Below are 56,218 nucleotides of genomic sequence, written 5' to 3'. Positions count from 1 at the left end.
CGCGGTACGCGGCCCAGCTCTGCTGCATCCGCGTCACCTGGCCCGCGGTGAACTGGTACATGCAGGAGTCGTAGGTGTAGTCCATGAAGTTGTGGATCGGGTCGGCGCCCGCGCTGCGGGTGCAGGTGTCCCGGCCCGTGGGGCACTGGTAGGCGGCGCTCTTCTCGGCCGGGGTGTCGTCGACGTAGTCGCCGCTGCCGTTACAGCCGCCCTGGAAGGTGTGGTACAGGCCCATCCAGTGGCCGACCTCGTGGGTGGCGGTGTCGCCCTCGTCGTAGTTGGTGGCCGAGCCGCCGGGCAGGGAGGCGTCGAGGATGACGACGCCGTCCATGGAGGGGCTGGACTTGTAGGAGCTGGGGAAGGTGGCCCAGCCGAGGAGGCCGCCGCCGATGTTGGCGGTGTAGATGTTGAGCGCGCCCGCGCCGCCCTTGCGCAGGGCGGACTTCATGGCCTTCTCCTCCTGGGAGCCGTAGCCCACGGTGTACCAGGCGGCGTTGTCGGTGTAGTCGGTCCCGGCCAGGGTGAACTGGAAGCCGGAGTCGGTGTTGCCGGTGCCCTGGCCCGCGTACGCCGCGTTCAGCACGTTCATCTGGGCGTTGACGTCGGTGGCGGAGAGCTTGCCCGCGTTGCCGTTGTGGATCACGTGGAAGTAGACCGGGATGCTGGTCGAGGCGGCGGCTTCCAGGCCGCGGCGGCTGGACGGCAGCTTGTCGAGCTGCTTGCGCAGGTCGGCGTCCATCGCCTGGGCGCGGGCGGTGCTGATCTCGTTCGGCTCGGCGATGTGCTCGCCCGCGCCGGGGCGGGCCTCACGGGCGGCGGCGTGGGCGCCGGTGTCCTCGGCGCACTCGGCGGCCGACGGGGTGCTGGCCGCCGCGACGCCGGTGGGGGCCGACACCGGGGCGAGCAGCAGGGTTCCGGCCACGGCGGCGGTGCCGAGAAGGCGTCTGCTCGTGAGGGGTGATATCCGGGCAAGCGCACGCATGTTGACTCCTGGCGGATGCGGTGGGGAGAGGGGCGCAGGGGTCTTCCTGGCCATCCGCCCGGAGATTACGTGGACATGACCAGGGTCGAAGAGGAGTGATCAAGCCCAATCAAATAACCGGCAAACAGGGAGGATTGGGGAGATGAATTGACGGGCCGTCCGGAGTTTGAGATCCCCACGTAACGAGGACGGTGACCAGGGCGGGTGGTGTGTCCGTATTCGGACCACGGCTCGCACCACCCGCCGTAGCGACGTGATCTTTCCTTAACCCCACGCAAACACGCCGCGGATGGCTGGAAATCGACGGTCGGGCGTCGGGATCACACCGGGTCGTAGGTGCGCTCGACCTTCTGGGTGCCGCTGCGGGTGCGGTAGGAGCGCGCCCAGGACGCGGTGGCGTCCGCCGTGGTGCGGTCGGACAGGACGTAGTAGTCCATCTGCGCGCGCTCCGCCGTCAGGTCCAGGACGCCGTAGCCGTGGCGGTCGGTGTCGACCCAGTGGACGTGCCGGTTGGCCGCCCGGATCACCGGCGCGGCGAGCGCGGAGACGGTGCCCTCGGGGACCTTCACGAGGTCGTCCAGGTTGTCGGAGGTCACCGAGGTCACGACGAACTCCGTGGCCGCCGACGCGGACAGCGGGTAGGTGCCCGCGTGCACCGGCACGTCGTTGGCCCACGCCATGTGGATGTCACCGGTCAGGAAGACGGTGTTGCGGATGGCGTTCGACCGCAGGTGGGCCAGCAGCTCCCGGCGGTCGTCGGTGTAGCCGTCCCACTGGTCGGTGTTGACCGCCAGGCCCTCCTGCGGCAGCCCGAGCAGCTTGGCCAGCGGCTTCAGCAGCTCCGCGGAGAGCGAGCCGATGGCGAACGGCGCGATCATCACCGAGTTGCCGACCAGCCGCCAGGTGGTGTCGGAGGTGGCCAGCCCCGACTTCAGCCAGTCCAACTGGGCCCGCCCGGTCAGGGTGCGCTCCGGGTCGTCCACCGAACCGTTGCCGAAGCCCGCCTGCTGGGAGCGGAAGGAGCGCAGGTCGAGCAGCGACAGGTCGGCCAGCTTCCCGAAGCGCAGCCGCCGGTAGGTGGTGCCCGCGAGCGCCGGGCGCACCGGCATCCACTCGAAGTAGGCCCGCTTCGCGGCGGCCTGCCGGTCGGCCCAGGCGCCCTCCGCGCCCTCGGTGTGGTTCTCGGCGCCGCCCGACCAGGCGTCGTTGGCCATCTCGTGGTCGTCCCAGATGGCGACCACGGGCGCGGCGGCGTGCAGCGCCTGGAGGTCGGGGTCGGTCTTGTAGCGGCCGTGCCGCTCGCGGTAGTCGGCGAGCGTGAGGATCTCGTGCGCGGGGGCGTGCGGCCGTACGACGGTGCCGCGGGTGCCGTACTCGCCGGTGCCGTACTCGTAGATGTAGTCGCCCAGGTGCAGCCAGGCGTCGAGGTCGCCGCGGGCGGCGAGGTGGCGGTAGGCGGCGAAGTGCCCGGCCTCCCAGTTGGCGCAGGAGACCACGCCGAAGCGCAGGCCGGAGACCGCGGCGTCGGCGGCCGGGGCGGTGCGGGCGCGGCCGACCGGTGAGTCGGTGCCGCCCGCGGAGAAGCGGAACCAGTAGTCGGTCGCGGGCCTCAGGCCCCGGATGTCGGCCTTCACGGTGTGGTCGGAGGCGGCGGTCGCGGTGGTGGTGCCCCGCGCGACGACGTTCGTCAGCGCCCGGTCGGTGGCGACGGTCCAGGAGACGGTCACGTCCGGGCCGAGACCGGAACCGGGCACGGCCTCCTCGGTGGGCGTCACGCGCGTCCACAGCAGGACGCCGTCCGGGAGCGGGTCCCCGGAGGCTATGCCGTGCAGGAAGGCGGGGGCCCCGGTGACCGCGCGGGCGGGCAGCGCGGCGGCCAGCGGGGCGCCGAGTACGGCTCCGGCGGCGGCTGCCTTGACGACCGTGCGGCGGCGCGGAGCGAGCGGGTTGGGGTCCGTGTGGGATCTGTGGCGACTGGTCACGGCCGCTCAGATTACTTACCGGTAAGTGCCCCGGTAAGACCGCCGACATGAAGAAAGGGCGAACCCGCAGGGGTCCGCCCGTTCCTCATGTCGTGCGCCGGGGGCGCTACTTGGTGACGCCCGCGTCCTTCAGCGCCGTCTGCCACTCCTCGACGCTGCCCGGGTTGGTGATCTTCTTGTCGTTGACCTTGATGGTCGGGGTCGAGCTGACGTCCTTGGTGTCGTCGAACGACTTGCTCATCCGCATCGCCCAGGCGTCGTAGGTGCCCTTCTCCACGGCGGTCTGGAACTCCTTGTTGTTCTTCAGCGCGTCGACCGTGTCGGCGACCTTGATCAGGTAGGCGTCGTCGGAGAACTCGTCGGAGGACTCCTCCGGGTGGTACTCCGCCGAGTACAGCGCCGCCTTGTAGTCGAGGAACGCCTCGGGGCTCACGTTCAGCGCGGCGCCCAGCGCGCTCAGCGCGTTCTTGGAGCCCTCGCCGCCGAGGTTGCCGTCGAGGAAGGTGCCGAGCGTGACGGAGAGCTTGTAGTCGCCGTCGGTCACGCCCTTGTTGACCGTCTCGCCGATGTTCTGCTCGAAGGAGGCGCAGGCCGGGCAGCGCGGGTCCTCGTAGAGGTGGACCACGTTGTCGGTCTTCGAGTCACCGATCAGGACGGTGGTGCCGTTCTTGCCGGAGGTGTTGGCCGGGGCGACGACGGTCGCCTTGGCGGCCTCCTCCCAGGCCGTGGGCTGGTTGTTCTGGACGACCGCGTAGCCGATGCCGCCCGCTATCGCGAGGACGGCGACGATCGAACCGGCGACGACGAGCTGCCGCTTCGCCTTGTCCCGCTTGGCCTGGCGCTCGCGCTCCTGGCGCAGCTTCTCCCGGGCCGCCATCTTCGCCGTCTGGCTGTTGCGCTTGCTCATGGTGATGCTCTCCGTCTGGGACGCGCACCTGTGGTGCGCGGGGTGCGTGGATGGGTGACCGTGCTCGGGGCGGGCCCTCAGCCGAGGGCGACCCGGCACGGCGGTCCACGCCGTCCCAGACAGTGCGTGCGCAGCAGCTCACGGGCGTGCGCGGTGCGGTGCGCGGGCCGCGGCAGCCGGACCCGGGCCGGGGCGCGGCGCCCGCGGACCGCGGCGACGGCGAGCAGCAGCGGCCGGAAGGTGGCGGTGGCCGCCGCCCGCAGCAGCCGCTCCAGGGCCCGCTCACCGCGGTGCAGCCACCAGGCGGCCAGCAGCCCGACGCCGACGTGGGCGCCGAGCAGCAGCCAGGCGGTGCCGGGGTGGGCGTGCGCCAGCAGCGCGGCGAAGCGGTCCTGGCCGGTCCCGGCCACCTGGGCCAGTGGGCCGCCGACCTCACCGGCGCACAGCACGTCAAGGCCGAACGCGCGCAGCGGGCCCGCGACCGGGCCGCCCGAGGGGCCGTAGCAGGCGTGCTGCCCCGCGGTGAAGACCGTGTCGGCGGCCAGCTCCAGCGGGATCAGCAGGGCCGCGATCCGGCCGAAGCCACGGGCGCGGCCCGCGAACGCGTAGGCCAGCGTGAACACGGCGGCGGCGATCGCGGCGACGGTGCCCAGCGGCAGCGGGACGCGGGACAGCAGCACGTGCGACGCGGTGCTGAGCGTCACGACCACCGCCGTGAACAGCGCCGCGCGTACGGCTCGTAGCTGGGTCCCTGATATGTCCATCGCGGTGAAAGTGTGGCACGGACCGCTGTAAGAGACCCCTAAAGGGCCCCGGTGCGGGGTGCGGAACCCGTCACAGGCCCGGTATCCGGCCGTTGCGGAAGAGGTCGACGAAGAGCTGGTGGTCGGCGCGCGCGCGGGCGCCGTAGGTGTGCGCGAAGTCCACCAGCAGCGGCGCGAAGCCCTCCTCGTCGGCGGCGAGGGCCGCGTCGATGGCCCGCTCGGTGGAGAACGGGACCAGGGACTCGCCGGAGGTGTCGTCGGCCGCGGCGTGCATGGTCGCCGTGGCCCGGCCCAGGTCGGCGACGACCGCGGCGATCTCCTCCGGGTCGTCGATGTCGCCCCAGTCCAGGTCCACGGCGTACGGCGAGACCTCCGCCACGAGCTGGCCCGCGCCGTCCAGCTCGGTCCAGCCCAGCCACGGGTCGGCGTGCGCCTGGAGGGCGCGCTGGGAGATCACCGTGCGGTGGCCCTCGTGCACGAAGTACTCCCGGATGGCGGGGTCGGTGATGTGCCGGGAGACCGCCGGGGTCTGGGCCTGCTTGATGTAGATCACGACGTCGTTCTCCAGGGCGTCGCTGTTGCCCTCAAGCAGGATGTTGTACGACGGCAGCCCGGCCGAGCCGATGCCGATGCCGCGGCGGCCCACGACGTCCTTCACGCGGTAGGAGTCGGGGCGGGCCAGCGAGGACTCCGGCAGCGTCTCCAGATAGCCGTCGAAGGCGGCGAGCACCTTGTAGCGGGTGGCCGCGTCCAGCTCCACGGAGCCGCCGCCGGGGGCGAAGCGGCGCTCGAAGTCCCGGATCTCCGTCATCGAGTCGAGCAGCCCGAAGCGGGTCAGCGAGCGGGCGTCGCGCAGCGCGTCCAGGAGCGGGCCCTCGGCGGTGTCCAGCGTGAACGGCGGCACCTCGTCGCGCTTGGCGCCGGTCGCCAGGGCGTGGACGCGCTCCCGGTAGGCGGCGGCGTAGATCTCCACCAGCTCGGTGATCTGCGCGTCGCTGAGCGCCTTGGCGTACCCGATGAGGGCGACGGAGGCGGCGAAGCGCTTCAGGTCCCAGGTGAAGGGGCCGACGTACGCCTCGTCGAAGTCGTTGACGTTGAAGATCAGGCGGCCGGTGGAGTCCATGTACGTGCCGAAGTTCTCCGCGTGCAGGTCGCCGTGGATCCAGACGCGGGAGGTGCGGTCGTCCAGGAACGGGCCGTCGCGCTTCTCGGTCTCCAGGTCGTGGTAGAAGAGGCACGCCGTGCCCCGGTAGAACGCGAACGCGGAGGCCGCCATCTTGCGGAACTTCACCCGGAACGCCGCCGGGTCGGCGGCGAGCAGCTCGCCGAAGGCGGTGTCGAAGACGGTGAGGATCTCCTCGCCGCGGGGCTCGTCGCTGAGCTGCGGGACCGACATCGCTGGGTGCCTCCTGGTGCCTGGCTTCTGAGGGTGACGGCGACCGCGCTGTCCGTGCTGGCGGCGGCCGTCGCTGTCCTAACGTCCGGGGAGGCAGGGGAGTGCCCGCGACCCTCGCCCGAAGGTACGCGGATGAGCCCCGTGCGTGTCAGTGCCGGGGCATAGACTTCGACGCTGTCCCCCCAGACTGTCCGCAGCCTGTCGCCGACTGTTCTCCTAGGAGGCCGAACGTGTCGAAACCGCCGTTCACGCACCTGCACGTCCACACCCAGTACTCGCTGCTGGACGGTGCCGCGCGGCTGAAGGACATGTTCAACGCCTGCAATGAGATGGGCATGACGCACATCGCCATGTCCGACCACGGCAACCTGCACGGGGCGTACGACTTCTTCCACTCCGCGCAGAAGGCCGGGATCACCCCGATCATCGGCATCGAGGCGTACGTCGCCCCGGAGTCCCGGCGCAACAAGCGCAAGATCCAGTGGGGCCAGCCGCACCAGAAGCGGGACGACGTCTCGGGTTCCGGTGGCTACACCCACAAGACGATGTGGGCGGTGAACAAGACCGGCCTGCACAACATCTTCCGGCTCTCCTCGGACGCGTACGCCGAGGGCTGGCTGCAGAAGTGGCCCCGGATGGACAAGGAGACCATCGCCCAGTGGTCCGAGGGCATCGTCGCCTCCACCGGCTGCCCCTCCGGCGAGGTGCAGACCCGGCTGCGCCTCGGCCACTTCGACGAGGCCCTGAAGGCCGCCGCCGACTACCAGGACATCTTCGGCAAGGACCGCTACTTCCTGGAGCTGATGGACCACGGCATCGAGATCGAGCACCGGGTCCGCGACGGCCTGCTGGAGATCGGCAGGAAGCTCGGTATCCCCCCGCTGGTCACCAACGACTCGCACTACACGTACGCGCACGAGGCGACCGCCCACGACGCGCTGCTGTGCATCCAGACCGGCAAGAACCTCTCCGACCCCGACCGCTTCAAGTTCGACGGCACCGGCTACTACCTGAAGTCGACCGAGGAGATGTACGCCATCGACTCCTCGGACGCCTGGCAGGAGGGCTGCGCCAACACCCTCCTGGTCGCCGAGATGGTCGACACCACCGGCATGTTCGAGAAGCGCGACCTGATGCCGAAGTTCGACATCCCGGAGGGCTACACCGAGGTCACCTGGTTCAAGGAGGAGGTCCGCCGCGGGATGGAGCGCCGCTTCCCCGGCGGCGTCCCCGAGGACCGCCAGAAGCAGGCCGAGTACGAGATGGACGTCATCATCTCGATGGGCTTCCCCGGCTACTTCCTCGTCGTCGCCGACTTCATCATGTGGGCCAAGAACAACGGCATCGCCGTCGGCCCCGGCCGCGGCTCGGCGGCCGGTTCGATCGTCGCCTACGCGATGGGCATCACCGACCTCGACCCCATCCCGCACGGCCTGATCTTCGAGCGGTTCCTCAACCCCGAGCGCATCTCGATGCCCGACGTCGACATCGACTTCGACGAGCGTCGGCGCGTCGAGGTCATCCGGTACGTGACGGAGAAGTACGGCGCCGACAAGGTCGCCATGATCGGCACCTACGGCACCATCAAGGCGAAGAACGCCATCAAGGACTCCGCGCGCGTGCTGGGCTACCCGTACGCGATGGGCGACCGGATCACCAAGGCCATGCCCGCCGACGTCCTCGGCAAGGGCATCAACCTCGACGGCATCACCAACCCGGAGCACCCGCGCTACTCCGAGGCGGGCGAGGTCCGGGCGATGTACGAGAACGAGCCCGACGTGAAGAAGGTCATCGACACCGCCAAGGGCGTCGAGGGCCTGGTGCGGCAGATGGGCGTGCACGCCGCGGGCGTGATCATGTCCAGCGAGACCATCACCGAGCACGTCCCCGTCTGGGTCAGGCACACGGACAACGTCACCATCACACAGTGGGACTACCCGAGCTGTGAGTCGCTCGGCCTGCTGAAGATGGACTTCCTGGGCCTGCGCAACCTGACGATCATGGACGACGCCGTGAAGATGGTGAAGTCCAACAAGGGGATCGACATCGATCTCCTCTCCCTCCCGCTGGACGACCCCACGACCTTCGAACTCCTCCAGCGCGGCGACACCCTGGGCGTCTTCCAGTTCGACGGCGGCCCGATGCGCTCCCTGCTCCGGCTGATGAAGCCGGACAACTTCGAGGACATCTCCGCCGTGTCGGCCCTGTACCGGCCGGGCCCGATGGGCATGAACTCGCACACCAACTACGCGCTGCGCAAGAACGGCCAGCAGGAGATCACGCCGATCCACCCGGAGCTGGAGGCCCCGCTCAAGGAGGTCCTGGACGTCACCTACGGCCTGATCGTCTACCAGGAGCAGGTGCAGAAGGCGGCCCAGATCATCGCGGGCTACTCGCTCGGCGAGGCCGACATCCTCCGCCGCGTGATGGGCAAGAAGAAGCCCGACGAACTGGCGAAGAACTTCACCATCTTCCAGGAGGGCGCCCGCAGGAACGGCTACAGCGACGAGGCCATCCAGGCCCTGTGGGACGTGCTGGTCCCGTTCGCCGGGTACGCGTTCAACAAGGCGCACTCGGCGGCGTACGGACTGGTGTCGTACTGGACGGCATACCTGAAGGCGAACCACCCCGCCGAGTACATGGCGGCGCTGCTGACCTCCGTCAAGGACGACAAGGACAAGTCGGCGATCTACCTCAACGAGTGCCGCCGCATGGGCATCAAGGTCCTCCCGCCGAACGTCAACGAGTCGGTGCACAACTTCGCCGCGCAGGGCGACGACGTGATCCTCTTCGGCCTGGAGGCGGTGCGCAACGTCGGCACCAACGTGGTCGAGTCGATCATCAGGAGCCGCAAGGCGAAGGGGAAGTACGCCTCCTTCCCCGACTACCTCGACAAGGTCGAGGCGGTCGCCTGCAACAAGCGCACCACGGAGTCGCTGATCAAGGCGGGCGCCTTCGACACCCTCGGCCACACCCGCAAGGGCCTGACCGCGCAGTACGAACCGATGATCGACAACGTGGTCGCGGTCAAGCGCAAGGAGGCCGAGGGCCAGTTCGACCTCTTCGGCGGCATGGGCGAGGAGGACACCAGCGAGCCGGGCTTCGGGCTCGACGTGGAGTTCACCACCGAGGAGTGGGACAAGACCTACCTGCTCGCCCAGGAGCGCGAGATGCTCGGTCTGTACGTCTCCGACCACCCCCTCTTCGGTCTGGAGCACGTGCTGTCCGACAAGGCCGACGCGGGCATCTCCCAGCTCACCGGCGGTGACTTCGGGGACGGCGCGGTCGTCACCATCGGCGGCATCATCTCCGGCCTCCAGCGCAAGATGACCAAGCAGGGCAACGCCTGGGCGATCGCCACCGTCGAGGACCTCGCCGGGTCCATCGAGTGCATGTTCTTCCCCGCGACCTACCAGTTGGTGTCCACCCAACTCGTCGAGGACGCCGTGGTCTTCGTCAAGGGCAGGCTCGACAAGCGGGAGGACGTGCCCCGGCTGGTCGCCATGGAGCTGATGGTCCCGGACCTGTCGAACGCGGGCGCCAACGCGCCCGTGGTGCTCACCATCCCGGCGACCCGGGTCACCCCGCCGATGGTCAGTCGCCTCGGGGAGATCCTCAGCCACCACAAGGGCGACAGCGAGGTGCGGATCAAGCTCCAGGGTCCGACGAAGACGATCGTGCTGCGGCTCGACCGGCACCGGGTCAAGCCGGACCCGGCGCTCTTCGGCGATCTGAAGGTGCTGCTCGGCCCGTCCTGCCTGGCGGGCTGAGCCCCCGCCGCACCAGGCACTCGACGTGCGCGAGGGGCGCGTCCGGCAGTGGACGCGCCCCTCTTTTCCGTCTGGGCGGTAACCGCCCGTCAGCGCATGTCAGTTGTGGCCGAAGCGCTTCTGACGGCCCTTGCGCGCCGCGTCGCCCGGGGTCGCCTGGGCCAGGCGCTCCTCCGCCGACGGCACCAGCGTCGGCTCCTGGGCGTCCTGCCGCGCGTGCTCGGACTGGGGCTGCTTACGGTCACGGTTCTTGTTCTTGGCCATGGTGATCTGCCTCCTGTGGGGGATCTAGGGGCCAGGGCCGGGACCAGATTCACATACACCGACAACCGTCGCATTTCGGATAATTACCGTGTGTGACAGGGGTGGTCGCCCTCCGCGCGCCCGAAACGCCACGCCGAAGATCGAGTTCGGACCGTTAACCTCCGCACGGTCGGGCAGACTCGAAGGAAGCCCAGAGCAAACCTCCCGGGAAGAGGGTGAGTCGCGTGGACCGCTGCGTCGTCCTGGTGGACGCCGGGTATCTGCTGGGGGCCGCCGCCAGTCTCCTCGCCGGGGAGCCCTCGCGGTCCCGGATCACCGTCGACCACGCCGCCCTCATCCAGGGGCTGCGCGACCGTGCCGAATCAGACACCGAACGGCAGCTCCTGCGCATCTACTGGTTCGACGGCGCCCCCGACCGGGTCCCCCAGCCCGAACACCGCAGGCTGCGCGTGATGCCCCGGGTCACCGTCCGGCTCGGCGCCCTCACCCGCAGCGACGGACGCTGGGCGCAGAAGGGCGTCGACGCGGCCATGCACGCCGAGCTGACCGAGCTGGCCCGCAACCGCGCCTGCTCCGACATCGTCCTGGTCACCGGCGACGGCGATCTGCTGCCGGGCATGATGGCCGCCAAGGAGCACGGGGTCGCCGTCCACCTGTGGGCCGTGCAGGCCGCCGACGGCGACTACAACCAGTCCGAGGACCTGGTCGCCGAGGCCGACGAGCGGCGCGTCCTGGACCGCGCCTGGATCATCCAGGCCGTCCGCGCCAAGGAACTCACCGGCGTGTGCGCGCCGCCGCCCGTGCCGCGCCCCGAGATCGCCGCGATCCTCTCCGCGCCGCTGCCCGAGTCCGCGCTGTCCGGGTCCGGGGAACGGCCCGACGAGGAGCCCTCGCACCGGGCCGCCGCCGCGGCCACCGCCGCCCGCCCCGCCGAGGACCGCGTCCCCACCAAGGGCGTGCCCACCCCCAAGGATCTCGCCGCGCTGCGCGCCCCCGGCCCGCAGGTCGCCCAGCCCCCGCCGACCGCGACCCTGCGCTGGTCCTCCGACAAGGGCTGGGTGGACCGGCCCGGCGCCACCGCCGAACCGCCCGAGGCGGCCTCCATGCCGACGCTGGCCCAGCTCACCACGGCCGAGCAGCGGTGGGCCGACCGCGAGGAGGACATCACCACCGTCGGCGGCGACCCGTACGAGGTCGGGCAGGTCTTCGCCCGCCGCTGGATCTCCCGGCTCGGCGACCCGGTCCACCTCCAGCGGCTGTCCACGCTCTACCCGCGCATCCCGCACCGCATCGACGGCGAGCTGCTGCGCTACGCGGCCCGCTTCGGCCTGCTCGCCCACAAGGACGACCAGATCGACGAACACGACCGCTACGCCATCCGGGCGGGCTTCTGGCGCGAGGTCGACGTACCGACGGCCGCGGAGCACGCCCCCGCCGCCGAGTAACACCCGGAACGTGACGCTCCGTGTCGGACCGGGGGTGCGGAGGCCGACCCGCGCGCGGTGTACCGCCGCCGACCCCTTAGGCTCGTCCCTTGTGAGTGAACGCGCGGCACAGGCACATCCCGACCCCGACGAGGTCGTGTGTGCCGTGCGCGGGCTGACGAAGACCTACCCCGCCGTCCGCGGTAGGCGCGGCACCCCCGGCACTCCCGAGGTGCGGGCCACCGACGACGTACGCCTTGACGTGCGGCGCGGTGAGATCTTCGGGCTGCTCGGGCCCAACGGCGCGGGCAAGTCCACCCTCGTACGCCAGCTCACCGGGCTGATGCGGCCCGACAGCGGCGGCGTGGAGATCCTCGGCCACGACATCGTGCGCCACCCCGAGCGGGCCTCGCGGATCCTCGCCTACCTCGGGCAGGAGTCCAGCGCCCTCGACGAACTCACCGTCTCCCTCGCCGCCGAGACCACCGGACGGCTGCGCGGACTCGACGTCCGCCGGGCACGCGCCGAGCGGGACGCCGTACTCGACGAACTCGGCCTCACGGCGCTCGCCGGGCGCGCCCTGAACAAGCTCTCCGGCGGCCAGCGCCGCCTCGCCTGCTTCGCCGCCGCGCTGGTCGGTGAGCGGCCCCTGCTCGTCCTCGACGAGCCCACCACCGGCATGGACCCGGTCGCCCGCCGCGCGGTCTGGTCCGCCGTCGACCGCCGCCGCGCCGAACGCGGTACGACGGTGCTGCTGGTCACCCACAACGTCATCGAGGCCGAGACGGTCCTCGACCGGGTCGCCGTCATGGACCGCGGCCGGGTCATCGCCTGCGACACGCCCACCGGACTGAAGGAACGGGTCGCCGGAGAGGTACGGGTCGACCTGGTGTGGCGGGAGCGGGCGCCACTGGACGTGCCCGAGGTCGCGGCGCTGCGCGAACGCGCCGTGGAGTCCGGGCGCCGCTGGACGCTGCGGCTCGGCCCCGAGGAGGCCCGCGCGGTCGTCTCCACCGTCACCGGCGGCGCCGCCTTCGCCGCCCTCGACGACTTCACCCTCACCACGCCCAGCCTGGAGGACGTCTACCTGGCGCTCGGCGGGGCGGCCCGGCAGGGGTTGGTGAAGGCGTGAGCGAACCGACCCCCGTGCACGTGATCCCTGGGACCCCTGAAACCCCCGGGACTTCTCAGACCCCTGGAAAAGGGAGCAGCGCGACGTGAGTGTCGTACCCGCGGAGGTACTGCCGGGCAGCGCCCTGGCCGTCGAGGAGCCGACCGCGACGGCGGCCGAGCTGGGGCCGCGGGCGCGGCTGTGGCCGTCGCTGGCCGCCGTCTACCGGGCGCAGCTTTCGCGCGCGCGGGTGGCGCGCATCCCGCTGCTGTTCGTCGCGACCTTCCAGTCCGTCGGCATCATGGTCATGATGCGCGGCGTGGTCGACGGCGGCAGCGAGGCGCAGGCCGTGGTCGCCGGATCGTCCATCGTCGTCGTCGCGTACGTCGCGCTGAACCTGCTCGCGCAGTACTTCGGCCAGCTCCGCGCCACCGGGGGTCTCGACCACTACGCCACCCTGCCGGTGCCGCCCGCGGCGGTGGTGCTGGGCGCGGCGGGCGCGTACGCCTCGTTCACCGTGCCGGGGACCGTCGTCACCGCGGTGTTCGGGTGCGTGCTCTTCGGGCTGCCGCTGACCCACCTGTGGATCCTGCTGGCGGTGATCCCGCTCGCGGGCGCCGCGCTCTCCGGGCTCGGCGCGGCCTTCGGGCTGCTCGCGCCCCGTCCCGAACTCGCCACGCTGCTCGGGCAGCTCGGCATGTCGGCGGCGCTGCTGCTGGGCGTGCTGCCCGCCGAGCGGATGCCGGAGCCGGTACGGCTGCTGCGTGACCTGCTGCCGTCCACGTACGGCGTCGAGGCGTACGCGCGGACCTTCTCGGCGCACCCGGACTGGGCGCTCGTCGCCGGTGACCTCGCGGTCTGCGCCGGGGTCGGGGTGCTCTCGCTGGCCGTGGCGACCTGGGCGTACCGCCGGGCGGCCGTCCGGTGACGCGGCGCGCCGCGCGGCCTGGCACGATGTCAGGGTGACTGCTCCGTTGACTCCGCCTCCGCCACCGCATGATCAGTCCGCTCGGTTCTCGTCGCGGGCGTGGCCGCCGTCGTCGCCCGCCGGGTACGGATACGGACAGGACGGGCCCGGGATGAAGACCGAAGTGCGGGAGGCCGCCGTCGTCACGGTGGTCGTGGCGCTCGGCGGGGCGCTCCTCGGCGTGCTGTGGAACTGGCTGGCGCCGCGGGTGCCGCTGGTGGGCGATGTGGTGGACGGCGGCTGGGTCGTCTACCTCGGGGACACCGAGGGGGAGCAGCGGATCGGGGTGGACGGGACGTTCACCCTGCTGGCGCTGGGGTTCGGTGTCGTCAGCGCGGTGGTGGTGTTCCTGCTGCGGCGGCGTGGGGGTGTGCCGCTGGTCGTCGCGCTGGGGGTCGGGGGGCTGCTCGGGGCGCTGCTCGCGTGGCGGGTGGGGGTGTGGCTCGGGCCCTCGGACGACGTGTTGGGGCGGGCGAAGGACGTGGGGCGGGGGGTGACGTTCTCCGCGCCGCTGAAGTTGGGGGCGAAGGGGGCGTTGCTGGCGTGGCCTGTGGGGGCGTTGGCGGTGCATCTGGGGCTTACGGCGTTGTTTGGGCCGCGGGATCCTGAGATGCCGCCGTACGCGATGGAGAAGGGGTCCGTCTGAGCGGTGCCCGGCGTTAGGGCTGGCGCGGGGGGTGGGTCGCGCGGCCCGGCGCTTGCGGGGTGCCTCCCCCAAGCTCTTCGAGCAGGGGGTGCCCCCAGCGCCCACCCGTGCCGCCCCAGCGGCACGACTGCCCGCAGCTACGCGTTAGGCCGGGCGGCGGCCGTGGTTGGCGTTGCCTTTTCTGGTGCGCCACTTGCGCTTTCGGGTGCGTTTCGACATGCCCTTTCCCTCTAGTCGAGGAAAGGGCGGTCGTCGAGGGGTCAGGGCCGGGCGATGGGCGCGAGGGTGGCTTCCGTGAGGGTGGCCAGGTCGGTGGGGGCGAGTTCGACCTCCAGGCCCCGGCGGCCCGCGGAGACGCAGATCGTGGCGTGGCCGGTGGCCGAGGCGTCCAGCACCGTGCGGAGCTTCTTGCGCTGGCCCAGCGGCGAGATGCCGCCCCGCACGTAGCCGGTGGTCCGCTCGGCGAGGGCCGGGTCGGCCATCGCGGCGCGCTTGCCGCCGACCGCCGAGGCGAGGGCCTTCAGGTCCAGGGAGCCCGCCACCGGCACCACCGCCACCGTCAGGGCGCCGTCCACGTCCGCGACCAGCGTCTTGAAGACCCGCTCGGGGGAGACGCCCATCGCCTCCGCCGCCTCCTCGCCGTAGGAGGGGTGGGAGGGATCGTGGTCGTAGGCGTGGACGGTGAACGCCACGCCCGCCGCGGTCAGGGCCACCGTGGCGGGCGTACCGCCGGACTGCTGCTGCTTCTTGAACTTCTTCGCCATCTCCGCCGTCTCCGCCGTCAGTTCCCAGCCCTCAGTTCAGGCTGGTCGGGCCGCGCGTCAGCTCCGCCGCGGGCAACGACGGCAGGTTACGGATGATCGCCGTCTCGGCGCGAAGGAGTTTCAGTTCGTCCCGGAGCCGGGACGCCGTGTCGGGGGCCTGGAGCAGCCGCTGCTTGGTCGGGGTGTCCAGCATCATCGCCGCCGCGACCAGGTACGACACCACGCTCGGCTCGTCCGGGAGTTCGCCGCCGGTCGCCAGCGACCGCTCCCGCGCCCCCGCCAGCCGCTTCTGGTACTGGCGGAACGAGCGCAGCACGCCCTCCGCGAGCGCGCCCGCCTCGTCGCCGGGGTCCTCGGGGAGTTCCTCCAGCTCGGCGGTGAGGAACGGCCCCGAGGCGTCCACCGACCGCAGCCGCACCCGGGTCGTCCCGGTCGCCAGCACCTCGAAGGTGCCGTCGGACCGCTCCCGGATCGTCGCGGCGTCGGCCACGCAGCCGACGGCGTGGAAGGCCTTGGCGGGGTCCGCGCCGAACCCGGCGCCGGGCCCCCGCTCGGGCAGTGCCGTCGGGTCGGGCATCCCCGGCGCGCTCGGCGCCACCTCGTGGCCGTCGCGGATCGCGACCACGGCGAACCGGCGTGGCTCGTCCTCCGGAACCTTCAGCAGCGTGCGCATCATGGCGCGATAGCGCTCCTCGAAGACGTTCAGCGGAAGGACGAGCCCCGGGAACAACACCGAGTTCAGGGGAAAGAGCGGCAGCCGGACGGTGGTCACGGCGCAAAAGCCTAATGGTCGGTGGAGCGGGCGCGTCCGTCCCGCCCGCACAGTGGGCGTTCCGGGGCCGGAAACGGCCATCCGGTCAGTTGCGGCGCAGCATCCGTGTCGCCCCCGCCGCCACGGTCGTGGCCAGCACCCAGCCGAGCAGCACCAGCGCCGCCTCCAGCCACTGCAAGCCGTCGTCCAGGTGCCAGAAACCGACCTGCCCGAGGTCGATCACCGGCAGCAGTAAGTCGAGGGCGAACAGGGCCGGGTTCCACGGCGGTGCCTCCCCGCCGTCCGGTGAGCCGGGGCGGCCCGCGCTGGCGAACGCCAGGGAGCCCGCGGCCCACAGCACCGCCATCCACACCGCCGCGCGGCCGGGCCGGTAGCCGTAGGCGACCGTCCAGTCCTGGGCGTACCCCCAGAGCTTGGGCCCGAGCGGAAGCGTCTCGCGGCGGCGGCGCTGCCGGGCGAGCAGCACCTCGCGCGCGTCCTCGTCCTCCCCGCTGGCCCGCAGCACGGCGGCCAGCCGCTCGTACGGCTCCGGGTGGTACTCGGCGGTCGCCGCCGCCAGCCAGCGCAGCCGCTCGGCGAGCGGGAAGGGCCCGCGCGGGACCAGCGTCTCGTAGCTGAAGCCGCTCATCTGGAGGCCGCCGGGCCCTGGCCAACTGCTCGCCCGGTCGACGAGGTTGACGACCCGCGCCCCCGACAGCACCACCCGGCCGCGCTCCGGACGCTCCCCGAGGAACCGCAGCTCGGGCACCTGGACGCGGCGCAGCGACAGCTCGTGGTCGTCCCCGAGGAGGAACCGGGCCCGCTCGAAGTCGACGGCGTCGCCGAACCGGCCGTCGTCCAGCCGTATCCCGCCCCGGCACTCGAAGCGCCGCACGAGGGTGCCGCGCGCCGGTGTGGTGCCGATGGGCTGGCTGCCGCCCACGGCGGCCGGGGTCAGGTACAGGGTGCGCTCGACGGTGAGCTGCGGGGCGTTCAGGGCGAGCCGGGCGTACGGGTTGGTCAGCCGGGCGCCGCGCAGGCTCAGCGAGACGCCTATCGTGGCGCTGCGCAGGCTCAGCTCGCCGCGTGACTCCAGCAGCTCGGCCTGGAGGTCCTGCCCGACGTTCAGCCCGTCCGCGGCGATGGACCGGCCGCCCCGGCCGCGGTCCACGACGGCCTGGTTGAGCAGCAGGTCGGTGCCTATCTGCGCGTCGGTGAGCCGTATGCCGCGGTGGAAGCGGCAGCGCGGCAGGTGCAGGTCGCCCTCCGTCTGGAGCCGGGCCGCCTCCAGGCGCGGCACGGCGCAGTCCACCAGGCGCACGGTGGTGAAGCGGGTCTCCGGCAGCAGCACCTCGCTCTCGAAGCGGCAGCCCTGGAGTTCGACGTACGGCACGACCGTGCCGCCCGCGAGGTCCATGCTGCCGCTGATGAGCACGCCGGTGAGCTTGAGCGCGGAGACCCGCCCGGCGAGCGCCGGGGGCCCGTCCAGGAGCAGCCAGCACACGACGCGGGCCCGCACGGTGCGGTCCGCGCCCCAGGGCCGTCCGCCGTGCGGATCGTCGACGGCCGCATCGCCGCTGCGCAGGTCGTACATGGTGCCGTTGCGGAACGCCTGCCACATCCCGGCCTCGACGGCGGTCAGCTCCGCTGGCAGTTCCTGCTCCCCGTCCCTGACCCGGGTCCCCTCGGTCACGTGCTGCTCGGCCTCCTCATGCGCGTGTGCGCGCCACTGGTGTTCGTACACCTGTTCATTCCCGCTGAGTGACGTCGCGAACACAGAAAGTGAGCAGAATGTTCCGTGCGCCGTATCAGCACCTGATACGCGCGGACGGCGGCCCGCGCGGGTCTGCGAGAATTGGGCCTGTGATCTCCCGAATCGATCTGCGCGGCGACGCCCTCCCGGAGGGTCCCGCCCTGCGCGACCTGCTGCCCCGAGCCGACTTCGACGTTGCGGCCGCCCTGGAGAAGGTGCGTCCCATCTGCGAGGCCGTGCATCATCGGGGCGATGCGGCGCTGATCGACTTCGCCGAGAAGTTCGACGGCGTACGCCTCACCTCCGTCCGGGTCCCCGCCCAGGCGCTCACCGACGCCCTGGACGCCCTTGACCCGGCCGTCCGCGCGGCCCTGGAGGAGTCCATCCGCCGCGCCCGCCTCGTGCACCGCGCCCAGCGCCGCACGACGCACACGACCCAGGTGGTGCCCGGCGGCACCGTCACCGAGAAGTGGGTGCCCGTCGACCGCGTCGGGCTGTACGCGCCCGGCGGCCGGTCGGTCTACCCGTCGTCGGTCGTCATGAACGTCGTCCCCGCGCAGGAGGCCGGGGTCGGCTCGATCGCGCTCGCCTCGCCCGCGCAGGCCGAGTTCGACGGCCTTCCGCACCCGACGATCCTCGCCGCGTGCGCGCTGCTCGGCGTCGAGGAGGTGTACGCGGCGGGCGGCGCGACCGCGGTCGCGATGTTCGCGTACGGCACCGAGTCCTGCCCGCCCGCCAACATGGTCACCGGCCCCGGCAACATCTGGGTCGCCGCCGCCAAGCGCTACTTCACCGGCCGGATCGGCATCGACGCGGAGGCCGGGCCGACCGAGATCGCCATCCTCGCGGACGACACCGCCGACCCGGCGCACCTCGCCTCCGACCTGATCAGCCAGGCCGAGCACGACCCGCTCGCCGCCGCCGTGCTGGTCACCGACTCCCCGGCGCTGGCCGACGCGGTCGAGAAGGAACTCGCCCCGCAGGTCGCCGCCAGCAAGCACGTCGAGGACCGCATCGTGCCCGCCCTCGAAGGCAGGCAGTCCGCGATCGTGCTGGTCGACGGCATGGAGGAGGGCCTGCGCGTGGTCGACGCCTACGGCGCCGAGCACCTGGAGGTCCAGACCGCCGACGCCGCCGCCCTCGCCGACCGGGTGCGGAACGCGGGCGCGATCTTCGTCGGGCCCTGGGCGCCGGTCTCCCTCGGTGACTACGCCGCCGGGTCCAACCACGTGCTGCCCACCGGCGGCTGCGCCTGCCACTCCTCCGGCCTGTCCGTGCAGTCCTTCCTACGCGGCATCCACGTCGTCGACTACACGCGCGAGGCGCTCGCCGAGGTCGCGCACCACGTGGTGACGCTGGCCGAGGCGGAGGACCTGCCCGCGCACGGCGCGGCGATCAAGGCGCGGTTCGACTGGAAGGTACCCGAGAGCAAGTGACCCGCATTGACGATCTCCCGGTCCGGGACGAACTGCGCGGCAAGTCCCCCTACGGCGCGCCCCAGCTCGACGTCCCGGTACGGCTGAACACCAACGAGAACCCCTACCCGCTGCCCGAGGCGCTGGTCGAGCGGATCGCGGAGCGGGTGCGCGACGCCGCCCGCAACCTCAACCGCTACCCCGACCGGGACGCGGTCGAATTGCGCACTCGGCTCGCGGAGTACCTGACGAAGACCACCGGCCACGAGGTCGGCCTCGCTCACGTGTGGGCCGCCAACGGCTCCAACGAGGTCATCCAGCAGCTCCTCCAGACCTTCGGCGGGCCCGGCCGGACCGCGATCGGCTTCGAGCCGTCGTACTCGATGCACACCCTGATCGCGCGCGGCACGGGAACGGGCTGGATCTCCGGTCCCCGTAACGACGACTTCACCATCGACGTGGCCGCCGCCGAGCGTGCGATCGCCGAGCACCGCCCGGACGTGGTGTTCGTCACGACGCCGAACAACCCGACCGGGAACGCCGTCCCGCGCGAGAGCGTCATCGCGCTCTACGAGGCCGCGCAGGCGGCGAAGCCGTCGATCGTCGTCGTGGACGAGGCGTACGCCGAGTTCAGCCACGGCGACTCGCTGCTGCCGCTGCTGGCGGGGCGCCCGCACCTGGTCGTCTCCCGCACCATGTCCAAGGCGTTCGGCGCGGCGGGCCTGCGGCTCGGCTACCTCGCCGCGGACCCGGCCGTCGTCGACGCCGTGCAGCTCGTCCGGCTGCCGTACCACCTGTCGGCGGTCACCCAGGCGACCGCGCTGGCCGCCCTGGAGCACACCGACACCCTGCTCGGCTACGTCGAGCAGCTCAAGTCCGAACGGGACCGGCTGGTCGTCGAGCTGCGCGCCCTCGGCTACGACGTCACGGAGTCCGACGCGAACTTCGTGCAGTTCGGCCGGTTCGACGACGCCCACGCCGCCTGGCGGCGCATCCTCGACCGGGGCGTCCTGGTCCGGGACAACGGCGTGCCGGGGTGGCTGCGGGTCACCGCCGGGACGCCCGAAGAGAACGACGCGTTCCTCGACGCGGCCCGTGAACTGAAGAAGGAGCAGAACGCATGAACCGCGTGGGACGCGTGGAGCGGGTCACCAAGGAGACCTCGGTCCTCGTCGAGATCGACCTCGACGGCACCGGCAAGGTCGACGTGGCGACCGGTGTCGGCTTCTACGACCACATGCTCGACCAGCTCGGCCGCCACGGTCTGTTCGACCTCACCGTGAAGACCGAGGGCGATCTGCACATCGACTCGCACCACACCATCGAGGACACCGCCCTCGCCCTCGGCGCCGCCTTCAGGCAGGCCCTCGGCGACAAGGTCGGCATCTACCGCTTCGGCAACTGCACGGTCCCGCTGGACGAGTCCCTCGCCCAGGTCACGGTCGACCTGTCCGGCCGCCCCTACCTCGTGCACACCGAGCCCGAGAACATGGCGCCGATGATCGGTGAGTACGACACCACGATGACCCGGCACATCCTGGAGTCCTTCGTCGCCCAGGCGCAGATCGCGCTGCACGTGCACGTGCCCTACGGGCGCAACGCGCACCACATCGTGGAGTGCCAGTTCAAGGCGCTCGCGCGGGCGCTGCGCTACGCCTCCGAGCGGGACCCGCGCGCCGCGGGCATCCTCCCGTCCACCAAGGGCGCGCTGTGAACGGCGCCTCGACCGCCCTCATCCTCGTCGGCCTGTTCCTCGCGGGCGGCGTCTACTCGTTCGCCAGGCAGCAGATGCCCAAGGGCCTGATCGTGCTGCTCTCCCTCGGCGCCGCGCTCTGTCTCGTCGCGGGCGTCCTGCGGCTGGAGGTGTGGAATTGAGCAGCACCGGATCGACGGCCAAGCGGGTCGTCGTCTTCGACTACGGCTTCGGCAACGTCCGCTCCGCCGAACGCGCCCTCGCGCGCGCGGGGGCCGACGTCGAGATCACCCGTGACTACGACAGGGCCATGAACGCCGACGGGCTCCTCGTCCCCGGCGTCGGCGCCTTCGCCGCCTGTATGCGCGGCCTGAAGGAGGCCCGCGGCGACTGGATCATCGACCGTCGGCTGTCCGGCGGTCGGCCCGTCATGGGCATCTGCGTCGGGATGCAGATCCTGTTCGCCCGCGGCATCGAGCACGGCGTCGAGACCGACGGCCTCGACGAGTGGCCCGGCGCGGTCGAGCCGCTCCAGGCCGACATCGTGCCCCACATGGGCTGGAACACCGTCGACGCCCCGGCCGACTCCGAACTCTTCGCGGGCCTGGACGCCGACGCCCGCTTCTACTTCGTGCACTCCTACGCCGTCCACGACTGGGACCTGGAGGCGCACAACCCGGCCATGGCCGCGCCCAAGGTCACCTGGTCGACGCACGGCAAGCCCTTCGTGGCCGCCGTGGAGAACGGCGCCCTGTGGGCGACGCAGTTCCACCCCGAGAAGTCCGGCGACGCCGGAGCGCAGCTACTGAACAACTGGATCGGAACCCTCTGATGCCCTCGAAGCTCGAACTCCTCCCCGCGGTGGACGTCCGCGACGGCCAGGCCGTCCGCCTGGTGCACGGCGAGTCCGGTACCGAGACGTCGTACGGCTCCCCGCTGGAGGCCGCCCTGGCCTGGCAGCGGGCGGGCGCCGAGTGGCTGCACCTGGTCGACCTGGACGCCGCGTTCGGCACCGGCGACAACCGGGAGCTGATCGCCGAGGTCGCCGGGGCGATGGATATCAAGGTGGAGCTGTCCGGCGGCATCCGCGACGACGCCTCCCTCGCCGCCGCGCTCGCCACCGGCTGCACGCGCGTGAACCTCGGTACGGCCGCGCTGGAGACCCCGGAGTGGGTCGCCAAGGTCATCGCCGAGCACGGCGACAAGATCGCGGTCGGTCTCGACGTACGCGGCACCACCCTCCGTGGGCGCGGCTGGACCCGCGACGGCGGCGACCTGTACGAGACGCTGGAGCGCCTCGACAAGGAGGGCTGCGCGCGGTACGTCGTCACGGACATCGCCAAGGACGGCACCCTCCAGGGCCCCAACCTGGAGCTGCTGAAGAACGTCTGCGCGGCGACGGACCGCCCGGTGGTGGCCTCCGGCGGCGTCTCCTCCCTGGACGACCTGCGCGCGCTCGCCAGCCTGGTCCCGCTCGGTGTCGAGGGCGCGATCGTCGGGAAGGCCCTGTACGCGAAGGCGTTCACCCTGGAAGAGGCCCTGGAGGCTGTGTCGTCATGACGTCCGAGGCCGTGCGGCGCGTGCAGAGCGGAAGTCCCTGGGAAGAGACCTTCGGTTTCGCGCGCGCCGTCGCGGCGGGCGACCGGGTGCTGGTGGCGGGCACGACGTCCTTCAAGGGCAGCGTGCTGTACGGGGAGGGCGACCCGTACGAACAGGCGAAGGTGGCCTTCACCAGCGCGATCGAGGCGATCGCCGAGTTCGGGCTCGGCGTGGACTCCGTGGTCCGCACCCGGATGTACCTGAGCCACGCGCGGGACGTGGACGCCGTGGGCCGGGCCCACAAGGAGTTCTTCGGCACGGTCCGGCCGGTCTCGACCCTCCTGGTCGTGGAGGGGTTCGTCGACCCGCGCATCCTGGTCGAAGTAGAGATAGAAGCATTCAGAGGAGCCGAACAGTCATGACCCTGGCGGTCCGAGTCATCCCCTGCCTGGACGTCGACAACGGCCGGGTCGTCAAGGGCGTGAACTTCCAGAACCTGCGCGACGCGGGCGACCCCGTCGAAATGGCGAAGGTGTACGACGCGGAGGGCGCCGACGAGCTGACCTTCCTGGACATCACCGCCTCGTCCGGCGACCGCGAGACGACGTACGACGTGGTGCGCCGCACCGCCGAGCAGGTGTTCATCCCCCTCACGGTCGGCGGTGGCGTGCGCACCGCCGAGGACGTCGACAAGCTGCTGCGCGCGGGCGCGGACAAGGTGGGCGTCAACACGGCGGCGATCGCCCGGCCGGAGCTGATCCAGGAGATCGCGGAGCGGTTCGGCCGCCAGGTGCTGGTCCTTTCGGTGGACGCGCGCCGCACGGCGTCGGGTTCGTTCGAGGTGACGACCCACGGGGGCCGCCGTGGCACCGGCATCGACGCGGTCGAGTGGGCGCACCGGGCGGCGGAGCTGGGCGCGGGGGAGATCCTGCTGAACTCCATGGACGCGGACGGCACGAAGGACGGCTACGACCTGGAGATGATCGCCGCGGTCCGCAAGCACGTCACGGTCCCCGTCATCGCCTCCGGCGGCGCGGGCACCCTCGCCCACTTCCCCCCGCCATCGAGGCGGGCGCCGACGCGGTCCTGGCGGCATCGGTCTTCCACTTCGGCGACCTGCGGATCGGCGAGGTGAAGGAGACCCTGCGGGGGGCGGGGCACCCGGTCCGCTGACACCGGACGCGAGTTCGGCGCCTCGCCCGCCGGTAGCGCAGTCGGTAGCGGGCGAGGTACCGACCCCCCTATGGTGCTCGTATGCCTGGGATCACCATCGAGTTCACCGAGGAAGAGCTGGCCGAGCTGCGCGCGGAGGCCAAGGAACAAGGCGTCGCGATCAAGCGGCTGGCGCACGACATACTGACCGAGGACGTCGTGCGGCGGCGGCAGCGGCAGCGGTTCATCGAGGGCGCGAGCGCCAAGTTCCGCACGCTCGCCCCCGAGTTCCTGGACGCCTTCCCGGAGGGCGACCGGTGACCCTCCGCATCGACGCGGGCTGGATCCTGGGCGTCCAGTACGGCAACACGCCCACGGATCCCGCACTGCGCGACTGGGGAGCGCTGCACGCGGCCGTGGAGCGGCACAGGTTCGAGCGCTTCGCCGACGAGGCGTACTACGAGGAGACGCCCACCCGCGCGGCCGTGCTCCTGCAGACCATCGTGCTGCTCGCCCCCTTCGAGGACTACAACGGCCTGATCGGCGCCATGTGCGCATGGGAGTACATGGAGCAGTCCGGCACCCCGATCGCGCCACCGCCAGGCGCGATGGCCCAACTCGTCCGGGACGTCCGAGGCGGCAAGGCCGGTCTCCAGGAGGCCGCCCGCCTCCTGCGCGACTGGGCGGCGTGACCCTCGAAGCCGACATACCGTCGGCCACCACTGACCCGGCCAGGCCCGCTCACCGGGACGGCAACGTGTTGCGGTGGGTTGCCGCGTACGGCGTTTCGATGGTGGGGGACAACGTCTACTACATCGCCCTGTCGTGGGCCGCCGTGCGGGGTGGGAGCGCGGCCCAGGCGGGCGTGGTGATGGCGGTGAGCGCGCTGCCGCGGGCCGTGTTGCTGCTGGGCGGGGGAGTGGTCGCCGACCGGTTCGGGCCGCGGCGGGTCGTCATCGGCAGTGACGTGGTGCGGTGCGCGGCCGTGCTCGCCGTGGCGGCGCTGCTGGCGCTCGCCAGCCCCGGACTGTGGGCGCTCGCCCTGCTCGCCCTCGTCTTCGGCACCGTCGACGCCGTCTTCCTGCCCGCCGTGGGCGCCCTCCCCGCGCGCGTGACGTCCCGCGACCAGCTCGCGCGGGTGCAGGGGATGCGCGGCCTCGCCAGCCGCTGCGCCAGCGTCCTCGGGGCACCGCTCGGCGGGCTCGCCGTGGCCGTCGGCGGAGCGACGGCGGCGTTCACGGTCGCCGGGCTGCTGATCGCCGTATCCGTACCCCTGCTGGTCTCCGTCAGGGTGCGCGAGCTGCCGCCCGACGACGACCGCGACGGCGGCACCGCCTGGCGGGACCTGGTCGCCGGGCTGCGCTACATCCGCCAGCACCGCGTCCTCGCCCCGCTGATGCTGGCCATCGCCCTCGGTGACCTCGGCTTCGTCGGTCCGCTCAACGTCGGCGTGACCCTGCTCGCCGACGAACGGGGCTGGGGCGCCGCCGGGCTCGGCTGGGTCGTCGCCGGGTTCGCCACCGGCGCCGGTGCCGCCGCCCTGTTGCTCACCGTGCGCGGACGGCTGCCGCACGCCGGGAGGCTCGCCGCGTACGCCATCCTCGCGGGCTCGGTCGCCATCGGCGCGCTCGCCCACGCGCCCGGTGTCCCCGCCGCCGTCGGCATCGCCCTGCTCGTGGGGCTGCTCGCCGGGCTCAGCGGCATCCTGTGCGGCGCGCTGCTCCAGACCCAGTCCGACCCGGCCCGCCTCGGCCGGGTCACCGCCGTCGCCTCCCTGGTCAGCCTCGGAGTGGCGCCGCTGACCATGCCGCTGACCGCCACGGCCATCGGCGCCTGGGGAACCGGCCCGGTGTTCGTGGCCAGCGCGGCGGTCTGCGGGCTCGGCGGCGTCGTCGTCCTGGGCGCGCGGGAGCTGCGCCGCGCCGAGCTCCCACGCTGAACAGCGGGCCGCCAGCGGGTCGCTAGATGCCGAGCTGCTTGCTCTCGTGCAGCTTGGCGATCGCGTTCTCGTCGCCGTCCAGCTCCACCTTGGCGGCGCTCTGGCGGCCGTACAGGAACAGCACCAGCTCCGAGGGCTCACCGGTCACCGTCACGACCGGCGCGCCCCGGTGGGCGACCGCCGTCTGGCCGTCCGGGCGGCGCAGCACCAGGCCGGTCGGCGCGCCGCGGCCCATCAGCCGGGCCGAGCGCTCCAGCCGGGACCAGAGGGTGTCCTGGAAGACCGGGTCCAGCTCCCGCGGCGACCAGTCGGGCTGGGCGCGCCGGACGTCCTCGGCGTGGACGTAGTACTCGACGATGTTCGACGCCTCGTCGATCTGCTTGAGGGAGAAGGGAGAGAAGCGGGGCGGGCCGGTGCGGATGAGCTGGATCAGCTCCTCGTACGGCTTGGCCGCGAACTCCTCCATCACCCGCTCCAGACGGGGCGCGAGCTGCTTGATGAGGATGCCTCCGGCGGCGTCGGGGCGGCGCTCGCGCACCACGACGTGCGCGGCGAGGTCACGGGTCTGCCAGCCCTCACAGAGGGTCGGGGCCTCCGGGCCCGCGGTCTCCAGGAGGTCGGCGAGGAGGAGCCGTTCACGCTGGGCAAAGGTTGACATGGGGTCAGCCTATGACCGGCGCCGCGGTCCGCCCAGTGGACATCCCGCCGGGGATGTCAGTGCCGCCCGGCACAATGGCACCCATGACCAGCACTCCGCCGTCCAGCAGCCTCGACCCCGAGATCGCCGCCCGCCTCAAGCGCAGCGCCGACGGTCTCCTGCCCGCCATCGCCCAGCAGTACGACACCGGTGAGGTGCTGATGCTCGGGTGGATGGACGACGAGGCGCTGCACCGGACGCTGACCACCGGCCGGTGCACCTACTGGTCCCGCAGCCGCCGGGAGTACTGGGTCAAGGGCGACACCTCCGGACACTTCCAGTGGGTGAAGTCCGTCGCCCTGGACTGCGACGCGGACACCGTCCTCGTCCAGGTCGACCAGGTCGGCGCGGCCTGCCACACCGGCGCGCGCACCTGCTTCGACGCCGACGTCCTGCTCAAGGACGGCTCCCCGGCCGCCGCGGATCAGTAGGGTCGGCCGCCATGGACCTCGACACGTTCCGCAAGCTGGCCACCGACCGCCGCGTCATCCCCGTCACCCGCAAGCTCCTCGCCGACGGCGACACCCCGGTCGCGCTCTACCGCAAGCTCGCCGCCGAGCGCCCCGGCACCTTCCTGCTGGAGTCCGCGGAGAACGGCCGCTCCTGGTCCCGCTACTCCTTCGTCGGCGTGCGCTCCGCCGCCACCCTCACCGAGCGCGACGGCCAGGCCCACTGGCTCGGCGCCCCGCCCGTCGGCGTCCCCGTCGACGGCGACCCGCTCGCCGCCCTGCGCGCCACCATCGAGGCCCTGCACACCCCCCACCAGGAGGGCCTGCCGCCCTTCACCGGCGGCATGGTCGGCTACCTCGGGTACGACATCGTGCGCCGCCTGGAGAAGATCGGCCCCGGCGACCGCGACGACCTGCGGCTGCCCGAGCTGACCATGCTGCTCACCAGCGACCTCGCCGTCATGGACCACTGGGAGGGCTCGGTCCTGCTGATCGCCAACGCGATCAACCACAACGACCTGGACACCGGCGTCGACGAGGCGTACGCCGACGCCGTGGCCCGGCTCGACGCGATGGAGGCCGACCTCACGCGCGCGGTCGCCCAGCCGCCCGCCGTGCTGCCGCCCTCCGAGCTGCCCGAGTACACCGCGCTGTGGGGCGGCCCCGACTTCCAGCGCGCCGTCGAGGACATCAAGGAGCGCATCCGCGCGGGGGAGGCCTTCCAGGTCGTCCCCTCCCAGCGCTTCGAGACCCCGTGCACGGCCAGCGCGCTCGACGTCTACCGGGTGCTGCGGGCCACCAACCCCTCGCCGTACATGTACCTGTTCCGCTTCGACGGCTTCGACGTCGTCGGCTCCTCCCCCGAGGCGCTGGTGAAGGTGGCCGACGGGCAGGCCATGCTGCACCCCATCGCCGGGACCAGGCGCCGTGGCGCCACCCCGCAGGAGGACCAGGCCCTCGCCGAGGAACTGCTCGCCGACCCCAAGGAGCGCGCCGAGCACCTCATGCTCGTCGACCTCGGCCGCAACGACCTCGGTCGGGTCTGCGAGCCCGGCTCCGTGGAGGTCGTCGACTTCATGTCCGTCGAGCGGTACTCGCACGTCATGCACATCGTGTCGACGGTCACCGGCCGGGTCGCCCCGGGCCGCACCGCCTTCGACGTGCTCACCGCCTGCTTCCCCGCGGGCACCCTCTCCGGCGCGCCCAAGCCGCGCGCCATGCAGATCATCGACGAACTGGAGCCGTCCCGGCGCGGTCTGTACGGCGGCTGCGTCGGCTACCTCGACTTCGCGGGCGACTCCGACACCGCCATCGCCATCCGCACCGCCCTGCTGCGCGACGGCACCGCGTACGTGCAGGCGGGCGCCGGGATCGTCGCCGACTCCGACCCCGTCGCGGAGGACGACGAGTGCCGCAACAAGGCCGCGGCGGTGCTGCGCGCGGTCCACACGGCGGGCCGACTGGGCGGGACGGAGACCAACCGCGCGTGAAAATGGGGCGCTTCTCACGTGAACCCGGGTGAGGGTTCCCCCGCGGCGCACGCCATAGTGGAGTACGTGACTGCCGTACCTCACCCCCGTCCCGAAGCCGCGGAACCCGCGCGGGCCAGCCGCCGGAGCCTCGCCGTGGCGCTGCTGTGCGGCGCCATCGGCGCGGCCGTGGCGCTGCTGGCCACCCGCCAGCAGTGGTCGGAGGGCACCGCCACCGTCGCCGGTGGCGCCTTCCCGCTGACCGCCAAGGGCAGTGACGTCACCGGCGTCCCCGCCGCCCTCGCCATAGTGGGCCTCGCCGCGCTCGTCGCCGTCTTCGCCGTCCGCCGCAGCGGGCGGTACGCGGTCGCCGCGCTGCTCGCGCTCTCCGGCGTCGGCACGCTCGTCGCCGCGCTGCTCGGCGCCTCCGACCGCGGCGCCCTCGACGAGCAGGCCGCGCAGGTCTCCGGCGACACCTCTGCCACCGTCGACGCCCTCAGCCACACCGCGTGGCCGTACGTCGCCGCCGCGGGCGGCGCGCTCATCCTCGTCGCCGGACTCCTCGCCTTGCGCTACGGCCGCCTGTGGCCCGCCATGTCCGGCCGCTACGAACGCTCCGGCGCCCCCCGCCCGCGCCGCGCCGCCGCCACGCCCGACCCGGACCGCCCCGAGGACCTGTGGAAGGCCCTCGACCGCGGCGAGGACCCGACGGCGGGCGCCGACCCGGCGTGAGAGCCGCTCCCGTACGGTCGCGTACGGGTGCCCCCCGCTCACGCCGCGCGCGTCCGTACGGGACAATGGGCCCGTGAGCGGCAGGCTCACCCAAGTACACGGCAACGAGGAGCAAGCAATGGCGGGCAGCAGCCACGGTCACGGTCACACCCCGGCCGCCTGGACGAGTGTCATCATCACCTTCATCGGGTTCTGCGTGGCGGGCCTGTTCATGGTGGCGGACAACCCGGTGGGCTTCTGGGCCGGGATGGTCGTCATCGCCCTCGGCGGCGTCGTCGGCGGCATCATGCGGGCGATGGGCCTGGGCGCCCCCAAGGCGCAGCCCCTCAAGATGACCGACACCACGACGGCCAGCGCCAAGAGCTGACCCGACATCCCCGAGGGGCGGCCGGTACGGACACCGGTGCCGCCCCTCTGGCGCGCTCCGGGCCAGCACGGGGCACAATGCCTAGCGTGAATGCCGACCACCCGAGCGTGACGCCGCCCGTCGCGGGCAGCCTGGCCGGGCGACTGGCCGTCCCGGCCGGAATGCTCGCCGCCGTCGCCGCCGCCTTCGCGTACGTCGGCGCCGTCGACCCCAACGAGCCCGGCCACTACCCCGCCTGCCCGCTGCTGTACTACACCGGCGTGTTCTGCCCCGGCTGCGGCGGGCTGCGCAGCGCCCACGCCGTGGTGCACGGCGACCTCGGGGCGGCCCTCCAGGCGAACGCGGTGGCCGTCGCGGGCTACGCCCTCTTCGCCGTCGTATGGGCCGTCTGGGTCGTGCGTGCGGCACGCGGACGGCCGACGCGGTTCGAACTGCGCAACGCGCACCTGTGGACCGTGGGGACGTTGTTGCTGCTGTTCACCGTTGTCCGGAACCTGCCGTTCGGTGGCTGGCTACATCCTTGATCATGTGCCGAACGTCCAGGTAGTGGAATCGGCGTCAACCGGATGCGGGGCCTCAGCCGTCCTGCGGATACCATCGCAGTGACCATAGGTTTTCTGCCGAAATCAGTGCCGTCTGGAAGGGGGCCGCTCGCGTGAGTGTGCTCGACGAGATCATCGACGGAGTCCGTGCCGACCTCGCGGAGCGGCAGGCGCGCGTCAGCCTCGACGAGCTGAAGGAGCGCGCGGCGAAGGCCCCCGCGGCCCGGGACGGCGCCGCCGCCCTGCGCGGCGACGGCGTCAAGGTGATCTGCGAGGTCAAGCGCTCCAGCCCGTCCAAGGGCGCGCTGGCCGCCATCGCGGACCCGGCCGGACTCGCCGCGGACTACGAGGCGGGCGGCGCGTCCGTCATCTCCGTCCTCACCGAACAGCGCCGCTTCGGCGGCTCGCTGGCCGACCTGGAGGCCGTCCGCGCGCGCGTGGACATCCCCGTGCTGCGCAAGGACTTCATCGTCACGTCGTACCAGTTGTGGGAGGCCCGCGCGTACGGCGCCGACCTCGCGCTGCTGATCGTCGCCGCGCTCGACCAGGCCGCCCTGGAGTCGCTGATCGAGCGCGCCGAGTCCATCGGGCTCACCCCGCTGGTCGAGGTGCACGACGAGGACGAGGTGGACCGCGCGGTCGACGCGGGCGCCAAGGTCATCGGCGTCAACGCGCGCAACCTCAAGACGCTGGAGGTCGACCGCACGACCTTCGACCGCGTCGCCCCCGAGATCCCGGACACGATCGTCAAGGTCGCGGAGTCCGGCGTGCGCGGCCCGCACGACCTCATCGCCTACGCCAACGCGGGCGCCAACGCCGTCCTCGTCGGCGAGTCCCTCGTCACCGGCCGCGACCCCAAGGCCGCCGTGGCCGACCTGGTCGCCGCGGGCACCCACCCGGCGCTGCGGCACGGCCGCGACTGACCCGGACGGCCGAACGCCGCTACTATTTCTCCCGATGACTCTCCCGATCACCCTGCCGACCAGGGACCCGTACGCGCGCCTGGCCCGAGGCTGCCGCCCCCGCGGCTGCCGCGCGCCCGCGCGGCGTGTCCACGGGCGCCGGGTGCGGTACGTGATCGGTGACGAACCTGGGCAGGTCAACGGGCGTCGATGGCAGCGCCCCTTCCAGGGGCGCGGGGAACTGCGCGATCGGCCACAACCGGCCCGCAGCCGCTAGACGACCTCCCGCCCCACGGCGATTCGTCTTCACGCAAGAACACTCACCGTGAGGTTTCACCATGCCCAGCGAGTTCTTCATCCCTGACCCGGAGGGTCAGGTCCCGAGCCCCGAAGGCTACTTCGGCGCGTTCGGCGGCAAGTTCATCCCGGAGGCCCTCGTCGCCGCCGTCGACGAGGTCGCCGTCGAGTACGACAAGGCCAAGCACGACCCCGAGTTCGCCCGCGAGCTGGACGACCTCCTCGTCCACTACACGGGCCGCCCCTCGGCGCTGACCGAGGTCCCCCGGTTCGCCGCGGAAGCGGGTGGCGCCCGGGTCTTCCTCAAGCGCGAGGACCTGAACCACACCGGCTCCCACAAGATCAACAACGTGCTCGGCCAGGCCCTGCTCACCAGGCGGATGGGCAAGACCCGGGTCATCGCCGAGACCGGCGCCGGACAGCACGGCGTGGCCACCGCCACCGCCTGCGCGCTGTTCGGCCTGGACTGCACGATCTACATGGGCGAGATCGACACCCGCCGCCAGGCCCTGAACGTGGCCCGGATGCGGATGCTCGGCGCCGAGGTCATCGCCGTGAAGTCCGGCAGCCGCACCCTCAAGGACGCCATCAACGAGGCGTTCCGCGACTGGGTCGCCAACGTCGACCACACCCACTACCTGTTCGGCACGGTCGCCGGTCCGCACCCCTTCCCGGCGATGGTCCGCGACTTCCACCGCGTCATCGGCGTCGAGGCCCGCCGCCAGCTCCTGGAGGCGGCCGGACGGCTGCCCGACGCGGCGATCGCCTGCGTCGGCGGCGGCTCCAACGCCATCGGCCTCTTCCACGCCTTCATCCCGGACGCCTCCGTCCGCCTGATCGGCTGCGAGCCCGCCGGGCACGGCGTCGAGACCGGCGAGCACGCGGCCACCCTCACCGCGGGCGAGCCCGGCATCCTGCACGGCTCCCGGTCCTACGTCCTCCAGGACGACGAGGGCCAGATCACCGAGCCGTACTCGATCTCCGCGGGCCTGGACTACCCGGGCATCGGCCCCGAGCACTCCTACCTCAAGGACTCGGGACGCGGCGAGTACCGCGCGGTCACCGACGACGCCGCCATGCAGGCGCTGCGCCTGCTGTCGCGCACCGAGGGCATCATCCCGGCCATCGAGAGCGCCCACGCCCTCGCGGGCGCCCTGGAGGTCGGCCGGGAACTGGGGAAGGACGGGCTGATCGTCGTCAACCTGTCCGGGCGCGGCGACAAGGACATGGACACCGCCGCCCGCTACTTCGGCCTGTACGACACCGACGCCGAGGTCGCCGAGGACGCCTCCGGCACCGCCGAGATCGAGGGGGACGCCAAGTGAGCGGGAACATCCGGCTGTTGACCGACACCCTCGCCGCGGCCAAGGCCGAGGGGCGCGCCGCGCTGATCGCCTACCTCCCGGCCGGGTTCCCGACCGTGGACGGCGGCATCGAGGCGATCAAGGCCGCGTTCGACGGTGGCGCCGACGTCGTGGAGGTCGGGCTGCCGCACAGCGACCCGGTCCTCGACGGCCCCGTCATCCAGACCGCCGACGACATCGCCCTGCGCGGCGGCGTGCGGATCGCCGACGTGATGCGCACGGTGCGGGAGACGTACGAGGCCACCGGGAAGCCGGTGCTCGTGATGACGTACTGGAACCCCATCGACCGCTACGGCGTCGAGCGGTTCACCGCCGAGCTGGCCGAGGCGGGCGGCGCCGGGTGCATCCTGCCCGACCTGCCCGTGCAGGAGTCCGCGCTGTGGCGCGAGCACGCCGAGAAGCACCAGCTCGCCACGGTGTTCGTGGTCGCGCCGAGCAGCAGGGACGCACGGCTCGCCGAGATCACCGCGGCGGGCAGCGGCTTCGTCTACGCCGCCTCCCTGATGGGCGTCACGGGCACCCGGGAGTCGGTCGGCGCGCAGGCCCAGGACCTGGTGGAACGCACCCGCGCCACCGGCACCGAGCTGCCCGTCTGCGTCGGCCTCGGCGTCTCCAACGCCGCCCAGGCGGCCGAGGTCGCGGGCTTCGCGGACGGCGTGATCGTCGGCTCGGCCTTCGTCAAGCGGATGCTGGACGCGCCCGACCACGCCGCGGGCGTGCGGGGCGTGCGGGACCTCGCCGGGGAGCTGGCGGAGGGCGTGCGCGGGCGGGCGTAGCGGGCCAGCTTGTGCTGCGGGTCCCTCGAACGGGTGGACCTGGGACCGGGGAGGCGCGGTGCGCCTCCCCGGTTCGTTCTGCGGGGTGTGAGCGAGAAGAACCGTGAGGGAAAGCGGACCGCCCGGGAGCGGCTGGCGGTCGAGCGTGAGAAGCAGAGGCGCGCGGAGAAGCGGCGGCGCGGGCTGATCGTCGGCGTGACCGTGGTCGGCGTGCTCGGTCTCGCGGCGGTGGTCGGCGTGGTCGCGGCCAACGCGGGCAGGGACGACGGCGGTGAGAAGGCGGGCCCGGTGGTGGCGCCCTCCGGCGCCCAGGGCAAGGACGGGCTGGCCATCCCGGTCGGCGAGGAGAGCGCCAGGTCCACGCTCACCGTCTGGGAGGACTTCCGCTGCCCGGCCTGCAAGTCCTTCGAGGTGACCTACCGGCCGACGATCCACGAGCTGACCGACGCCGGGAAGCTCAAGGTGGAGTACCACCTGGCCACCATCATCGACGGCAACATGCGCGGCAGCGGCTCCCGCGAGGCCGCCAACGCCGCGGCCTGCGCCCAGGACGCCGGGCACTTCGCCGCCTACCACGACGTGCTCTACGACGAGCAGCCGCTGGAGACCGACGACGCCTTCGCCGACACCGGCAGACTCATCGAGCTGGCGGGCAAGGTCAAGGGGCTGGACACCCCGGCGTTCCGCGCCTGTGTGCGGGACGGCAAGCACCATAGCTGGGTCGACAAGTCCAACGAGGCCTTCCGCGCGGGTGGCTTCACGGGCACCCCGACCGTGCTGTTCGGCGGGAAGAACATCGTCCAGGACCGCACGATGACCCCGGCGAAGCTGAAGCAGATGGTGGAGCGGCAGTCCGGGCAGGGCTGAGCGGTAGCCGAGCGGAGGGCCGGGCTCGGGTGGCGCGCGGGCTGGGCCAGGGGCTGAGGGCGGGCCGGGAGGGGGCTGGGCGGGGCGCCTGTTATGGACCCGTAGCCGGGCCGCCCGCCGTGCGGTGGGTCCGGCAGGGTAGCGTCAGCCTTGCCATGGAACTTGCCTACATCCCCAGCCCGTCGCGCGGAGTGCTGCACCTCGGCCCCGTTCCGCTGCGCGGTTACGCGTTCTGCATCATCATCGGCGTCTTCGTGGCCGTCTGGCTCGGCAACCGGCGCTGGATCGCCCGGGGCGGCCGGGTCGGCACCGTCGCCGACATCGCGGTCTGGGCGGTGCCCTTCGGCCTGATCGGCGGCCGTCTCTACCACGTGATCACGGACTACGAGCTGTACTTCAGCGAGGGCCGTGACTGGGTGGACGCCTTCAAGATCTGGGAGGGCGGCCTCGGCATCTGGGGCGCGATCGCCTTCGGCGCGCTGGGCGCGTGGATCGGCTGCCGCCGCCGCGGCATCCCGCTGCCCGCGTACGCCGACGCCGTGGCCCCCGGCATCGCCTTCGCGCAGGCCATCGGCCGCTGGGGCAACTGGTTCAACCAGGAGCTGTACGGCAAGGAGACGGACCTGCCGTGGGCCCTGCACATCACCTCCTCCGCGGACGGCCGGTTGCCGGGGTACTACCACCCGACGTTCCTGTACGAGTCCCTGTGGTGCGTCGGCGTCGCCGTGCTCGTCATCTGGGCCGACCGGCGCTTCAAGCTGGGCCACGGCCGGGCGTTCGCGCTGTACGTCGCCGCGTACTGCGCGGGCCGGTTCTGGATCGAGTACATGCGCGTCGACGAGGCGCACCACATCCTCGGGCTGCGGCTGAACAACTGGACCGCGCTGCTGGTCTTCCTGCTCGCCGTCACCTACATCGTCGTCTCGGCACGCAAGCGCCCGGGCCGCGAGCCGGTGGTGGAGCCGGGCGCCGCCACCGCTGACGGGGCGGAGGCCGAGGACGGCGAGGCGGAGGCCAAGGTGGATGCGGAGAAGGACGCGGAGGCCGACGCCGACGCCGACGCCGACGCCAAGGACGGCGCGGGGTCGGCGAAGAAGGGCTGACGACTGGCATGTTCACACGAAGGCGCCCGGGGTTCCCCGGGCGCCTTCGTCGTGCAAAACCGCAGGTAAGCGCAGGCTTTCCTTGCTGGCGGGCACGGAATCAGGGGCGTAATCTCGATGTTGTCGAGAAGTGGATTAAGTCTAAGAACGCTCCCTGGGGGGATTCTTCCATGGCCATCATCGAGAACGAGGCGGCGCTGCACGTGGCGCACCGCGACAACCACACGCACCGGGACGTGAACGGCGGCTGGCTGCGCCCCGCCGTCTTCGGCGCGATGGACGGCCTGGTCTCCAACCTCGCGCTGATGACGGGTGTCGCCGGTGGCTCGGTCGGCCAGCAGACCATCATCCTGACCGGGCTCGCGGGCCTCGCCGCCGGTGCCTTCTCCATGGCCGCCGGTGAGTACACCTCGGTCGCCTCCCAGCGCGAGCTGGTCGAGGCCGAGCTGGCGGTCGAGCGCCGCGAGCTGCGCAAGCACCCCCAGGACGAGGAGGCCGAGCTGGCCGCGCTGTACGTCTCCCGGGGCGTCGACGCCGACCTGGCGCGGGACGTGGCCCGGCAGCTCTCCCGCGACCCCGAGCAGGCGCTGGAGATACACGCCCGCGAGGAGCTGGGGATCGACCCCGGCGACCTGCCCTCGCCGCTGGTCGCCGCGGTGTCCAGCTTCGGCGCCTTCGCGCTGGGCGCGCTGCTGCCCGTACTGCCGTACCTGCTGGGTGCCAGTGCCCTGTGGCCCGCGGTGCTGCTGGCGCTGGCCGGGCTGTTCGCCTGTGGTGCCGTGGTGGCCAAGGTGACCGCGCGGACCTGGTGGTTCAGTGGACTGCGGCAGCTCGCCCTCGGCGGCGCGGCGGCGGGTGTGACGTACGCCCTGGGCAGCCTGTTCGGAATCGCCCTAGGATAGTGCGGCCCGCACTTATGCGTTGGGCCGCATAAGTAACCGTTACTCGGTGGTTTCGAACGCTTAACCGCGGGGCATGAGCCGTAAGCGCTGTGGGCAATGACGCCTGCCGCGCACCCGAGGGGTCAGCGACGACACACTCCCTCGCCCTCGGGCCGACGGGCATCGATCTGTCCGCATCGGTCCCCATAGCTTCCGCCGCCCGTGCGCGGTACCCCCGCCGCCACCAGCGGCGTCCGCATGTTGGAACGATGTATCCGGTTCCCGAGAAGCGCTCCATCATGTAACCTGCACGAAATTTTGCATCTACGCAGAGGGCCAGCGTCGTCCCTTGCGCCTTGCTCCTCCAGGCCGTTCGGCCCCGGAGGGACCTTCAGCCACTTGACGACGACGGGAGAGCCGATGCGTACGCCGCGCCAGCCGTCCCAGCACTCCGCGAACGGCCAGAACTGGACGTTCATGGATGCTCGCCCTGCTGCGCAGGGTATGTACGACCCCCGCAACGAGCACGACGCCTGTGGCGTCGGCTTCGTCGCCACCCTCACAGGCGAGGCGTCCCACACCCTTGTTGACCAGGCCCTGACCGTCCTGCGCAACCTGGAGCACCGCGGTGCCACGGGCTCCGAGCCCGACTCCGGCGACGGTGCGGGCATCCTCTCCCAGGTCCCCGACGCCTTCTTCCGTGAGGTGGCCGGATTCGACCTGCCCGAGGCCGGTGGCTACGCCGTCGGCATCGCCTTCCTGCCGAAGGACGGCACCGAGGAGACCGTCTCACGCATCGAGACGATCGCCCGGGAGGAGAACCTCACCGTCCTCGGCTGGCGTGAGGTCCCGGTCGCGCCCGAACTGCTCGGTGCCACCGCCCGGTCGACCATGCCGGTCTTCCGCCAGCTCTTCGTCACGGACGGCGCCAGCAAGGGCATCGACCTCGACCGCCGGGCCTTCGCGCTGCGCAAGCGCGCCGAGCGCGAGGCCGGGGTGTACTTCCCGTCGCTGTCGGCCCGCACGATCGTCTACAAGGGAATGCTGACCACCGGCCAGCTCGAGCCCTTCTTCCCGGACCTGTCCGACCGCCGCTTCGCCTCCGCGATCGCGCTCGTGCACTCCCGGTTCTCCACCAACACCTTCCCGTCGTGGCCGCTCGCCCACCCGTACCGCTTCGTGGCGCACAACGGCGAGATCAACACCGTCAAGGGCAACCGCAACTGGATGGCGGCCCGCGAGTCGCAGATCGTCTCCGACCTCTTCGGCGACCAGGACAAGATCGACCGCGTCTTCCCGATCTGCACCCCCGACGCCTCCGACTCCGCCTCCTTCGACGAGGTCCTGGAGCTGCTCCACCTCGGCGGCCGGACGCTGCCGCACTCCGTGCTGATGATGATCCCGGAGGCGTGGGAGAACCACGACTCCATGGACCCGGCCCGGCGCGCGTTCTACCAGTTCCACTCCACGATGATGGAGCCCTGGGACGGCCCCGCCTGCGTCACCTTCACCGACGGCACCCAGGTCGGCGCCGTACTCGACCGCAACGGTCTGCGCCCCGGCCGCTACTGGGTCACCGACGACGGCCTCGTCGTCCTCGGCTCCGAGGTCGGCGTCCTCGACATCGACCCCGCGAAGGTCGTCCGCAAGGGCCGCCTCCAGCCGGGCCGGATGTTCCTCGTCGACACCGCCGAGCACCGCATCATCGAGGACGACGAGATCAAGGCGCAGCTCGCCGCCGAGAAGCCCTACGCCGAGTGGCTGGAGGCCGGTGAGATCGAGCTGGGCGACCTGCCCGAGCGCGAGCACATCGTGCACACCCACGCCTCCGTCACCCGCCGCCAGCAGACCTTCGGCTACACCGAGGAGGAGCTGCGGGTCATCCTGGCGCCGATGGCCAAGGCCGGCGCCGAGCCGATCGGCTCCATGGGCACCGACTCGCCGATCGCCGCGCTCAGCGAGCGCCCCCGGCTGCTGTTCGACTACTTCACCCAGCTCTTCGCGCAGGTCACCAACCCGCCGCTGGACGCGATCCGCGAGGAGTTGGTCACCTCCCTGCGCTCGTCGCTGGGCCCGCAGGGCAACCTGCTGGAGCCGACCGCCGCGTCCTGCCGCACCGTCGTGCTGCCCTTCCCGGTGATCGACAACGACGAGCTGGCCAAGCTCATCCACATCAACGCCGACGGCGACATGCCCGGTTTCAAGGCCGCGACCCTCTCCGGTCTGTACCGGGTGCACGGCGGCGGTGACGCGCTCGCCGCGCGCATCGAGGAGATCTGCGCCGAGGCGGACGCCGCGATCGACAACGGCGCCCGGCTGATCGTGCTCTCCGACCGGCACTCCGACGCCGAGCACGCGCCGATCCCGTCGCTGCTGCTCACCGCGGCCGTCCATCACCACCTCATCCGCACCAAGCAGCGCACCCAGGTGGGCCTGCTGGTCGAGGCCGGTGACGTCCGCGAGGTCCACCACGTCGCCCTGCTCATCGGCTACGGCGCCGCCGCCGTCAACCCGTACCTGGCGATGGAGTCCGTCGAGGACCTGGTCCGCGCGGGCACCTTCCTGCCCGGCATCGAGCCCGAGCAGGCCATCCGCAACCTGATCTACGCCCTCGGCAAGGGCGTCCTGAAGGTCATGTCCAAGATGGGCATCTCCACCGTCGCCTCCTACCGCGGCGCCCAGGTCTTCGAGGCCGTCGGTCTCGACCAGGACTTCGTGGCCGAGTACTTCAACGGCACCGCCACCAAGATCGGCGGCGTCGGCATCGACGTCATCGCCAAGGAGGTCGCCGCCCGGCACGCCAAGGCGTACCCCGCCTCCGGCATCGCGCCCGCGCACCGGACGCTGGAGATCGGCGGCGAGTACCAGTGGCGCCGCGAGGGCGAGCCGCACCTGTTCGACCCGGAGACGGTCTTCCGCCTCCAGCACGCCACCCGCACCGGCCGCTACGACATCTTCAAGAAGTACACCGACCGGGTGAACGAGCAGTCCGAGCGCCTGATGACGCTGCGCGGCCTGTTCGGCTTCAGGTCCGACCGCGGCCCGATCCCGCTGGAGGAGGTCGAGCCGGTCTCGGAGATCGTCAAGCGGTTCTCCACCGGCGCCATGTCGTACGGCTCCATCTCCAAGGAGGCGCACGAGACCCTCGCCATCGCGATGAACGAGCTGGGCGGCAAGTCCAACACCGGTGAGGGCGGCGAGGACCCCGAGCGCCTGTACGACCCGGCCCGCCGGTCCTCGATCAAGCAGGTGGCGTCCGGCCGCTTCGGCGTGACCAGCGAGTACCTGGTCAACTCCGACGACATCCAGATCAAGATGGCCCAGGGCGCCAAGCCCGGTGAGGGCGGCCAGCTCCCCGGCCACAAGGTCTACCCGTGGGTGGCGAAGACCCGGCACTCGACGCCGGGCGTCGGCCTGATCTCGCCGCCGCCGCACCACGACATCTACTCCATCGAGGACCTCGCCCAGCTCATCCACGACCTGAAGAACGCCAACCCCAAGGCGCGCATCCACGTCAAGCTGGTCTCCGAGGTCGGCGTCGGCACCGTCGCCGCCGGTGTCTCCAAGGCGCACGCGGACGTCGTGCTGATCTCCGGTCACGACGGCGGCACCGGCGCCTCCCCGCTGACCTCGCTGAAGCACGCGGGCGGCCCCTGGGAGCTGGGCCTCGCCGAGACCCAGCAGACGCTGCTGCTCAACGGGCTGCGGGACCGGATCGTCGTCCAGACCGACGGCCAGCTCAAGACCGGCCGGGACGTCGTCATCGCCGCGCTGCTCGGCGCCGAGGAGTTCGGTTTCGCGACCGCGCCGCTCGTCGTCTCCGGCTGCGTCATGATGCGCGTCTGCCACCTGGACACCTGCCCGGTCGGCATCGCCACCCAGAACCCGGTGCTGCGCGACCGGTTCTCCGGCAAGGCCGAGTACGTCGTCAACTTCTTCCAGTTCATCGCCGAAGAGGTCCGTGAACTGCTGGCCGAGCTGGGCTTCCGCTCCATCGAGGAGGCCGTCGGCCACGCCGAGCTGCTCGACGTGACCCGCGCGGTCGACCACTGGAAGGCGCAGGGCCTGGACCTGGCCCCGCTGTTCCACGTCCCCGACCTGCCTGAGGGCGCGGTGCGGCACCAGATCGTCGCCCAGGACCACGGCCTGGAGAAGGCGCTCGACAACGAGCTGATCAAGCTCGCCGCCGACGCGCTCGCCGCCGACTCCGCCACCGAGGCGCAGCCGGTGCGCGCCCAGGTCGCCATCCGCAACATCAACCGCACGGTCGGCACCATGCTCGGCCACGAGGTGACCAAGAAGTTCGGCGGCGCGGGCCTGCCCGACGACACCATCGACATCACCTTCACCGGCTCCGCGGGCCAGTCCTTCGGCGCCTTCGTCCCGCGCGGTGTCACGCTGCGCCTGGAGGGCGACGCCAACGACTACGTCGGCAAGGGCCTGTCCGGCGGCCGGATCGTCGTCCGCCCGGACCGGGGCGCCGACCACCTCGCCGAGTACTCCACCATCGCGGGCAACACCCTCGCCTACGGCGCCACCGGCGGCGAGATGTTCCTGCGCGGCAAGGTCGGCGAGCGGTTCTGCGTGCGCAACTCCGGCGCGCTGGTCGTCTCCGAGGGCGTGGGCGACCACGGCTGCGAGTACATGACCGGCGGTCACGCGGTCGTCCTCGGTGAGACGGGGCGCAACTTCGCGGCCGGTATGTCCGGCGGCGTCGCCTACGTCATCGACCTCGACCGGGACAACGTCAACGTCGGCAACCTGGACGCCGTACGGGCGCTGGACGACGCGGACAGGGAGTGGCTGCACGACGTGGTGCGCCGCCACGCGGAGGAGACCGGTTCCACGGTCGCCGAGAAGCTGCTCGCCGAGTGGCCCGCCGCCGTGGAGCGGTTCAGCAAGATCATCCCCAGCACGTACCAGGCAGTGCTCGCCGCCAAGGACGCCGCCGAGCGAGCCGGTCTCTCCGAGTCCGAGACCCACGAGAAGATGATGGAGGCGGCGATCAATGGCTGACCCGAAGGGCTTTCTGAACCACGGCCGCGAGGTCGCCGCGTCCCGCCCCGTCGAGGAGCGCGTCCGGGACTGGAACGAGGTCTACGTCCCCGGCTCCCTGCTGCCGATCATCAGCAAGCAGGCCAGCCGGTGCATGGACTGCGGCATCCCGTTCTGCCACAACGGCTGCCCGCTGGGGAACCTGATCCCCGAGTGGAACGACTACGCCTACCGCGAGGACTGGCAGGCCGCGTCCGAGCGGCTGCACGCCACCAACAACTTCCCGGAGTTCACCGGCCGCCTGTGCCCGGCTCCGTGCGAGTCGGCGTGTGTGCTCGGCATCAACCAGCCGCCGGTCACCATCAAGAACGTCGAGGTCTCGATCATCGACAAGGCGTGGGAGACCGGTGACGTCGCCCCGCGCATCCCGGAGCGGCTCTCCGGCAAGACCGTCGCGGTGGTCGGCTCCGGCCCCGCCGGTCTCGCCGCCGCCCAGCAGCTCACCCGGGCCGGGCACACCGTCGCCGTCTTCGAGCGCGCCGACCGCGTCGGCGGCCTGCTGCGGTACGGCATCCCCGAGTTCAAGATGGAGAAGCGGCACATCAACCGCCGTATCGAGCAGATGCGCGCGGAGGGCACCCGGTTCCGCACCGGGGTCGAGATCGGTGTCGACCTGAAGGCGACCGACCTGAAGAAGCGGTACGACGCCGTGGTGCTCGCCGTCGGCGCCACCACCGCCCGCGACCTGCCGGTGCCCGGCCGTGAACTCAAGGGCGTCTACCAGGCCATGGAGTACCTGCCGCTGGCCAACAAGGTCCAGGAGGGCGACTACGTCAGCCCGCCGATCTCCGCCGAGGGCAAGCACGTCGTCGTCATCGGCGGCGGCGACACCGGCGCCGACTGCGTGGGCACCGCCCACCGGCAGGGCGCGGCCTCGGTGACGCAGTTGGAGATCATGCCCCGGCCGAACGACGAGCGGGACGCCGTCTCCCAGCCGTGGCCGACGTTCCCGCTGCTCTACAAGGTCACCTCCGCGCACGAGGAGGGCGGTGAGCGGGTCTACTCCGTCTCCACCACCCACTTCGAGGGTGACGAGGACGGCAACGTGCAGTGGCTGCACCTGACCGAGGTCGAGTTCGTCGACGGCAAGCTGACCCCGAAGCCGGGCACCGAGCGCAAGATCCCCGCCCAGCTCGTCACCCTCGCCATGGGCTTCACCGGCACCGACCGGGAGAACGGCCTGGTGGAGCAGTTCGGCCTGGACCTCGACGAGCGCGGTAACATCGCCCGCGACGCCGACTTCCAGACCAACGTCCCCGGGGTGTTCGTCGCCGGTGACGCGGGCCGCGGCCAGTCGCTCATCGTGTGGGCGATCGCCGAGGGCCGCTCGGCCGCCCGTGGCGTCGACCGGTTCCTGACCGGGGCGAGCGACCTGCCCGCGCCGATCCGCCCGACGGACCGCGCGCTGGCGGTCTGACCCGTCCGACGGGTCCTTTCGAAGAACGTTTCCGTACAACGGCGTACGGGACACAGACGGCGCCTGCCCACAGTCCCCGACCGGACCGTAAGGGCAGGCGCCGCCGCATGTCCCGGCCCTACGGCAGGCGGTACGTCTCCCCGTACGCCTGCCACTCCAGCGGCGTGTCAAGGTCCAGGTTCCCGGCGTCGAGGAAGCGGCGCTGGGCGGTGTCGACGCGGCTGGTGTCGGTGTGCGCCCGCTGCTTGCTGGACAGCATGGCCTCGCGGCGCACGTCGAGGAAGATGCCGAGGAACGCGGTCTCCGAGCCGCCCTCGGCCGGGGTGTCGGCCTCCTCCATGACGCGCTCCCGGATGCCGTAGAAGCCGTCCGGGTCGGTGTCGGGGCCGTGGAAGACCATCGCGTCGTAGTAGACGAACTGGCCGAGCGTGCCCAGGCCGTCGAGCTTGGCCAGCCGCACCGCCGGGTCGAAGTAGGCGCGGTCCCGTTCCTCCTCCTGGGCCTCGCGGAAGGCCGGAACCTCGGCCTCCGCGCGCCAGGCGTCGGTGAAGCCGGGGTCCAGGCCCTCGTGGGAGTCGGTTCCGTCGACCTCGCGCAGGGCGGGCAGGTAGCGGGCCAGGCCGTTGCCCGGGTGCGCCTCGGTGTAGCGCTCGACGAGGGTGAGCAGGTCGTGGGTGCCGGTGCAGAAGCCCGCGATACCGGCCGTGTAGCCCTGGCCGTCGTCGAGGTCCTCTATGTAGCCGTAGGAACTGCGCCAGTCGAGCGTGGAGTTCTCGGCCGTGGAGACGATCCGGTGCGCGAGTTCCTTCTTGTCCGGCGCGGCCAGGCCCGGCGGCAGGGAGGCGATCAGCTCGTCGTCGGCGGCCCGGTCCTCGGCGTGCCTGCGCTCGGCCTTGGCCCGCGCGTCGTCACGGGCCGACTGGGACACCGTCTCCCCGCCGCCGGGCGGCTCCGAGTTGGAGGGCACGAGGAAGTAGGCCCCGGCCGTCACCAGGACGGGCACGACGGCGAGGAACAGGCAACCGGCTCTTCTCATGGCGCTAACCGTACGGCCGGACTAGACCGCCCCTCCCGTCAGCTCCGTGACTCTCGTCTCGGTCAGCAGCAGGAGCACCACCAGCACCGCGGCGCAGGCGCCCGCCTGGACCAGGGTGCGGCGCGGCCCGCGGGGCGCGTAGGCGTACGCCGCCGTCACCGCGGCGCCGGTCAGCAGACCGCCGAGGTGTCCCTGCCAGGACGTGAACCGGGCGGATATCAGCAGCCAGAGCAGCAGGAACGCCATGAAGCGGTGGACGTCGCGCAGGTCGCCGCCGAGACGGCGGGCCATGACGTAGGAGGCGGCGCCCAGACCGAAGATCCCGCCGGACGCCCCCAGCGAGGCGGTGCCCGGGTCGGTGAGGAGCAGCGCCAGGACCGAGCCGCCGAGCACCGACAGCAGATAGAGGGCGAGGAAGCGGACCCGGCCGAGCTGCGGCTCCACGTCCCGGCCGAGCTGCCACAGCACGAGCATGTTCATCGTGATGTGCAGGATGCCGAAGGTGTTCTCGATCGGCTGGAGGTGCAGGAAACCGCTGGTGAGCAGCCGCTCCCACTCACCGTGGGCGACCCCCTCGACCTGGAAGACGCCTAGCACCGGGCCGTCGGCCACGTAGTACTGCCCGTCCGGGCCGACCAGCCGCGCCGCGACCAGCTCGAACCGGCCCACGGTCTCCGGCCGCACCAGCTCGGCCAGGTAGACCAGGACGTTCACCGCGATCAGCGCGTACGTCACGAGGGGGACCGCCGAGATCCGGCCACCGAAGACGGTCCGCGCCTGCCGGACGGACCTCGCGCCCTCCCGCACACACTCGACGCACTGGTGGCCGACCGCCGCCTCCCGCATACAGTCCGGGCAGATGTACCGGTCGCAGCGGACGCAGCGGACGTGGCACTCCACGGCCGGATGGCGGTAGCAGGTGGTGACGGTGGACTCGGGTTCCACGACCGGCTCCTCGGACAGCGGGGACGGGACGGTTGGGTGAGCCGGTGGGGACGGCGGCGCAAAACTATCGAACACCTGTGGGGGGTGAGATCACGGGGGCGGCTGTCGTACGGTCGGCTGACTGCTGGTACCGGTACCGCTTGTGGGGGGAACGCGCATGGCCACTCGTACGTCCGCGATCAGTCTGAACAAGGTGGTCGAGCGGGCGCCCGCGCTCGTCGACCTCTACAAGAAGGCCGGGCTGTCGCTGGAGAAACACGGGCTGGGCGGGCAGCGGGCCGCCGTCTATCTCGTGGTCGACTACTCCGGGTCCATGAAGCCGTACTTCAGGGACGGCAGTGTGCAGGCGCTGGCCGACCGGGTGCTCGGACTGGCCGCCCACCTGGACGACGACGGGACCGTGCCGGTGATGTTCTTCTCCACCGACATCGACGCGGTCGCGGACATCTCCCTGGACAGCCATCAGGGGCGCGTCGAGCGGATCGCCGCCGGGCTCGGGCACATGGGCCGCACCAACTACCACCTGGCCATGGACGCCGTGATCGACCACTATCTCGACAGCGGTGCCCAGGACCCCGCGCTGGTCGTCTTCCAGACCGACGGCGGGCCGAGCAGCAGGATGGCCGCGGAACGGTACCTCTGCAAGGCCGCCAGGCTGCCGCTGTTCTGGCAGTTCATCGGCTTCGGGGACCCGCGCAGCAAGCAGTTCGACTATCTGCGCAGGCTCGACGAACTGGCGGTGCCCGGCAAGCGCGTCGTCGACAACGCCGGGTTCTTCCACGCCGGGCGCGATCCGCGGAGGGTGTCCGACGCCGAGTTGTACGACCGGCTGGTGAGCGAGTTCCCGCAGTGGCTGGCGGCGGCGCGGGGGCTGGGGATCGTGGGCTGAGGGGGCCTTGGCGGGCGGGCGTCTCGGCGGGCGTTCGGCTAGGGTCGGCGGATCCGGTCGGGCCGCTGAGCAGCGTCGCCGCCGTGACCGTCCCCACCAGGGGGCCGGGCACCGCGTGGCGTCCCAGCTCGACGAAGGTGAGGGCGAGTTCGACGGGCCGGGTGCCGAGCCCGCCGTACTCCTCGGGAACCGCCAGCGCGACGACGCCCGCGGCGGCGATACGGGACCACAGCACCATCACGGCCTGGGGCCTCGAAGAGGGTGCCCGCGTCGTCGGCTGGCGCGCCCAGGCCGGGCAGGCGCACTACGCCGCCGGAAAGCGGGCGTGATGGCGCTGACCCGGTGCGCCGCGATCGAGGCGGCCTGCGGCGTCCGCGTCAACGCCGTCGCGCCCAGCCTCGCCCTGCACCCCCACCTGGTGAAGGTCACCACCCCCGAACTGCTGGCCGAGAGGCCCGCGGACGGTACGCGGAGCCCTGGGAGGTGGTCAACGTGATCGTCTTCCTGGCCTCCGGCTGCTCCTCGTACCTGACCGGGGAGGTCGTCTCCGTCAGCGGCCAGCACCCCTAGGCGCTGGCTGTCCACGCTGGAACGCGGCGTCGTCGAAGAGGTCTTCCGGGCCGACCTCGACATCCGGCTCACCTACCGCTTCGTCCGCGACACCGTCTGGGTCGCCGCGTCCTGGTACCGGCCCGGCGGACAGCACAGCCCGGAGGAGATTGCCCGGCAGTACCTGTCGATGGTGCTGGACGGGATCGCCGTACGCGCGTAACCCACCGAGGACCAGCCGAGTCCGGGAAGGCCGGGAGTCGTCATGGCCGAGGCATCCATCGTCGAAGCGGTCCGTACGCCCGTCGGGCGGTGAGGCGGTCGCGCACGGCGGGGACGTGGCGGTCAGCGAGGGCGCCGCGTCCCTGGTGCGGACCGCCCTGGAGGCGTACGGGCGCCTGACACCCTCGTCAGCAACGCCGGGTTCCTCAGGGACCGGATGCTCGTCACGTACTGGCGGGCGGAGGCGTAGGCGGGCCGCGTGCCGCACGCGCGGGTCGTCCACACCAGCGGCGGCGCCGGACTGCTCGGCTCCGCGGGACAGGGCAACTACAGCGCCGCCAAGGCGGACCCGGTTGACGGAGACGGTCTTCGCCACGGAGATGGCCCCGCACGGCCACGCGGACGGCGAGCCGGGTACCGCCTTCGACGCCATGGCACCGGAGAACGTCTCACCGCTGGTGGTGTGGCTCGGCTCCGCCGCCTGCTCCGGCGTGACCGGACACGGTGCTGGGGCTGGTGGCGTCGGCGGAGGCGCCCGGGCCGGTGGACGGGGTGTGACCACCACGGACGACCCCGCCTACGTGTCGCACTCCAGCACCGTCCGGCACAGCCCGCACCGCGCCCGCACCCGCCCCCGCACCGGCACCCGGATGCGCTGGTGGCACGTGGGACAGGGGAACGACACCCGCAGCGGGCCGTGACCACCCTCCGGGCTGAAGGCGTACGGGACGCCCGGCCCGCCCGACGCCGGGGGCGGCCCGGCACGGCGGTGGTCCTGGGCGTGACGGCGGTCGCGGGTGTAGCGGCGGCGGCCCGCCCAGCCCGCGGCCGTGAGCGGCGGCTGCTGCGCGTCCTGGCGGGCCCGCGCCATGCCCTTCACGTACGCCGTGTACGCCTGCGCGCTGGTGAACCACGTCGACGGGTCCTCACCGAACAGCAGCGTCCGCTTGGCCAGCACGTACCCGAACTCCTCCGGCGTGAGATAGCCCAGCTTCTGCGACGACGCCGCGTCCTCCCGGTACGCGTCCAGCAGCAGCCACCCCGCGCCCAGGTACGTCGTCGCCGTGTCCGTCAGGATCTCGTTGTCGCGGGTGCCCGGGAACGACAGGTCGAGCCGGTGCAGATAGACGTGCATGATCTCGTGCGCGAGAGCCGCGCCGATGTCCCGGCGATGGGTGCGGAAGCGGTCGTTCAGCTCCACGAAGTACTCCGGACCCGCCGCGAGTTCCACGTTCGCCGCGTGCGTCATCTCACGGAAGCCGACGATCAGCCGGGCGTCCGGCAGCCGGTAGTGCCGCACCAGCTCGCGGGCCACCCGCTGGGACCCCAGATACAGGTCGTCCGTGTCGCAGAACGCCACGTCGACCGGGGGGACGCTGGTCGCGAACGTCTGGATCGTGTCGTACGACAGCCGCTTGTACAGCGCGGTGATCGCGGCCCGCACCGTCTCCAGATGCGGGTAGCCGTGCTCGACCGGTCCGTCGTTCGCCACGCCCGTACCCCCAAGACGCCGTGAACCCGATTCCACTGTACGAGGGCCGGAGCCCGTTCCGCCCGGCCGTGCGCCACCACCACGCGCGCGTGGACCCCGCGCAACCCCCCGTAGGGTAGGCACCCATGACCACCAGCAACACCGGTACCGGTGACGTCGACCCCGCCGTCCGCGCGGAACTCGCCAGGCTGCGCGACAGCATCGACAACATCGACGCGGCCGTCGTCCACATGCTCGCGGAGCGGTTCAAGTGCACCCAGCAGGTCGGCCACCTCAAGGCCGCCCACCAGCTACCGCCCGCCGACCCCGCGCGGGAGGCCCGCCAGATCGCCCGGCTGCGCGCGCTCGCCGAGAACGCCAAGCTGGACCCGGCCTTCGCCGAGAAGTTCCTCAACTTCATCATCGCCGAGGTCATCCGCCACCACGAGAGCATCGCCGGGGACACCGTGAACGGCTCCGCACCGGTGGCCGATTGACCTCGGCAGATGCCCCGGGGGAGTGACAGCGGGCCGCGCAGCGGGCATTCTTCGCTGTGCACTCCTTGTCAGCCGACGAGCACTCCCCGTCAGTGGCCCGGGCGCCTCCCGGACGCCGTACGGGAGGGAGGGCGGGCATGTCACCGGACGCCAGAATCCTCATCGTCGACGACCACGAGGACACGCTGTACGCGCTGGAGAGCGCCCTCGCCCCCCTGGGCCACCTGCTCGCCAGCGCCACCAGCGGCGACGAGGCCCTCAAACAGGTACTCCGCGGCCGGGTGGGCCTCCTGCTCCTCGACGTGCGCCTGCCCGGCATCAGCGGCCTCGACGTCGTCCGCTACCTGCGGCGCCTCGAACAGACCCAGCACATCCCCGTCGTCCTGCTCACCGGCTTCGCCCAGGACCAGGAACTCGCCGCCACCGCCTTCGGCCTCGGCGTCGCCGACCTCGTCACCAAGCCCGTCGACCCCTGGACCCTGCGCACCAAGGTCCGCTACCTCTACGACGCCCACCAGCGCCGACTGGCACTGGAACACGAGGTCCGCGAACTGCGCGCCCTGATCAAGAACGACCTCGACACCGCACCCACCACCCGGACATAACGCCCGAACCGAGCGTGAATCCCGCCGCCCCTGTGCGCTGTCAGTGCCATCAGGCAGCATGTCCCCATGTCCGTCCTCACGCGCGACGAAGCGCAGACCCGTGCCAGGCTCCTCGACGTCCACCGCTACACGATCGACCTCGATCTCACGAGCGGCGACGACACCTTCTTCGAATCCCGGACCGCCATCCGGTTCACCGTCCGCGCCGACCAGGACGCCACGGACACCTTCGTCGAGGTCAAGCCCGCCGAACTGCGCTCCGCCACCCTCGACGGACACCCCCTCGACCCCGAGAGCCTCGTCGAGAACCGCCTCCCCCTGAAGAACCTCACCCCCGGCGAACACGAACTCCGCGTGGCCGCCCGGATGCGCTACTCCCGCACCGGCGAGGGAATGCACCGCTTCACCGACCCCAGCGACCACGAGACGTACGTCTACACCCAGATGTTCATGGACGACGTCCAACGCGTCTTCGCCGCCTTCGACCAGCCCGACCTGAAGGCCGTCTTCGACCTCACCGTCAAGGCCCCCGAGGGCTGGACCGTCCTCGCCAACAGCGTCACCGAACACCTCGGAGACGGCCGCTGGCGGGCCGCCACCACCCCGCCGATCTCCACCTACCTCGTCGCCGTCGCCGCCGGACCCTGGCACTCCGTCCGCACCGAACACCGCGGCCTGCCCTTCGGCCTGCACTGCCGCCGCTCCCTCGCCCCCCACCTCGACGCCGACGCCGACGAGATCCTCGACGTCACGCGCGCGTGCTTCGACCGCTACCACGAGAAGTTCGACGAGCCCTACCCCTTCGACTCCTACGACCAGGCGTTCGTCCCCGAGTTCAACGCCGGCGCCATGGAGAACCCCGGCCTCGTCACCTTCCGCGACGAGTTCGTCTACCGCTCCGCCGTCACCGACACCGAGCGGCAGACCCGCGCCATGGTCATCGCCCACGAGATGGCCCACATGTGGTTCGGTGACCTCGTCACCCTGCGCTGGTGGGACGACATCTGGCTGAACGAGTCCTTCGCGGAGTACATGGGCTACCAGACCACCGCCGAAGCCACCCGCTTCACCGACACCTGGACCGACTTCGGCATCACCCGCAAGGCCTGGGGCTACGACGCCGACCAGCGCCCCTCCACCCACCCCGTCGCCCCCGAGGCCGTACCGGACACCGCCTCCGCCCTCCTCAACTTCGACGGCATCTCCTACGCCAAGGGCGCCTCAGCCCTGCGCCAACTCGTCACCTGGCTCGGCGAGAAGGACTTCCTCACCGGCATCAACAACCACTTCACCCGCCACAAGTTCGGCAACGCCAGCCTCGCCGACTTCATCGACTCCCTCGCCGACGCCACCGAACGCGACGTCCACACCTGGGCCGACACCTGGCTGCGCACCACCGGCGTCGACACCCTCACCCCCCACATCGCCCCCGGCGACAACGGCGTGTGCACCCTCACCGTCGACCACACCGGCAGCCGCCCCCACCGCATCGCCGTCGGCCTCTACGACCAGGACCTCACCGACGAGGGCCGCCTCACCCTCCGCGACCGCCTCGACGTCGACGTCCCCCACCCCGACGGCGGCCACCCCATCGGCAAGCGCCCCGCCCTGCTCGTCCTCAACGACGGCGACCTCACCTACGCCAAGGTCCGCTTCGACCCGAAGTCCTTCGACACCCTCGGTGAGAGCCTCTCCGGCCTGCCTGAACCCCTCACCCGCGCGGTCGTCTGGAACGCCCTCAGGGACGCCGTCCGCGACGGCGAACTCCCGCCCGCCGACTACCTCAGGACCGCCCGCGCCCACCTCCCGCGCGAGACCGACCTCGCCGTCACCGGCGGCGTCCTCACCTTCGCCGCCACCCAGGTCGCCGACCGCTACACCACCCCCGAGGACCGCCCCGTCGCCCTCGCCACCCTCTCCTCGCTCTGCCGCGACCTCATCCGCCGCACCGAGGACGGCGACAACCCCGGACTGCGCCTGATCGCCGTCCGCCACGCCATCGACGTCGCCGCCCAGCCCGAGACCCTCGCCGCCTGGCTCGCCGAGGGCACCGTCCCCGGCGGCCCCGAACTCGACCCCGAGCTGCGCTGGCGCATCCTCGGCCGCCTCGCCGTCCTCGGCGCCACCGACGAGGCCGCCATCGCCGCCGAACTCGCCAACGACCCCAGCGCCACCGGCCAGGAAGGCGCCGCCCGCTGCCGCGCCGCCCTGCCCGACCCGGAGGCCAAGCGCACCGCGTGGGAGGCCATGTTCACCCACGACGACCTGTCCAACTACCTCTTCACCGCCACCGCCCGCGGCTTCTGGCAGCCCGAGCAGGCCGACCTGCTCCAGCCCTACGTCGCCCGCTACTACCAGGACGCCGTCGCCCTCGCCGCCCGCCGCGGCCCCGCCATCGCCGAAGCCGCCGGACGTTGGGCGTTCCCCGCCCACGCCGTCGACGCCGAAACCCTCCGGCTCGGGGAGGAGTGCCTGCGCGACGCCGACCCCATCCCCGCCCTGCGCCGCAAGCTCACCGACCAACTCGACGACCTCGCCCGCGCCCTGCGCGTCCGGCAGACCCCGGCACCCACCGAGGCGTAACCCGCCGCAAACGCACGCACCGGCGGAGACGCGACCCACGCGCCTCCGCCGGTACGAGTCCCGCAAGGGCCTAGAACACCGGCGTACCGTTCCGCGTCAGCTTCCAGTCCACCGACGCGAAGTCCTTCGGGTCCAGCACGCCCTTCGCGGTCACCCACTCCGCGATCCGCGTCCGGATCTCCGTCGACTCCGACCACACCTCCTGCGCGGACGCCACGTGCGGGAACGCGCCACCACCGTTCGCCCGGTAGTTGTTCACCGCCAGCACGAACCGCTCGCCGTCGGCCAGCGCGGCGCCGTTGTACGTGAGGTTCTTGATCCGCGACCCCGGCGCCTGCGCGATGTCGATGTCGTACGACAGCCCCGACACGTAGTCGTAGTTGTAGTCAGGACGGCCACCCGCGTTCGTCAGCTTGCCCACGTCCACCGCGTCACCCGCCGCCGTCTGCACGAAGTACTCCGCCGAGTACTCCAGGTACGCCCGCAGCTGCGCCCCCGTCATCACCTTCGCGACCAGCGTGTTGTCGTACACGTACAGGCTCGACAGGTCCCGGATCGTCACCTCGCCCGCCGGGATCTCCGACGTCCGCGAGAACGGCGACGCCTGCGCGATCACCGGCAGCGCCGCGTACTCGGTACCGGCCAGCGCCGCCCGCACCACGTCCTCCTGGACCCGGGTGATCAGGTCGATGATCGGGGCGTCCTTGTACCGGGCGTCCACCGTCGTCAGGGTCTCCGTCGCGGTGCCGACGACCTGGTTGACGTACTCGACGACCTTCGCGTGCTCGTCCGTCAGCAGCCTGGTGATCTCCGGGTCGTCCGCGACCGTGTTGGAGTTGAGCACCTTCGACGCGACCGACTCCACGGACCACCGGCCCTTGCTGAAGACCAGCTCGATGTCGAACACCGACAACCGCTGCGCGTACGCCAGCGGCTCCGACAGCACCACCGTCCGACCGGTCCTGTCGTTGGTGACCTTCAGCTCCGGAACCTCGACGTGCGCGTGACCCACCAGGATCGCGTCGATGTCCGGCACCTGCCGGGCCACGTTCGCGGCGGCGTTCTCCACGTACGGCAACTGGTCACCGTACGACGACGTCCCCGACGCGCCCGAGTGCGCCGACACCACGACCACGTCGGCGCCCATCGACTTCAGCTTCGGCACCCACTTCGCCGCCTGCTCCTCAAGACCCGGGAACGCCAGCTTGCCCTGCACGTACGCCTTGTCCCAGATCGCGATCCCCGGGTTGGTCAGCCCCAGCACCGCCACCTTCACCGGCTTCGCGCCCGGCACCCGGAACGTCTTCATGAAGTACGGCGGGAAGGCGGGCTTCAGCGTCTTCGCGTCCACCGCGTTGGCGCCCAGCAGCGGGAAGTCGCACTGCTCCTCGAACTTGCGCAGCGTCTCGATGCCGTAGTTGAACTCGTGGTTGCCCAGCGCCACCGCGTCATAGCCGATCGCGTTCATCGCCTGCGCCATCGGGTGCACCGGGCCGCCCTCGGCGGTGATCGGGTCGACCTTCGCGTAGTAGTACGTCAGCGGGGTGCCCTGAATCGTGTCACCCGCGTCAATCAGCAGCGTGTTCCGCCGCCCGCGCTCCTCGCGGAGCTGCTTCACCAGGGTGGAGATCCGCGCCAGGCCCTGGGTGTTGCCCGCCGCGTCGGCGTAGTCGGCGTCCTTGAAGTAGTCCCAGTTGAAGACCCGGCCGTGCAGGTCGGTCGTGCCCAGCACGGTCAGCGAGTAGCGCTTCGCGGGCTTCCTCTCCGGGGCCGCCTGTGCCGCCGGAGCCGCCGCCGCGCCCGCGATCGCCACCCCCGCCCCCGTGACAGCGGACTTCTTCAGGAACTTCCGGCGGTTCAACGGCATGTCTCGTACTCCTTGGTGCCAGGTCCTTACGACGCGCGTAGATAACGCGCGTAGATTCTGACCCGCCCACAACCAACGGCAACAGGCCCACGACGTTGCGATCTGGTGACCCAACCCGATACACGCGAGGGCTCGAACCACTCCACCCCTGACAGAGTGGGGCGTATGACCCCACCCACCGCCCACCCCTACGGCACCCCCGACGCCCCGCGCATCGCCGTCTGTGGCGAAGCACACCTCGAAGTCGACCCCGAACTCGCCCGCGTCGGCATCACCGTGCACGCCCGCGGCCGGGACCGCCGCAGCGCCCTCGACGACCTCACCCGCCGCAACGCCACCGCCCTCGACCTCGTCAAGACCTACGGCGACGCCGTCGAACGCCTCGAGACCGGCACCCTCTCCATCACCCCCGAACTCACCAGACGCGGCCACGGCGAACGCGTCCGCACCTACCACGGCACCGTCCACATCACCGCCGAACTCACCGACTTCACCGCCCTCGGGGAACTCACCACCCGCCTAGCGGACCTCGACCTCACCCGCGTCATCGGCCTCCGCTGGGCCCTGCGCCCCGACTCACCCGCACACCGCCAAGCCCGCCAGCAGGCGGTCACCGAAGCCGTCCAGCGCGCCCGCGAGTACGCCGAAGCCCTCGGCACCACCCTCACCGCCCTCCTCGAACTCGCCGACACCGGCGCCGAACAACCCGACCGCCACCGACCCGTCTCCGCCGCCGCCGAGATGCGCGCCATCGCCTACTCCGGCGACCCCGAGGACATCCCCACCCCGCCCCTCGACCTAGAACCCCAGCGCCAGCACGTCCACGCCACCGTGATCGCCCGCTTCACCATGGCGCCGCCCACCCTCTAGCCGCACTGCACCGAAAAGGAAGCCGAATTCGCTCACCGCCTGCGACGCTTTCTCATCGCGACCACCCAATTGCTCATCAGAGCAACCGGGTGCACAATTCAACACTTGTCAACACCCCTTCACTGAAAGGTCGTTGAGTCGTCATGCCGGACCAATTCCTTACCCATCGGTAAGCCCTAGGGTCGAATCATGCGCCGAGCAAAGATCGTCTGTACCCTGGGGCCCGCCACCGACTCATACGACCAGATCAAAGCCCTGGTCGAAGCCGGAATGGACGTCGCCCGATTCAACCTCAGCCACGGCAGCTACGCCGACCACGAGGAGCGCTACCAGCGCGTGCGCAAGGCCGCCGACGAAACCGGCCGCAGCGTCGGCCTCCTCGCCGACCTTCAGGGTCCGAAGATCCGCCTCGGCCGCTTCGCCGAGGGGCCCGTACTCCTTGAACGCGGCGATCACTTCACCATCACCGTCGAGGACGGCGCCCAGGGCGACCGCACCTCCTGCGGAACGACCTACAAGGGCCTCCACACCGACGTCACCCCCGGTGAGCGCATCCTCGTCGACGACGGCAAGGTCTGCCTCGAAGTCACCTCCGTCGACGGCCCGCGCGTCCACACCACCGTCGTCGAAGGCGGCATGGTCTCCGACAACAAGGGCCTCAACCTGCCCGGCGTCGCCGTCTCCGTCCCCGCGCTCTCCGAGAAGGACGAAGCGGACCTCCGCTGGGCGCTGCGCACCGGCTTCGACGTCATCGCCCTGTCCTTCGTCCGCACCGGGCGCGACGCCGAGGACGTCCACCGCATCATGGCCGAGGAGGGCCGCCGCCTCCCCGTCATCGCCAAGGTGGAGAAGCCGCAGGCCGTGGAGCACCTCGACGACATCGTCGCCGCGTTCGACGGCATCATGGTCGCCCGCGGTGACCTCGGCGTCGAGATGCCCCTCGAACAGGTCCCGATCGTCCAGAAGCGCGCCATCAAACTGGCCCGGCGCAACGCCAAACCGGTCATCGTCGCCACGCAGATGCTCGACTCCATGATCGACAACTCCCGTCCGACCCGGGCCGAGGCAAGCGACGTCGCCAACGCGGTCATCGACGGCACCGACGCGGTGATGCTCTCCGGCGAGACCAGCGTCGGCAAGTACCCCGTCGAGACGGTCCGCACGATGGCCCGCATCGTCGAAGCGGCGGAGGAGGACCTCCTCGCGAAGGGGCTGCCGCCCCTCACCGAGAGCAACAAGCCCCGCACCCAGGGCGGCGCGGTCGCCCGCGCGGCGGCGGAGATGGGCGACTTCCTCGGCGCGCGGTTCCTCGTCGCCTTCACCCAGTCCGGCGACACGGCCCGCCGCCTCTCCCGCTACCGCTCCCCGATCCCGCTCCTCGCCTTCACCCCGGACCAGGCGACCCGCTCCCAACTGAGCCTCACCTGGGGCGTGGAGACGTTCATCGGACCGCACGTCGACTCCACCGACGCGATGGTCGACCAGGTCGACGACCTCCTCACCAAGTACGGCCGCTGCGCGGAGGGCGACACGGTGGTCATCACCGCGGGCTCCCCACCCGGAATGCCGGGCACGACGAACATGGTCCGCGTCCACCACATGGGCGAGAACAGGGAGTAGCCACGCCTCAGTACTTGGGCCCGACGTGGACGTCCATGAGGGCGACGGAGGCTTTGCGGGCGACGGAGATGTTGTACGGGGTCCCGTCCCGGGTGCAGTGCGTCCACTCGATGCCGAGGGTGTCGAGGGTGTCGGTGTACAGCTTCCTGATGTCGTCCGACTTGTTGGTAAAGAAGTAACGGGGGTACTCATACCGTTTCCTCTCACCGGCGACCACGCGGGTCGTCCAGTTGGTGAAGCGGCAGCCGTCGGAGTGGATGAGGCCGCGTACGAACTCCCAGGGGTGGGCGTCGACGACGGCCTGCTGCCAGGGTTCGAGCACGATCGGCCGATCGTGTTTCAGGCCGGGGCCGTGCTGGGGGAACATGCACGTCCAGTGCCTGGTGTACGACTTGACCTCCACGCAGCCCGGTTTGGGGCGCTGGCTGACGCTGGGCAGCGGCATGACCTGGCGCATCGCCTGTTCGGCTGCCGCGACCAGGCCGGTCTGTGCCGCGTTGCAGTAGATGGACAGATGGTGCTGTTGGCGCTTCGAGACGATGTGGCCGTCGCCGAGGTAGAGGCCGAGCAGGTATGCGTAGGCGGCACGATCGAAGCTGCGGCCGGTGCACCGCGGGCAGTCGGTGGGCTGCTCGTACCTCTCGCCACGAGCCCTGCGGTCCTCGCTGCGCCACCAGCCCACGGTCCCGCGTGGGATGCCCAAGCGCTCGGCGACGATGCGGTTGGGGACGCCCTGGCGCATGAGTGCGACAGCGTGTGCGCGGATCGAAGGGCTGTGCTGTTCCATGACACCACTCTGCGTCACGAAGAGTGACGCCAAGCAGCAGAAAGCGGAGGATCACGCGAACGTGATCCTCCGCTTCAGAGGTGCCGGGTGCGGGACTCGAACCCGCACGTCCTCTCGGACAGATGTGTTTGAGACATCAG

The 56,218-nt window shown here is 71.6% G+C and carries 49 protein-coding genes, 1 tRNA gene and 6 pseudogenes (2 of these 56 only partly in view); 39 read left to right on the top strand and 17 right to left on the bottom strand.

Annotated elements, in window-relative coordinates; genetic code table 11:
- From ACFQZ6_RS09040 to ACFQZ6_RS09020, 5 genes are all read right to left on the bottom strand, one after another.
- Positions 1–982, bottom strand: partial view of a zinc metalloprotease gene (locus tag ACFQZ6_RS09040; protein ID WP_381606440.1) — the 5' portion only. Its footprint begins 11 nt before the window's first position; 982 of the gene's 993 nt are visible here — the first part of the coding sequence; its start codon is at positions 980–982; its stop codon lies off the left edge, out of view.
- Between the two features lie 320 nt (positions 983–1,302).
- On the bottom strand, positions 1,303–2,964 hold the full coding sequence (locus ACFQZ6_RS09035) for an alkaline phosphatase D family protein (protein ID WP_381606438.1): 1,662 nt from the start codon (positions 2,962–2,964) through the stop codon (positions 1,303–1,305).
- 106 nt (positions 2,965–3,070) lie between these two features.
- Positions 3,071–3,871: a DsbA family protein gene (locus tag ACFQZ6_RS09030; protein ID WP_381606436.1), complete on the bottom strand. Its 801-nt coding sequence runs from the start codon at positions 3,869–3,871 to the stop codon at positions 3,071–3,073.
- 77 nt (positions 3,872–3,948) lie between these two features.
- Positions 3,949–4,635 carry a hypothetical protein gene (locus ACFQZ6_RS09025; RefSeq protein ID WP_381606434.1) on the bottom strand — a complete coding sequence of 229 codons (687 nt, stop codon included), beginning with the start codon at positions 4,633–4,635 and terminating at the stop codon, positions 3,949–3,951.
- A 70-nt stretch (positions 4,636–4,705) separates the two neighbouring features.
- Positions 4,706–6,031, bottom strand: a complete 1,326-nt coding sequence (locus ACFQZ6_RS09020; RefSeq protein WP_381606432.1) for a DUF2252 domain-containing protein — start codon at positions 6,029–6,031, stop codon at positions 4,706–4,708.
- Positions 6,032–6,261: 230 nt separating this feature from the next.
- Between ACFQZ6_RS09020 and dnaE the strand changes: the two genes are divergently transcribed.
- A complete protein-coding gene (gene dnaE / locus ACFQZ6_RS09015) occupies positions 6,262–9,801 on the top strand; it encodes a DNA polymerase III subunit alpha (protein WP_381606430.1) in 3,540 nt (1,179 codons plus the stop codon).
- Positions 9,802–9,900: 99 nt separating this feature from the next.
- On the opposite strand, the gene ACFQZ6_RS09010 is transcribed toward dnaE, so the two are convergent.
- Positions 9,901–10,065 carry a hypothetical protein gene (locus ACFQZ6_RS09010; protein ID WP_381606428.1) on the bottom strand — a complete coding sequence of 55 codons (165 nt, stop codon included), beginning with the start codon at positions 10,063–10,065 and terminating at the stop codon, positions 9,901–9,903.
- Between the two features lie 224 nt (positions 10,066–10,289).
- Here ACFQZ6_RS09010 and ACFQZ6_RS09005 point away from each other — a divergent pair, with 224 nt between their 5' ends.
- From ACFQZ6_RS09005 to ACFQZ6_RS08990, 4 genes are all read left to right on the top strand, one after another.
- Positions 10,290–11,510 carry an NYN domain-containing protein gene (locus tag ACFQZ6_RS09005; RefSeq protein ID WP_381606426.1) on the top strand — a complete coding sequence of 407 codons (1,221 nt, stop codon included), beginning with the start codon at positions 10,290–10,292 and terminating at the stop codon, positions 11,508–11,510.
- Between the two features lie 136 nt (positions 11,511–11,646).
- Entirely contained in the window at positions 11,647–12,621 is a 975-nt protein-coding gene (locus ACFQZ6_RS09000; protein ID WP_381618161.1) for an ABC transporter ATP-binding protein, read from the top strand.
- Positions 12,622–12,706: 85 nt separating this feature from the next.
- The gene (locus ACFQZ6_RS08995; RefSeq protein ID WP_381606424.1) at positions 12,707–13,528 is read left to right on the top strand and encodes an ABC transporter permease; all 822 of its coding nucleotides are present in this window, start codon (positions 12,707–12,709) and stop codon (positions 13,526–13,528) included.
- Positions 13,529–13,562: 34 nt separating this feature from the next.
- On the top strand, positions 13,563–14,213 hold the full coding sequence (locus ACFQZ6_RS08990) for an AAA family ATPase (protein WP_381606422.1): 651 nt from the start codon (positions 13,563–13,565) through the stop codon (positions 14,211–14,213).
- Positions 14,214–14,473: 260 nt separating this feature from the next.
- On the opposite strand, the gene ybaK is transcribed toward ACFQZ6_RS08990, so the two are convergent.
- From ybaK to ACFQZ6_RS08975, 3 genes are all read right to left on the bottom strand, one after another.
- A complete protein-coding gene (gene ybaK / locus ACFQZ6_RS08985; protein ID WP_381606420.1) occupies positions 14,474–14,977 on the bottom strand; it encodes a Cys-tRNA(Pro) deacylase in 504 nt (167 codons plus the stop codon).
- Positions 14,978–15,008: 31 nt separating this feature from the next.
- Positions 15,009–15,749, bottom strand: a complete 741-nt coding sequence (locus ACFQZ6_RS08980; RefSeq protein ID WP_381606418.1) for an LON peptidase substrate-binding domain-containing protein — start codon at positions 15,747–15,749, stop codon at positions 15,009–15,011.
- Positions 15,750–15,834: 85 nt separating this feature from the next.
- Positions 15,835–17,421, bottom strand: coding sequence for an oxidoreductase (locus ACFQZ6_RS08975; protein WP_381606416.1), 1,587 nt, complete (start codon positions 17,419–17,421; stop codon positions 15,835–15,837).
- 170 nt (positions 17,422–17,591) lie between these two features.
- Between ACFQZ6_RS08975 and hisD the strand changes: the two genes are divergently transcribed.
- The 11 genes and pseudogenes from hisD to ACFQZ6_RS08920 all read left to right on the top strand — a co-directional run bounded on the left by hisD (position 17,592) and on the right by ACFQZ6_RS08920 (position 25,219).
- Positions 17,592–18,917 (top strand): histidinol dehydrogenase, encoded by a 1,326-nt coding sequence (gene hisD, locus ACFQZ6_RS08970; protein WP_381606414.1) that lies wholly within the window; start codon positions 17,592–17,594, stop codon positions 18,915–18,917.
- Positions 18,914–20,020, top strand: coding sequence for a histidinol-phosphate transaminase (locus tag ACFQZ6_RS08965; protein ID WP_381606412.1), 1,107 nt, complete (start codon positions 18,914–18,916; stop codon positions 20,018–20,020). The genes hisD and ACFQZ6_RS08965 overlap by 4 nt, the downstream gene beginning before the upstream one ends.
- Positions 20,017–20,610, top strand: a complete 594-nt coding sequence (hisB, locus tag ACFQZ6_RS08960; protein ID WP_381606410.1) for an imidazoleglycerol-phosphate dehydratase HisB — start codon at positions 20,017–20,019, stop codon at positions 20,608–20,610. The genes ACFQZ6_RS08965 and hisB overlap by 4 nt, the downstream gene beginning before the upstream one ends.
- Positions 20,607–20,771 (top strand): hypothetical protein, encoded by a 165-nt coding sequence (locus ACFQZ6_RS08955; RefSeq protein ID WP_360213920.1) that lies wholly within the window; start codon positions 20,607–20,609, stop codon positions 20,769–20,771. Before hisB ends, ACFQZ6_RS08955 begins: the two co-directional genes overlap by 4 nt.
- A complete protein-coding gene (gene hisH / locus ACFQZ6_RS08950) occupies positions 20,762–21,421 on the top strand; it encodes an imidazole glycerol phosphate synthase subunit HisH (RefSeq protein ID WP_381606408.1) in 660 nt (219 codons plus the stop codon). Before ACFQZ6_RS08955 ends, hisH begins: the two co-directional genes overlap by 10 nt.
- On the top strand, positions 21,421–22,149 hold the full coding sequence (gene priA, locus ACFQZ6_RS08945) for a bifunctional 1-(5-phosphoribosyl)-5-((5-phosphoribosylamino)methylideneamino)imidazole-4-carboxamide isomerase/phosphoribosylanthranilate isomerase PriA (protein WP_381606407.1): 729 nt from the start codon (positions 21,421–21,423) through the stop codon (positions 22,147–22,149). The genes hisH and priA overlap by 1 nt, the downstream gene beginning before the upstream one ends.
- Complete coding sequence (locus ACFQZ6_RS08940) at positions 22,146–22,550, top strand: RidA family protein (RefSeq protein ID WP_381606406.1); 405 nt, start codon at positions 22,146–22,148, stop codon at positions 22,548–22,550. Before priA ends, ACFQZ6_RS08940 begins: the two co-directional genes overlap by 4 nt.
- A pseudogene (gene hisF / locus ACFQZ6_RS08935) lies at positions 22,547–23,301 on the top strand (imidazole glycerol phosphate synthase subunit HisF). Before ACFQZ6_RS08940 ends, hisF begins: the two are co-directional and overlap by 4 nt.
- Positions 23,302–23,382: 81 nt before the next feature.
- A complete protein-coding gene (locus ACFQZ6_RS08930) occupies positions 23,383–23,601 on the top strand; it encodes a hypothetical protein (RefSeq protein ID WP_381606404.1) in 219 nt (72 codons plus the stop codon).
- On the top strand, positions 23,598–23,972 hold the full coding sequence (locus ACFQZ6_RS08925; protein WP_381606402.1) for a hypothetical protein: 375 nt from the start codon (positions 23,598–23,600) through the stop codon (positions 23,970–23,972). Before ACFQZ6_RS08930 ends, ACFQZ6_RS08925 begins: the two co-directional genes overlap by 4 nt.
- Positions 23,973–23,986: 14 nt before the next feature.
- Positions 23,987–25,219, top strand: a complete 1,233-nt coding sequence (locus ACFQZ6_RS08920) for an MFS transporter (RefSeq protein WP_381618158.1) — start codon at positions 23,987–23,989, stop codon at positions 25,217–25,219.
- 22 nt (positions 25,220–25,241) lie between these two features.
- Here the strand turns inward: ACFQZ6_RS08920 and ACFQZ6_RS08915 are convergent, their stop codons facing one another.
- Complete coding sequence (locus ACFQZ6_RS08915; RefSeq protein WP_381606400.1) at positions 25,242–25,877, bottom strand: TIGR03085 family metal-binding protein; 636 nt, start codon at positions 25,875–25,877, stop codon at positions 25,242–25,244.
- 83 nt (positions 25,878–25,960) lie between these two features.
- Between ACFQZ6_RS08915 and hisI the strand changes: the two genes are divergently transcribed.
- From hisI to ACFQZ6_RS08845, 14 genes are all read left to right on the top strand, one after another.
- Positions 25,961–26,347, top strand: a complete 387-nt coding sequence (gene hisI / locus ACFQZ6_RS08910) for a phosphoribosyl-AMP cyclohydrolase (RefSeq protein ID WP_381606398.1) — start codon at positions 25,961–25,963, stop codon at positions 26,345–26,347.
- A gap of 11 nt (positions 26,348–26,358) precedes the next feature.
- Positions 26,359–27,855 carry an anthranilate synthase component I gene (locus ACFQZ6_RS08905; RefSeq protein ID WP_381606396.1) on the top strand — a complete coding sequence of 499 codons (1,497 nt, stop codon included), beginning with the start codon at positions 26,359–26,361 and terminating at the stop codon, positions 27,853–27,855.
- A gap of 57 nt (positions 27,856–27,912) precedes the next feature.
- Positions 27,913–28,566: a TIGR02234 family membrane protein gene (locus ACFQZ6_RS08900; protein ID WP_381606394.1), complete on the top strand. Its 654-nt coding sequence runs from the start codon at positions 27,913–27,915 to the stop codon at positions 28,564–28,566.
- A gap of 118 nt (positions 28,567–28,684) precedes the next feature.
- Complete coding sequence (locus tag ACFQZ6_RS08895) at positions 28,685–28,933, top strand: HGxxPAAW family protein (RefSeq protein ID WP_381618155.1); 249 nt, start codon at positions 28,685–28,687, stop codon at positions 28,931–28,933.
- A gap of 77 nt (positions 28,934–29,010) precedes the next feature.
- Entirely contained in the window at positions 29,011–29,457 is a 447-nt protein-coding gene (locus ACFQZ6_RS08890) for a DUF2752 domain-containing protein (protein ID WP_381606392.1), read from the top strand.
- 131 nt (positions 29,458–29,588) lie between these two features.
- Positions 29,589–30,398 (top strand): indole-3-glycerol phosphate synthase TrpC, encoded by an 810-nt coding sequence (gene trpC / locus ACFQZ6_RS08885; RefSeq protein WP_381606390.1) that lies wholly within the window; start codon positions 29,589–29,591, stop codon positions 30,396–30,398.
- Between the two features lie 34 nt (positions 30,399–30,432).
- Complete coding sequence (trpM, locus tag ACFQZ6_RS08880) at positions 30,433–30,654, top strand: tryptophan biosynthesis modulator TrpM (RefSeq protein ID WP_381606387.1); 222 nt, start codon at positions 30,433–30,435, stop codon at positions 30,652–30,654.
- Between the two features lie 61 nt (positions 30,655–30,715).
- Positions 30,716–31,999, top strand: coding sequence for a tryptophan synthase subunit beta (trpB, locus tag ACFQZ6_RS08875; protein WP_381606385.1), 1,284 nt, complete (start codon positions 30,716–30,718; stop codon positions 31,997–31,999).
- Positions 31,996–32,814, top strand: coding sequence for a tryptophan synthase subunit alpha (gene trpA, locus ACFQZ6_RS08870; RefSeq protein WP_381606383.1), 819 nt, complete (start codon positions 31,996–31,998; stop codon positions 32,812–32,814). Before trpB ends, trpA begins: the two co-directional genes overlap by 4 nt.
- Before the next feature lie 87 nt (positions 32,815–32,901).
- Positions 32,902–33,681, top strand: a complete 780-nt coding sequence (locus tag ACFQZ6_RS08865; protein ID WP_381606382.1) for a DsbA family protein — start codon at positions 32,902–32,904, stop codon at positions 33,679–33,681.
- A gap of 155 nt (positions 33,682–33,836) precedes the next feature.
- The gene (gene lgt, locus ACFQZ6_RS08860) at positions 33,837–34,784 is read left to right on the top strand and encodes a prolipoprotein diacylglyceryl transferase (protein ID WP_381606380.1); all 948 of its coding nucleotides are present in this window, start codon (positions 33,837–33,839) and stop codon (positions 34,782–34,784) included.
- Between the two features lie 170 nt (positions 34,785–34,954).
- A complete protein-coding gene (locus ACFQZ6_RS08855) occupies positions 34,955–35,686 on the top strand; it encodes a VIT1/CCC1 transporter family protein (RefSeq protein WP_381606378.1) in 732 nt (243 codons plus the stop codon).
- Between the two features lie 399 nt (positions 35,687–36,085).
- Positions 36,086–40,681 carry a glutamate synthase large subunit gene (gene gltB / locus ACFQZ6_RS08850; protein WP_381606376.1) on the top strand — a complete coding sequence of 1,532 codons (4,596 nt, stop codon included), beginning with the start codon at positions 36,086–36,088 and terminating at the stop codon, positions 40,679–40,681.
- Positions 40,674–42,137, top strand: a complete 1,464-nt coding sequence (locus ACFQZ6_RS08845; protein ID WP_381606374.1) for a glutamate synthase subunit beta — start codon at positions 40,674–40,676, stop codon at positions 42,135–42,137. Before gltB ends, ACFQZ6_RS08845 begins: the two co-directional genes overlap by 8 nt.
- A 118-nt stretch (positions 42,138–42,255) precedes the next feature.
- On the opposite strand, the gene ACFQZ6_RS08840 is transcribed toward ACFQZ6_RS08845, so the two are convergent.
- A complete protein-coding gene (locus ACFQZ6_RS08840; protein ID WP_381606372.1) occupies positions 42,256–43,173 on the bottom strand; it encodes a chitosanase in 918 nt (305 codons plus the stop codon).
- A gap of 21 nt (positions 43,174–43,194) precedes the next feature.
- On the bottom strand, positions 43,195–44,118 hold the full coding sequence (locus ACFQZ6_RS08835) for a rhomboid family intramembrane serine protease (protein ID WP_381606370.1): 924 nt from the start codon (positions 44,116–44,118) through the stop codon (positions 43,195–43,197).
- A 157-nt stretch (positions 44,119–44,275) separates the two neighbouring features.
- Here ACFQZ6_RS08835 and ACFQZ6_RS08830 point away from each other — a divergent pair, with 157 nt between their 5' ends.
- The gene (locus ACFQZ6_RS08830; protein WP_381606369.1) at positions 44,276–45,007 is read left to right on the top strand and encodes a vWA domain-containing protein; all 732 of its coding nucleotides are present in this window, start codon (positions 44,276–44,278) and stop codon (positions 45,005–45,007) included.
- 157 nt (positions 45,008–45,164) lie between these two features.
- Here the strand turns inward: ACFQZ6_RS08830 and ACFQZ6_RS08825 are convergent.
- A pseudogene (locus ACFQZ6_RS08825) lies at positions 45,165–45,245 on the bottom strand (hypothetical protein); the annotation flags it as partial.
- 25 nt (positions 45,246–45,270) lie between these two features.
- Between ACFQZ6_RS08825 and ACFQZ6_RS08820 the strand changes: the two are divergent.
- The 3 pseudogenes from ACFQZ6_RS08820 to ACFQZ6_RS08810 form a co-directional block, all read left to right on the top strand.
- Positions 45,271–45,577, top strand: a pseudogene (locus ACFQZ6_RS08820) (SDR family oxidoreductase); the annotation flags it as partial.
- A pseudogene (locus tag ACFQZ6_RS08815) lies at positions 45,576–45,779 on the top strand (TetR family transcriptional regulator); the annotation flags it as partial. The pseudogenes ACFQZ6_RS08820 and ACFQZ6_RS08815, both read left to right, overlap by 2 nt.
- A gap of 73 nt (positions 45,780–45,852) precedes the next feature.
- A pseudogene (locus tag ACFQZ6_RS08810) lies at positions 45,853–46,278 on the top strand (short-chain dehydrogenase); the annotation flags it as partial.
- Positions 46,279–46,355: 77 nt separating this feature from the next.
- Here ACFQZ6_RS08810 and ACFQZ6_RS08805 read toward each other — a convergent pair.
- Positions 46,356–47,270 carry a hypothetical protein gene (locus ACFQZ6_RS08805; RefSeq protein WP_381606367.1) on the bottom strand — a complete coding sequence of 305 codons (915 nt, stop codon included), beginning with the start codon at positions 47,268–47,270 and terminating at the stop codon, positions 46,356–46,358.
- A gap of 125 nt (positions 47,271–47,395) precedes the next feature.
- Between ACFQZ6_RS08805 and ACFQZ6_RS08800 the strand changes: the two genes are divergently transcribed.
- The 3 genes and pseudogenes from ACFQZ6_RS08800 (at position 47,396) to pepN (ending at position 50,934) form a co-directional block, all read left to right on the top strand.
- Positions 47,396–47,746 (top strand): chorismate mutase, encoded by a 351-nt coding sequence (locus ACFQZ6_RS08800; RefSeq protein WP_381606366.1) that lies wholly within the window; start codon positions 47,396–47,398, stop codon positions 47,744–47,746.
- 137 nt (positions 47,747–47,883) lie between these two features.
- Positions 47,884–48,327: pseudogene (locus ACFQZ6_RS08795) on the top strand (response regulator); the annotation flags it as partial.
- A gap of 90 nt (positions 48,328–48,417) precedes the next feature.
- Complete coding sequence (gene pepN / locus ACFQZ6_RS08790) at positions 48,418–50,934, top strand: aminopeptidase N (RefSeq protein WP_381606364.1); 2,517 nt, start codon at positions 48,418–48,420, stop codon at positions 50,932–50,934.
- Between the two features lie 70 nt (positions 50,935–51,004).
- On the opposite strand, the gene ACFQZ6_RS08785 is transcribed toward pepN, so the two are convergent.
- On the bottom strand, positions 51,005–52,801 hold the full coding sequence (locus tag ACFQZ6_RS08785) for a bifunctional metallophosphatase/5'-nucleotidase (RefSeq protein ID WP_381606362.1): 1,797 nt from the start codon (positions 52,799–52,801) through the stop codon (positions 51,005–51,007).
- 165 nt (positions 52,802–52,966) lie between these two features.
- On the opposite strand from ACFQZ6_RS08785, the gene ACFQZ6_RS08780 reads away from it, so the two are divergent.
- Both ACFQZ6_RS08780 and pyk read left to right on the top strand, forming a co-directional pair.
- Positions 52,967–53,671, top strand: a complete 705-nt coding sequence (locus tag ACFQZ6_RS08780) for an SIMPL domain-containing protein (protein ID WP_381606360.1) — start codon at positions 52,967–52,969, stop codon at positions 53,669–53,671.
- Between the two features lie 189 nt (positions 53,672–53,860).
- A complete protein-coding gene (gene pyk, locus ACFQZ6_RS08775; protein WP_381606358.1) occupies positions 53,861–55,291 on the top strand; it encodes a pyruvate kinase in 1,431 nt (476 codons plus the stop codon).
- A 7-nt stretch (positions 55,292–55,298) separates the two neighbouring features.
- On the opposite strand, the gene ACFQZ6_RS08770 is transcribed toward pyk, so the two are convergent.
- Both ACFQZ6_RS08770 and ACFQZ6_RS08765 read right to left on the bottom strand, forming a co-directional pair.
- Positions 55,299–56,078, bottom strand: a complete 780-nt coding sequence (locus tag ACFQZ6_RS08770; RefSeq protein WP_381606356.1) for a helix-turn-helix domain-containing protein — start codon at positions 56,076–56,078, stop codon at positions 55,299–55,301.
- A gap of 81 nt (positions 56,079–56,159) precedes the next feature.
- Positions 56,160–56,218: transfer RNA gene (locus ACFQZ6_RS08765), tRNA-Leu, on the bottom strand (it continues 25 nt past the right edge of the window).

The sequence above is a fragment of the Streptomyces flavalbus genome, from assembly GCF_042674625.1.
In the GTDB taxonomy this organism is placed as follows: domain Bacteria; phylum Actinomycetota; class Actinomycetes; order Streptomycetales; family Streptomycetaceae; genus Streptomyces; species Streptomyces flavalbus.
Note: the sequence above shows the minus strand (reverse complement) of the source record. Positions and strands in the feature narration are given on the sequence as shown.

What these genes read in the sequence shown, in the direction of transcription:
- ACFQZ6_RS09030 (WP_381606436.1), bottom strand. Translation starts at nt 3,871, where the DNA reads ATGAGCAAGCGCAACAGCCAGACGGCGAAGATGGCGGCCCGGGAGAAG.
- ACFQZ6_RS09025 (WP_381606434.1), bottom strand. Translation starts at nt 4,635, where the DNA reads ATGGACATATCAGGGACCCAGCTACGAGCCGTACGCGCGGCGCTGTTC.
- ACFQZ6_RS09020 (WP_381606432.1), bottom strand. Translation starts at nt 6,031, where the DNA reads ATGTCGGTCCCGCAGCTCAGCGACGAGCCCCGCGGCGAGGAGATCCTC.
- ACFQZ6_RS09010 (WP_381606428.1), bottom strand. Translation starts at nt 10,065, where the DNA reads ATGGCCAAGAACAAGAACCGTGACCGTAAGCAGCCCCAGTCCGAGCAC.
- ybaK (WP_381606420.1), bottom strand. Translation starts at nt 14,977, where the DNA reads ATGGCGAAGAAGTTCAAGAAGCAGCAGCAGTCCGGCGGTACGCCCGCC.
- hisB (WP_381606410.1), top strand. Translation starts at nt 20,017, where the DNA reads ATGAACCGCGTGGGACGCGTGGAGCGGGTCACCAAGGAGACCTCGGTC.
- priA (WP_381606407.1), top strand. Translation starts at nt 21,421, where the DNA reads ATGCCCTCGAAGCTCGAACTCCTCCCCGCGGTGGACGTCCGCGACGGC.
- ACFQZ6_RS08940 (WP_381606406.1), top strand. Translation starts at nt 22,146, where the DNA reads ATGACGTCCGAGGCCGTGCGGCGCGTGCAGAGCGGAAGTCCCTGGGAA.
- ACFQZ6_RS08930 (WP_381606404.1), top strand. Translation starts at nt 23,383, where the DNA reads ATGCCTGGGATCACCATCGAGTTCACCGAGGAAGAGCTGGCCGAGCTG.
- ACFQZ6_RS08915 (WP_381606400.1), bottom strand. Translation starts at nt 25,877, where the DNA reads ATGTCAACCTTTGCCCAGCGTGAACGGCTCCTCCTCGCCGACCTCCTG.
- hisI (WP_381606398.1), top strand. Translation starts at nt 25,961, where the DNA reads ATGACCAGCACTCCGCCGTCCAGCAGCCTCGACCCCGAGATCGCCGCC.
- ACFQZ6_RS08905 (WP_381606396.1), top strand. Translation starts at nt 26,359, where the DNA reads ATGGACCTCGACACGTTCCGCAAGCTGGCCACCGACCGCCGCGTCATC.
- ACFQZ6_RS08895 (WP_381618155.1), top strand. Translation starts at nt 28,685, where the DNA reads ATGGCGGGCAGCAGCCACGGTCACGGTCACACCCCGGCCGCCTGGACG.
- ACFQZ6_RS08890 (WP_381606392.1), top strand. Translation starts at nt 29,011, where the DNA reads ATGCCTAGCGTGAATGCCGACCACCCGAGCGTGACGCCGCCCGTCGCG.
- trpM (WP_381606387.1), top strand. Translation starts at nt 30,433, where the DNA reads ATGACTCTCCCGATCACCCTGCCGACCAGGGACCCGTACGCGCGCCTG.
- trpB (WP_381606385.1), top strand. Translation starts at nt 30,716, where the DNA reads ATGCCCAGCGAGTTCTTCATCCCTGACCCGGAGGGTCAGGTCCCGAGC.
- lgt (WP_381606380.1), top strand. Translation starts at nt 33,837, where the DNA reads ATGGAACTTGCCTACATCCCCAGCCCGTCGCGCGGAGTGCTGCACCTC.
- ACFQZ6_RS08855 (WP_381606378.1), top strand. Translation starts at nt 34,955, where the DNA reads ATGGCCATCATCGAGAACGAGGCGGCGCTGCACGTGGCGCACCGCGAC.
- gltB (WP_381606376.1), top strand. Translation starts at nt 36,086, where the DNA reads ATGCGTACGCCGCGCCAGCCGTCCCAGCACTCCGCGAACGGCCAGAAC.
- ACFQZ6_RS08845 (WP_381606374.1), top strand. Translation starts at nt 40,674, where the DNA reads ATGGCTGACCCGAAGGGCTTTCTGAACCACGGCCGCGAGGTCGCCGCG.
- ACFQZ6_RS08840 (WP_381606372.1), bottom strand. Translation starts at nt 43,173, where the DNA reads ATGAGAAGAGCCGGTTGCCTGTTCCTCGCCGTCGTGCCCGTCCTGGTG.
- ACFQZ6_RS08830 (WP_381606369.1), top strand. Translation starts at nt 44,276, where the DNA reads ATGGCCACTCGTACGTCCGCGATCAGTCTGAACAAGGTGGTCGAGCGG.
- ACFQZ6_RS08800 (WP_381606366.1), top strand. Translation starts at nt 47,396, where the DNA reads ATGACCACCAGCAACACCGGTACCGGTGACGTCGACCCCGCCGTCCGC.
- pepN (WP_381606364.1), top strand. Translation starts at nt 48,418, where the DNA reads ATGTCCGTCCTCACGCGCGACGAAGCGCAGACCCGTGCCAGGCTCCTC.
- ACFQZ6_RS08785 (WP_381606362.1), bottom strand. Translation starts at nt 52,801, where the DNA reads ATGCCGTTGAACCGCCGGAAGTTCCTGAAGAAGTCCGCTGTCACGGGG.
- ACFQZ6_RS08780 (WP_381606360.1), top strand. Translation starts at nt 52,967, where the DNA reads ATGACCCCACCCACCGCCCACCCCTACGGCACCCCCGACGCCCCGCGC.
- pyk (WP_381606358.1), top strand. Translation starts at nt 53,861, where the DNA reads ATGCGCCGAGCAAAGATCGTCTGTACCCTGGGGCCCGCCACCGACTCA.
- ACFQZ6_RS08770 (WP_381606356.1), bottom strand. Translation starts at nt 56,078, where the DNA reads ATGGAACAGCACAGCCCTTCGATCCGCGCACACGCTGTCGCACTCATG.